This window comes from Brachybacterium sp. p3-SID1565 (genome assembly GCF_025143785.1).
Taxonomy (GTDB): Bacteria; Actinomycetota; Actinomycetes; order Actinomycetales; family Dermabacteraceae; genus Brachybacterium; species Brachybacterium epidermidis.
Genome location: NZ_JAMBDS010000023.1, coordinates 1 through 42,870, shown reverse-complemented (window position 1 = coordinate 42,870; position 42,870 = coordinate 1). Strand labels below are relative to the sequence as shown.

Here is a 42,870-nt window from a genome sequence, read left to right as displayed (position 1 = left end):
ACCAACCATCGGCGGTGCGCGCCAGACCAACCATCGGCGGTGCGCGCCAGACCAACCACCGGCGGTGGGCGCGGAGCAGCCGCGGTGGGTGCGACGCTAGCGGCGATGGGTGCGCAGCAGCCGGCCGGTCTCCTCGAGGTGCCGCTGCAGGGCCTCGGCAGTCTCGGCATGCGCGCGCTCAGCGCGCCGGCGTCCGATGGTCCCTCCGAGGGCCAGGCCTGCGTCAGGCCCCCACCGGTACACCACATCAGTGGTGTGGGCATCCTGGCGGGTCTCGATGATGCCGGTGAGGAAGAACTTCCGGCCGGCCAGTGCTCCCAGCAGCACGGTACGACCGCGGCTGCCGCACTCGTACGCGAGGGAGCCGTCGTCCCGCACCCGCGGCACCCAGCCGCGCGCATCGAAGAACGCGGCCACGTCGGCCCGCGCGGCCTGCTCGTCGCCACGCATCACCATCAGCACCGAGGCAGTGCGCTCACTCATGGAACTCTCCGCTCACTCAGGATCGGAACCCGTGCCGGCAACGCCGGTGCTCACGCCCGCGGACGCCGTCGTGCTGGAGGCCTCGGCGCCCATGCCCGTGACCCCCGCGCCCGACGGATCCCGCCCAGGCCCCACACGGCGCAGCTCGGCATTGCCCAGATGGGGAACGGAACGGTGCTCGTAGGGATCCATGCCCTCCCCCACGGCCAGCATGATCTGCAGGACATCACCATGGGCGACCAGCACCACCGATGCGCTCTCGGCGATCCGATCGGCCTCGCGCAGCACCTCGCACGCCCGGCGCGCGACCTCGGACACGGGCTCCACCCCATGGGCGGACTCGCGCCGGGCCAGGTCATCAGCCCAGACCAGGTCGTACGCACTGGCCGGTCCCTCGTCGTGAGTGCCGAAGCCGCGCTCCCGCAGTCGTTCGTCCAGCCGGGGCTCGTGCGCGCCGAGAGCATCGCAGAACTCCTGGGCCGTCTGATGCGCACGGGCGAAGTCACTGGCCAGCACGACCACCTCGGGCCCGATGCCCCTGCCCTCGGCCTTTCGTGCCGCATCCCGGGCCTGGCGCCTGCCGCGCTCGGTCAGGCCCACCTCGATCAGGGCGCGGGGGCCGACGGCCGAGACGATCACGCCCTCGACGTTGGCCACCGACTCGCCGTGCCGCAGCACCCAGATGCCGTGGGCGGGGCCGGACTGGTCCCCTGCCGCACGCTCGGCAGCAGACCCGGACGGGTCAACGGCCGCGAGCTCCGCAGCAGACCCGGACGGATCGGGGAGCTCTCGAGCGTCAGCCACGTCGCACCGTGAGGGCGCCCGGCCCTCAGGGCTCGAGCACCTTGCCGGGGTTGAGGTTGCGGCCGGGATCGTTGTCGGCGAACAGCCCGCGCACCACGCGCGCACCGACCTCGCCGATGTCCTCGACCATCCACGGCCGGTGCTCAGTGCCCACACCGTGGTGGTGGGACACCGGGGAGTCCAGGTCCGCGAAGGTCTGCTGCACGGCGTTCTTGGCGTCGTAGTACTTCGCCAGCGCCGTGGAGTCCTCCGTGTACGGCAGCGCGAAGGTGAAGTACAGGCAGGCACCCCCGTGGTAGCTGTGCGACATGTGGCAGAACATGAAGCCCTGGGAGTCGTGCTCGGCCAGCACCCCGTAGTAGGCGTCGTAGACCTTGGAGTGGACCTCGTTGAGGTTCGACCAGCTGGCGCCGGTCTCGCAGACGTCGCCGAACACCTTGTAGTTCAGCAGGAAGTCGCGCAGGTACGGGGTGTCGAACTTCTTCTGGTCGTACACCGCGCCGGGGCCCGCGCCCAGGCTGATGCCGCCATTGCTCGCCACGATCTTCTTGACGATCGCCTTCTCCCGTTCGACGGTCTGCTTGGTGCCCTCGAAGCACACGTAGGAGATGCACATCTCCTGTGTGGTGTCCCAGCCCTTGGAGCGCAGGTAGGCGAACAGGCCGTCCTGCACCTTGGCCATCACCTTGGACTTGGTGGACTCGGGCGCCTTGACCAGGGCCAGGCTGAAGCGGGTCTCGGGCCCGTCGGAGAGCCGGGCGAAGGTGGGGTGCACCTCGGAGCGGGCGATCGCGTGCATGCCGCGGATTCCGTGCTCCCAGTCCGGGAACATGTAGGCGATGACCTGGCGCACCGGCGGGGTGCGGTGCACCTGGACGGTGCACTCGGAGATCACGCCCAGGCGGCCCTCGCTGCCCATGATCATCTCGTGCACGCTGGGGCCGCTGTCCCGCCCGGGCACGGCCTTGGTGCGGATGATCCCCTCGGGGTGGACCACGCGCATGCCGCGCACGATCTGCTCGATGTCGCCGTACTTGTCGGACTGCATTCCAGTGGAGCGAGTGGCCGCCCAGCCGCCCAGCGTGGAGTAGGTGAAGGAGTCCGGGAAGTGGCCCATGGTCCACCCCAGTTCGTTCAGCTGCTCCTCCAGATCAGGGCCGTACACGCCGGCCTCCACCCGGGCCAGGCCCGCGGTGTCGTCGATCTCCAGGACCTTCCGCATGCGCCCCAGGTTCATGGTGAGGATCGGGCGCTGCTCGGCGACGTCCGGGGTGACCGAGCCGGAGATGCAGGAGCCGCCGCCGTAGGGGATCAGCACCAGGTCCTGCTCCAGCACGATCCGCAGCACCGCGGCGATCTCCTCCTCGCTGCCGGGGTAGACCACCGCGTCCACCAGGCGCTCGAAGTGACCGTTGCGGGCGCGGAACAGGTCAGGCAGGGAGCGGCCGAAGGAGTGGATGACGCGGAACTCGTCGTCGTCCAGCAGGTTCTCCGGGCCCACCACGTCCACCAGGGCGGCGCGGGTGTCCTCGCCCAGGCGACCGGGCGGCACGGTGTGCTCGCTCAGCTCGGGGGTGACCGGGTCCGGCATGGTGTGCAGGTCCATGCCGATCACGTCCTGGGCCAGCGGTGCGAAGCCGGGCTTGTTGCGCCAGTTGAAGGTGACGTCGTCCAGGCCCCAGCCCCACCACCGGTGCCGCTTGACGTCCTTGGCACTCAGCGGAGAGTTCATGCCGGTCCTTCCTCGCCCTGGGCGGCGCCGCCCAGGACTTCCTCGTAGTGGTCGTCGTACAGGTCCTTGACGCGCTCATGGATGCGGGTGGAGAACTCCACCGCAGTCTCACCCTCGTCGGCGATCATCGGGTCGCCGAACACCACGGTGACCGGCGGACGGCCGGGCGCGGGCCAGTTGCGGCCCTTGGGCATCGCCTCGTAGCCGCCGACGATGGCGGCCGGGATCACCGGCACGCCCACGCTGATGGCGAGCGCCGCGCCACCGGGCTTGAAGTCCTTCATCCGCCCGTCCTTCTGGCGACCCCCCTCGGGGAACACCAGGATCGGCACGCCCGAGCGCAGCAGGTTCCGGGAGGTGCCGGAGTGCTTGCGGGAGCCGCCGCGGTCGATCGGGAAGGCGTTGAACATCCAGCGCACGAAGAAGCGGCGGTACCAGACGTTGAAGAAGTAGTCGGCAGCAACGCCTGTGGAGAGGAACTTCGCCTGGCTCCACGGGAGGCTGAGCGCGATCATCGGCGCGTCGACGTGGCTGGTGTGGTTGGCGACCAGCACGTACGGGCCGCGCACGGTGCGCACACGGCGGGCCACCACCGACTTCGGGGTGACGGCGCTTCGCACCACAGCCTTGAAGATCACGCGCTGCAGGACGAAGCGCACCGCCGACCGCCAATGGGAGCGGTACTTGGCGAGATCCCCCTCGGGCACGTCCCAGCCCTCGGCACGGGAGCGGGCCGACAGGGACGGCACCGGGCGGGCACGCTGCTCCTCGGCGGCCTTCGCCTGCGCCTTGGCGGCCTTCGCCTCCGCCCTGGCCTCGGCTTTCGCTGCCTTCTCGTCAGCCCGGGCCTCGGCCTTCGACGCCTTCTCCTCCGCCCTGGCGGCCTTCTCGTCGGTCTTGGCGGTCCTGTCGCGGGCGAGCATCTCACGCACGGTGCGCTCGAAGGCGGACTGCTCGCGCGCGGAGCTGTCGTCCGCGGACTGCTCGCGCGCGGAGCTGTCGTCCGCGGACTGCTCGGGGCCGCCCACGGCGGCATCCTCCGTGCCCTCGGGCAGGGCGTCCCCGGGGGTCGGATCGTCGCCGGGGGTGCGGCCGTCGGCCTCGTCCCTCATCTCAGCGCTCCCGGTTGCGACGGTGGGACAGCAGGGCACTGAGCCTGGCCACGAGCCCGCGGGGGGTGCTGCGCAGCACCGCGGCGATCAGCTTCCAGCGGGTGCTGGGGATGCTCACGGGCTTGCCGCGGGCCACGTCCGCCAGGCACTCCTCCACCAGGCGGTCCGCATCCAGCCACAGGAAGTCAGGGATCGAGGAGCCCTTGATGCCGGCGCGGGAGTGGAACTCGGTGTGCACCCAGCCAGGCATCAGTGCGGTGACGGAGACGCCCGTGCCTGCCAGCTGCACGCCCAGGGACTCGGAGTAGTTGCCCACCCAGGCCTTGATGGCGGAGTAGTTGTTCTGGGTGATCAGGGCGTTGACGGACCCCACGTTGATGATCCAGCCGCGGCCGCGCGCGCTCATGGCCCGGCCCGCCGCGCCGCCCAGCTTGAGGACGGCCCGCACCATCACCTCGAAGCCGCGGTCGTGCTCGCCCAGGTCCTCCTCCAGCAGGCTCGCGCGCACGGAGAAACCTGCGTTGTTCACGAGCACGTCGACCGGATCAGCGCCGGCGGCGAGGCGGTCGGCCACGCGCTGCTGGGCGTCGCGGTCCACGAGGTCGGCGACCATCGTCTCCACCTCCACCCCGTGCTCGGCGCGCAGCTGTGCGGCGAACTCCTCGAGGCGTGCGGAATCGCGCGCGACCAGGACGAGGGGGACGCCGCGCTTGGCGAAAGCAGTGGCGAAAGCGGCCCCGATGCCCGCGGTGCCGCCGGTGATCAGGGCCCTGTGCATGGCGGCTACGATACACTAGCGAGGCCCTGACCAGGGCATGACGACAAGCCGCTGACCAGCACGGGAACATCGCAGAACCGCCCCCGGGGGCCATCTCGGGAGCACGGCGGGCCTGCGCTGCGACCGCCGCCGATCAGCACAGGAACGCCTGTTCGCGGTGGAATCGCCTGGGCAGGCGGATCCGCTCCGGGCACCCCGTCCCGGCACGGGATCGACCGCGCCCGCACCGCCGAACCCGTCCATCGAGGGATCCCATGAACAACACCACCCCCGCCCCCGCCGCCGACGAGAGCGTCGAGAGCATCTCTCCGCACGCCGGCGATGCTCGCACCGGGGGCCGTCGGATCCTCCTGACCGGCGTCACCGGCTTCCTGGGACAGGCGGTGCTGCAGTGCCTGCTGGAGACCGCCGAGGACGTGCACGTCACCGCCGTGGTGCGCCCCAAGGGCAGCGTCAGCGGGCAGGCCCGTCTTGAACAGCTGCTGCGCAAGCCCGTGTTCTCCACCTGGGCCGAGAAGGTCGGCAAGGACGAGGTCAGGGAGATCTTCGCCGCGCGGGTGTCGGCCCTGGAGGGCGACCTCACCGACCTGCCAGCCCTGACCGAGCCGTACGACGTGGTGATCCACTCCGCCTCCTCGGTCTCCTTCGATCCGCCGATCGACGAGGCCTTCCGCACCAACGTGGGCGGGGCCCGCAACCTGTACGAGGCGCTGCTGGCCTCCGGGCAGGACCCGCACGTCATCCACGTCTCCACCGCGTACGTGGGCGGCATCTCCAAGGGCCTGCGCCAGGAGGGGCGCCTGGTCCACGACGTCGACTGGCGCCGCGAGTACGAGGCCGCCCAGGATGCCCGTGCCCGCGTCGAGGCGGAGTCGCGTCGACCCGAGACGCTGCGCGCCCAGATGCGCACCGCCCGCCTGCGCGACGGCCGCATGGGCCCCAAGGCCGTGGCCGCCGCCGCCGAGACCGCCCGCCGTGCCTGGGTGGACGAGCGCCTGGTCGACTTCGGCCGCACCCGCGCCCAGTCCGTGGGCTGGACCGACATCTACACCTTCACCAAGGCCATGGCCGAGCGCGTGGCGGAGGACCTGTGGGCGGGCGCCGGCCACCGGGTCTCCTTCGTGCGCCCCTCCATCATCGAGTCCGCCCTGCACAGTCCCTACCCCGGCTGGATCGACGGCTACAAGGTGGCCGATCCGCTGATCATGGCGTACGGCCGCGGCATGCTGCAGGAGTTCCCGGGCCTGGCCGATTCCATCCTGGACATCATCCCGGTGGACTTCGTGGTCAACGTGATCGTGGCCCTGGCCACCCAGGACGTCTCCCGCCGCGGCGACGACGCCTATTTCCAGGTGGTCTCCGGCGCTTCGAACCCGCTGCCGTTCCACGAGATGGTCTCCGCCGTGCGCGAGTACTTCGTGGCCAAGCCCCTGGAGGACGACAAGGGCCGCCCGATCGTGGTGCCCGAGTGGAGCTTCCCGGCCGTGGAGATGGTCGAGCAGCGGTTCCGCGCCAAGGAGATCGCCGCCAAGGCCGGCCAGAAGGCCGTGGCCCACCTGCCGGCCTCCCGCCGTACCCGCGAGTGGACCTCCAGCCTGCACAAGGCCACCAACGGGCTCACCACGCTGCGCAAGTACATCGAGCTGTACCGCCAGTACACCAAGACCGAGATGGTGTTCGACGACGCGAACACCCGGGCCCTGCGCAAGGAGCTCCCGGCGCAGTTCCTGGAGAAGCACGACTTCGACGTCACCGAGATCAACTGGCGCGACTACTTCCAGCAGCTGCACCTGCCCGCGGTCACCGAGCTCACCAAGGCGTACTCCCGCGCCAAGGCCGCCCAGCGCAAGCGGGCCGAGCGCCCCACCCCGGAGCTGTCCAGCGACCCGGCGGCCCTGGCCGTGTTCGACCTGGACGGCACGGTGATCGCCACCAACATCGTCCAGCAGTACTTCGCGGTGGTGCGCGCCACCCGCCCGCGCCGCGTGTGGCCGGCGGAGATCGGCGGACTGCTCACCTCCCTGCCCGGCTACCTGCGCGCGGAGCAGCGTGACCGCTCCGAGCTGATCCGCCTGGTCAACCGCCGGTACGAGGGCTACCGCGAGCAGGACCTGCGGGAGCTGATGAACGGTGAGCTGGGCCGGAAGATCCGCGCCTCCATCCGCCCCGAGGCGCTCGAGGTGATCGAGCGCCACCGCGCTGCCGGGCACCGCACCGTGCTGGTCACCGGCGCCCTGGACGTGCTGGTCGAGCCCCTGGCCGACCTGTTCGACGACGTGGTGGCCACCCACATGGATGCCGGGGCCGACGGCGTGATGACCGGCTACCTCGCCACTCCCCCGCTGGTGGACGAGGCCCGCGCCAACTGGCTTCGCAAGTACGCCGACCGCCATGGCGCAGACCTGAAGGCCTCCTACGGCTACGGCGACTCCCACGCCGATGCCGCGTGGCTGTCCCTGGTGGGCTCCCCCACCGCGATCTCCCCGGACCTGGGGCTGTTCTCGGTGGCCAAGAAGAACCGCTGGCGCATCACCGACTGGTGAGGCGGGGCCTGCAGGTCATCCGCCTGCCTGCAGGTCATCCGCCCGCCTGCAGGCCAGCCTGCCCGCAGGGTTGCGCTTCCCCTGCCTGCCACCAGCCGTGCCTTCACGCCTGCCCGCAGCGCTGCGCTACCCCTACCTGCCACCAGCCTGCCCGCAGCGCTGCCCCTACCTGCCCCTACCTGCCGCCAGCCTGCCCACAGTGCTGCCCCTACCTGCCACCAGCCTGCCCGCAGCGCTGCGCTGCCCCTACCTGCCACCAGCCTGCCCGCAGCGCTGCGCTGCCCCTACCTGCCACCAGCCTGCCCGCAGCGCTGCGCTGCCCCTGCCCCGCCCAACCGGTGCCCGATTTCTCCCGTTTCGCAATCGGTGGGACGGAATCGCCGATTCCGGGGCCGTAATGCGCTTCGCGCCTCACTGGAGTCCCACCGTCAGTCAGCAGCCCGGCCAGACAGACCAGCACCCGGCTCATCAGCAGCCCGGCCAGACCGACCAGCACCCAGCCCACCCAGCACCCGGCCGACCCCTTGTAGTGCAGCCACGACGTTCCTCCCCGCCCCCAGGTTCTCCACACGTCGGCGCCACACGCATCATCGGCTCTGGTGAACGACCACCCTTGGGCCATGTTCCTTCCCAGCAGACTGGTGGTCCCGATGGGAGCGCGCGCTCCGTTCCGGCCACGTTCAGCACCGCGCGGCACCCATCGCGTGGCGGACGCGGATCTCGGCGTGGCCACCAGCTCCGCCTTGCTAGATGAGGGACTCACCCACGCGCAGATCCGTACCGCCGTGCGGCGCGGGCACCTGCGCAGCATCGCGCCCGGCTGGTACGCGAAGACCGGCGCGAACCCGAAGGTCGTCAAGGCACTGACCGCAGGCGCCCGCCTCACCTGCGTTGATGCGGCGGCACTGCACGGTCTATGGGTTCCTCCCCGGGAACGGGATGACGACCTGCACATCTACCGTCCCCGCTTGGGCAGTGCGTGCCCGCAGTGGGCAGCAGCGCACGGATCGGGCCTGCGCGCATGGCCTGAAACGGACGCCATCGCCTCCCTCCGACTGGCCCTGGCGCACGCGATCCGCTGCGTGGATGGGGAATCGGCGGCGGTGCTCCTCGAGTCCGCGATCGAGAAGGGGCTGCTGTCCATCGCGCAGGTCCAGGCCCTGCTGGATGACGCCCCACGTCGGCATCGTCAGCGCATCGGCGGGATCTCCGCAGCCAGCGGTTCCGGCTCGGAGACGCGGGTGGTGCGCGCGCTGCGCCGACGCGGCCATGATGTGGAGCAGCAGGTGTATGTGGAGGGGGTCGGATTCGTCGACGCGTACGTCAGCGGGCTCTTCCTGGAGATCGATGGGCGCATGCACCACAGTTCACCGGAATCGTTCAACGAGGATCGCCGGCGGGATCTGGCGATGCGTCGGCACGGACTGCAGATCCTGCGGCTGAGCTACTCCCAGGTGTGGTACAGCTGGCGCTCGACCGAGGAGGCGCTTCTGGAGACCGTTGCCCAGGTGGGCAGACAGGGCCGACGGCGGGTGGCACAGCTGCTGGCCGCCTGAGGGCTGAGCGAGGTCGCGGGCTTCGCAAGTGACGAACAACGGGACGATTTCGTCGCTGGAGCGCTGAAACTGTCAGCGACGCCTCATATGCATCCCGTCGTTCGTCATAGAGCTGGGTCACGACATCACAGCACCGAGGCGATGAACTCCCGCAGCCGATCGGAGCGGGGCGCGTCGATCACCTGCTGGGGCGGTCCCTGCTCCACGATCTGCCCGTCGTCCATGAACACCACCTGGTCGGCCACCTCGCGGGCGAAGCCCATCTCGTGGGTAACCACCACCATCGTCATGCCCTCCCGCGCCAGGTCCTTCAGCACGGCGAGCACCTCGGAGACCAGCTCCGGGTCCAGGGCACTGGTGGGCTCGTCGAACAGCATCAGCTCGGGCTTCATCGCCATGGCACGGGCGATGGCCACGCGCTGCTGCTGCCCGCCGGAGAGCTCGGCGGGGTAGTGATCGGCACGATCGGCCAGTCCCACGCGGTCCAGCAGCTCGCGCGCATCGCTCTCGGCCTGTGCCCGCGGTGTGCCCAGCACCTGCATCGGCGCCTCGATCACGTTGCCGAGAGCTGTGAGGTGGGGGAACAGGTGGAAGCGCTGGAACACCATGCCGATGCGGGAGCGCTGGGCGGCGATCTGCTTGTTGGACAGTCGCTGCCAGCGGCCGTCGGCCAGCGGCTCGGACTGGTAGCCCTGCAGCTCGCCGTCGATCCGCACCTCACCGGCGGTCGGGCTCTCCAGCTGGTTGATGCAGCGCAGCAGGGTGGACTTGCCCGAGCCCGAGGGGCCGACCAGCACACACACCTCCCCCGGCGCCACCTCCAGGGAGCAGCCCTTCAGGACGTGCAGGTCACCGAAGCTCTTGTGCAGGTCGGTGACCGCGACCAGCGGGGTGGGGGCGGGCGAGACATCGGCGCGGGCCCCGGTAGGAGCGGGCGAGACATCGGCGCGGGCCCCGGTAGGAACGGGCGCGGCATCGGCGCGGGCCCCAGTAGGAACGGGCGCGGCGTCGGCGTGGGCCCCGGTAGGAACGGGTGCGGCATCGGCGCGGGCCCCGGTAGGAACGGGCGCGGCATCGGCGCGGGCCCCAGTAGGAACGGGCGCGGCGTCGGCGCGGTTCGCCGTAGGAGCAGGGGCGTTGCGGGGATCCTGGGTCATCACAGCTCCACCTCCGGGAGCGGGTCGTTCGGGGTGGTGCCGGCGCGGTTCACGGCGGCCTGACGGGCGCCGCGGCCGCCGTGGCGCGCAGGGGTGCGGTCGTCGAAGCCGCGACCGAAGTACTTCTCCAGGTAGTGCTGGCCCACCATCAGCACGCTGGTGATCGCGAGGTACCACAGTGCGGCCACGATCAGCAGCGGGATCGGGGTGAACAGCTTGTTGGCGATGGCGTTGGTGGCGAAGGTGAGATCCAGGGTGAACGGGACCGCCAGCACCAGCGAGGTGGTCTTCAGCATGCCGATGGTCTCGTTGCCCAGGGGCGGCACGATCACCCGCATCGCCTGGGGCACGATGATCCTGCGCAGGATCTTCGCCTCGCTCATGCCCAGGGCGCGTGCGGCCTCGGCCTGGCCGCGGTCCACCGAGTTAAGACCGGAGCGGATGATCTCGGCCAGGTAGGCGCCCTCGTTCAGCCCCAGGCCGATCACGGCGGCCCAGAAGGCGGTGACCAGGTCGCGGGTGGAGAAGGAGAACAGCTCCGGTCCGAAGGGCACGCCTACGGCGATCTTGGGGACGATCACGGTGAACAGGCCCCAGAACACCAGCTGGGTGTACACCGGGATGCCGCGGAACACGAAGATGTATCCCCAGCTCACCGCGCGCAGCACGGGGTTGTCGCTGCGGCGCATGATGGCGGCGGTCAGCGCCACGACGGTGCCCAGCACCATCGACAGCAGTGTCAGCAGGAGCGTCCAGCCGACGCCCTGGACCACCTTGACGTCCAGGATGTAGGTCGCCACCGTGTCCCACTCGAACACCGGATTGGTGATCAGGAAGTTCACCAGGGCGAGGGTCAGCAGACCCACCACCACCGCGGCGATCCAGGTCCCCGGGCGCGGAGCGGGGCGGGCATGGATGGGGGTGACTTCGTTGCCGGCGGCGTCGCGCAGGCCAGGGGTGTCGGAGACGGTGCTGCTCACGGTTGGGGGTCCACTTCTGCTCGTTCGATCATGCCGTTCTCGTTTCCCCAGGCCGCGAAGATCTCGCGGAGGTGGCCGGAGTCGATGAGGTACTGGACGGCCCCCCGCAGGGCCTCGGCGAACTCGGGCTGGTCCTTGGGCACGACGATGCCGTTGAGCGCGGACTCCTCGATGTCGCCGATCTGCTCGAGAGTGCCGCGGGAGCGGGCCACTGCGTAGGCGGTCACCGGGGAGTCGGCCATGAGGATGTCCCCCTTGCCGCCGGCCACATTGGTGGCCGCGTCCGAGTTGGAGACGTAGGCCAGCATGTCGTACCCGGGCCTGCCGGCATCACGGCACTGGTCGGAGCGTTCCAGGGACAGCTCCTCCTGGTAGGTGCCCACCTGGAGGGCGACGCGCTTGCCGCACAGGTCGGCCGGGTCGATGTCGTAGGGGTTCCCGGTGCGCACGGCATAGGCGATGCCGGCCTGGAAGTAGGAGACCATGCTGACGTTCTCGAGCCGTTCGGCGTTGATGGTGAAGCTGGAGATCCCCACGTCGTACTTGGAGCCGATCGAGGGGATGATCTGCGCGAACACCGCTGATTCGGTGCGGGTGGACAGGCCCAGCACCTGGCCGATGGCGGCGAGCACGTCCATGTCGTACCCGACGGCCTCCCCACCGGAGCCGACGAACTCACCGGGGGCGTAGTTCAGGGCGGCACCGTTGATGAGCTCTCCGCGCTCGCGGATCGGGGCGGGAACCATCGCAGCCAGGTCGTCCTGGCGCTCGATCCCGCTGAGGTCCACCTCGGGCACGGTGTTCGACTCGGCATCGGGGCGCTCACTCGCCCGGGTGCAGCCAGCGGTCACCGACGCCGCGGTGCCGACGAGGACTGCGGCCGGCAGGGCTCGCAGCAGGGTCCGTCTGGGGGTGCTCACGCAGCACGCTTATGCATGCATGCGCATACTTCTATGAACTCTCCGTGGAATGAGAGAGGCCTAACATGCCACTTCGACGCGAGCGCGGGGCGCGATGCGGGCAGGCCAGGGATGCGCGGGGCGCGATGCGGGCGCGTCAGGGACGCGCGGGGCGCGATGCGGGCGCGCTGAACCCGCAACCAGGGACGCGAGCGGCGATCCGCCCGTCGGCTCAGAACCCCATCGACATGCCACCTGTGGTGGTGGCAGGCTCCTCGCCGGCGGGAGCGTCCTCGGCGTCCAGGTCCGTGGCGGCGCCCTCGAACTGGGAGCGGTACAGGCGCGCGTAGGCGCCGCCCTGCTCGAGCAGCTGGTCATGGTCGCCCTGCTCGACGATGTCGCCGTCCTCCATCACCAGGATCAGATCCGCATCGCGGATGGTGGAGAGGCGGTGGGCGATCACGAAGGAGGTGCGGCCCTCGCGCAGGCGGTTCATCGCGTTCTGCACCAGCACCTCGGTGCGGGTGTCCACGCTGGAGGTGGCCTCGTCCAGGATCAGCAGGCTGGGGCGGGCCAGGAAGGCGCGGGCGATGGTCAGCAGCTGCTTCTCACCGGCCGAGAGCGAGGTGCCGTCGTCGTCCACGACGGTCTCGTAGCCCTCGGGCAGCTGGCGCACGAAGTCGTCGACGTGGGTGGCGCGGGCCGCCTCGATCACTTCTTCGTCGGTGGCGTCCAGGCGGCCGTAGCGGATGTTCTCCATCAGGGTGCCCTTGAACAGCCAGGTGTCCTGCAGCACCATGCCGGTGCGGGAGCGGAGCTGGTCGCGGGTGAGGTCGCGGATGTCGATACCGTCGATCGTGATGCGGCCGCCGTCGACCTCGTAGAACCGCATCACCAGGTTCACCAGGGTGGTCTTGCCGGCGCCCGTGGGGCCGACGATCGCCACCGTGTGACCGGGGTCGGCCACCAGGGACAGGTCGCGGATCAGCTCGCGGTCGGGGCTGTAGGAGAAGCGCACGTGCTCGAACTCCACGCGGCCCTCGCGGATGCCCGCCGCAGCGCCCTCCTTCTCGGTCTCAGGCTCCTGCTCCGTGGCGTCCATCAGCTCGAAGACGCGCTCGGCGCTGGCCACGCCGGACTGCAGCATGGTGGCCATCGACGCCACCTGCGACAGCGGCTGGGTGAACTGGCGGGAGTACTGGATGAACGCCTGCACGTCGCCCAGGGTGATCTGGCCCTGCACGATTCGCAGGCCGCCCACGATCGCCACCGCCACGTAGCTGAGGTTCCCCACGAACATCATCAGCGGCATGATCAGGGAGGAGATGAACTGGGCGCCGAAGGTGGCCTTGAACAGGGTCTCGTTGCGCTCCTCGAAGCGCTCGCCCACCTGATCGCGGCGACCGAACACGGTGACCAGGTCGTGGCCGGTGAAGGCCTCCTCGACCTCGGCGCCCACCACGCCCGTGGCGTCCCACTGCTGGGCGAACAGCTGCTGGGCCTTCTTGCCCACCACCCCGGTGATCAGCAGCGCCACAGGGATCACGGCCAGCGCGATCAGCGACAGCTGCCAGGAGATGGTGAACATCATGAGCAGCACGCCGATCACGGTGAGGATCGAGTTGACCAGGCCCGTGACGGTGTTCATCAGGGTGTTCTGGATGTTGTCGATGTCGTTGGTGACGCGGGAGAGGATCTCCCCGCGCTTCATCCGGTCGAAGTAGGCCAGCGGCAGGCGGTGCAGCTTCTCCTCGACCTCGCGGCGCAGGCGGTAGACCATCCGCACCAGGATCCGGTTCAGGGCCAGGCCCTGCAGCCACATCAGCAGCGCCGAGAGCACGAACAGGCCCACCGCCAGGCCCAGCACCTGGTACAGGGAGGTGAAGTCGATGCCCTGGCCGGGGGTGAGCTCCATGCCGGTGAGCATCTCGGCGAACTGGTCCTCACCCGAAGCGCGCAGACCGTCGATGATCTCCTGCTTCGAGGCTCCCGGCGGCATCTCCCGGGAGATGAGCCCGGTGAAGATGATGTCGGTGGCGCGACCCAGGATCTTCGGCCCCACCACGGACAGCCCCACCGAGACGAAGCCGATCAGGATCGCGGCGTACAGGTACTTGCGCTCCGGGCCGATCTCGCGGACCAGTCGCTTGGCGGAGGGCCAGAAGTTCTTGGCGCTCTGGCCGGGGCGCAGCCCCCGTTCGGCGGCCTTCTCGCTGGCGATCTCCTCGGCCTCGGCGGCCTCGTCGCCGGCGACGACAGGCGCGGTGGTGGGCGCGTCGGGGGAGCCCCCGGGCGTCGCGTCAGGGTCCTTCCGACGGTTCCTGCGGCGGTCCTTCGCGGGGGTCTTGTCTGACGCGGACATCAGGCCACCTCCTCCTCGACGCCCTGGGAGCGCACGATCTCGCGGTACGTCTCCGAGCTCTCCAGCAGCTCTGCGTGGGTGCCGCGGTCCACGATCCTGCCGTGGTCCAGCACCAGGATCAGATCGGCGGAGGTGATGGTGGTGACGCGCTGGGCGACCACCAGCACCAGGGCGTCGCGCGTCTCGGGCTCCAGGGCCCGGCGCAGCTTCGCATCGGTGGTGAGGTCCAGGGCGCTGAAGGAGTCGTCGAACAGGAACAGGGAGGGCCGGGCCACCAGGGCGCGGGCGATGCACAGGCGCTGCCGCTGTCCGCCGGAGACGTTGGTGCCGCCCTGGGCGATCGGGGAGTCCAGCTGCTGCGGCATGGCGGCCACGAAGTCGCGCCCCTGGGCGATGGTGAGGGCGTGCCACAGCTCCTCGTCGGTCGCGTTCGGGTTGCCGAAGCGCAGGTTGGAGGCGACGGTGCCGGAGAACAGGTACGGCCGCTGCGGCACCAGGCCAACGCGATCCCAGAGCACCTGGGCGTGCAGGTCGCGCACGTCGTGGCCATTGAGCCTGACGCTGCCCTCGGTGACGTCCACCAGACGCGGCACCAGGTTCAGCAGGCTGGTCTTGCCGGCACCGGTGCCGCCGATGATGGCGACGGTCTGACCGGCGCGGGCGGTGAAAGAGATGTCCTCCAGCACGGGCTTCTCCGCGCCGGGGTAGGTGAAGGAGACGTCCTCGAAGGTGAGCTCGACCGGGCCCTGGATGTCGCGCAGCCCGTCGGTGCGCTGCACCACGCTGGTATCGGTCTCGAGCACCGCGGTGATGCGCTCGGAGGAGACCATCGCGCGCGGGATCATCATCGTCATGAAGGTCGCCATCATCACCGCGATCAGGATCTGGATCAGGTAGGCGATGAACGCGGTGATCGAGCCGATCTCCATCTGCCCGGCATCGATGCGGGGCGCGGCCACGGCCAGCACCAGCACGCTGGAGATGTTGATGATGAACATGATGATCGGGTTGATCAGGATCATCAGCAGGCCGATGCGCCGGTTCAGGTCGGTGAGCTCGAAGTTCACCTCGGCGTAGCGCTCACGCTCGCGCTCCTCCCGCACGAAGGCCCGCAGCACGCGGATGCCGGTGATCTGCTCGCGCAGCACGCCGTTGATGCGGTCGATCTTCTCCTGCATCTGGCGGAACATCGGCGCGGCCTTGAGGATCAGGAAGCCGACGCTGACCAGCATCACCGGGACCATCACGGCGATCAGCCAGGCCATCCCCGGCTCCACACTGAGCGCCAGGATCACCCCGCCGACGCCGGTGACCGGGGCCTGGACCAGGAAGTTCAGGCCGAAGAAGATCAGCAGCTGCACCTGCTGCACGTCATTGGTGTTGCGGGTGATCAGCGAGGGGGTGCCGAACTCGCTCATCTCCCGCGGGGAGAAGCTCTGCACCTGGGCGAACACGCGCGAGCGCAGATCGCGGCCCACACCCATCGCGGAGCGGGCGCTGAAGTAGTTCGCGGCCACCAGCGCCACGATGTTCCCGAAGGACACGGCGGTCATGATCCAGCCCAGGCGCCAGATGGTGGGGATGTCGGCCTTGGCCACGCCCTCGTCGATGATGTCGGCGTTGATGGTGGGCAGGTACAGCGCGGCCATGACGCCGATGATCTGGAACAGCACCACCAGCAGCACCCACGGCAGGTACGGCTTGAGCGCCCTCAGGATGAGGCGAAGCAGTATCACGGGGCTCCTTCCAGGGGCGCACGGGCGCGGACGGGGCGTGTTCGTGCGCAGCGTGAAGCATAGTCGAGACGGCCGACAGACCACCCGTGGACGTCCGGGCAGTGCCTTCCCCCACCCCAGCAGGTCGCGTGCGCACCGGCGTGGAGGCTCCCCCGCCTCTCCGGCCACCGCCCTTGTGGACACCGCCCCTCCGGTCATCGCGCTGCCAGCCACCGCCCTTCTGGACGCCGTCCCTCCGGCCATCACACTGCCATCCACCGCCCTTCTGGGCACCCAGCAGGTGTCCGCTACCGTGGCCGGGTGGATAGACCTGTCCAGCGCCTCGTCATCATCGTGCTCGCCCTGCTGCTGGTGCTCCCCCTCGGCTACATGGGGATCACTGGGCTGATGGGCGGGCCCTCTGGCCAGGACCCCTCGTCATCGCAGGGGCAGCAGGATCCTGCCGACGATCGGCCGGACGTGGACCCGGCCGATCAGCCGCAGCGCCCCGAGATCGCCAAGCCCGAGCCCCCCGCTGCGATGACCGAGCAGACCGCGGCCGGCGCCGAGGCCACCCTGACCTACCTGCTGGACTCCTACACGTACATGATGACCACCGGCGACACCTCCGTGTGGGAGCAGTCGACGGATCCGAACTGCTCGGTGTGCATGACCTTCCTCGCCAACGCACGGGTGCTGAACGAGCAGGGCGGCTACCTGGTGGACGGCGAGTTCACGGTGGAGTCCACGAGCTTCCAGGCAGCGGGCGGGGACGCTCCGGCCGATGGCGACGCAGCCGCGGACAGCGACGCACCCGCAGACGGTGGCTCCGCCGCCCCCGGGGATGGTGGCTCCGCCGCCCCCGGGGATGCTCCCGCGAGCGGACTGGCCACGGTGACCTTCACACAGGCCGAGAGCATCCTGGTGGACGACCCCACCAAGGAGTCGATTCCCCTGGAGGCCGTGACCGGCCAGATCCAGGCCCAGATGGTGTGGAACGGCGAGCGCTGGCTGGTGGGCGACATGAGCTATCTGCCGACCGGCGCGGGCACCGGCGCATCGGACGGCGGCGGCACCGGCGCGGGCACCCAGGACGGCGGCGGCACCGAACCCGCTGACGGAGGCACCGGAGGCTGAGCGGCAAGGCTCGTCTCTTCACGTCGCCGACGGTGTACACGTACGTCGACCTACGTCCAGTTGGCGGAATGGCTAGGCCCGAACGCCAACTGTCCGTACGTACCGATGAGTACTGATCGGGAGACGTACCGAGTCCACTTCCCCCCGTGCGCCGGCCGGACGCATCAAACCCTCTCCCACCGCACCGGCCAGACGCCCCAGCCCAGTCCCCACGCGCCGGCCGGGCGCCCCGAGGTTCCTCCTTACATGCCCTCGGTCCACACCCTGCCGACGCGTCGTCGTCCCCGCTCCATCCTGGGTACGTGCCCCGTTCACCGAGACCACTGCCCGATGCCCTCCCCTGGCGGGTCTTCTCGCGGTCGGAGGCTCTCGCGAACGGGGTGTCACAAGATCGACTGCGGCGGGCCGATCTCTACCAGATGCGCCGGGGCCTCTACGCCCACCGGGGCCGCGCCGTCACCGAGCTCGACGTCGTCACCGCAGTGTGTCGGAACACTCCCGAAGCTGTGGTCGTCGGACTCTCGGCCGCGAGGCTGCTGGGGATGCCGCTCCCGCTGCAGGATGCGACCTGGCATTCCGGCCGCCAGACCCATCTCGCGATCCCGGGTGTGAATCGGAGCTCGGATCGCGTAGTCCGCTGGCACATGTTCACTTTCCGGCCGGAAGAGGTGGGGCGGGTCATCGGCAAGCACCGCGCCTCGTCCGGTGAGCCTGCCATCCCCGACTCGGCCTTCCGCATGTCGACCCGGGCTCGCACCTGGCGCGACCTCGCTCCCCACCTCACACACCTGCAACTGGTCTCGATCGGGGATCACCTGGTGCGGTGCCCTCGACCCACCATTGAACAGGGGCGTCAGAACCCGTGGTGCACCCTCGACGAACTGGGTTCCGTGTGCACGGGGCGCTACGCCACCAAGCTGCGCACTGCGCTGGCCGACGTGCGCGTGGGCTCGGACTCCCCGCGGGAGACGATGCTGCGACTGGCGTTCCGTGACGCCGGCCTGCCGGAGCCGCTCATCAATGAGCCGCTGTACGGACCGCGCGGCGAGGAACTGCACCGCCCCGACTTCCAGTGGCCGGACTATCGGCTGTGCGCTGAGTACGAGGGCAAGGGCCACAACGATGGTGAGCAGGTCCGACGCGACATCCGGCGGGCCCGACGAGCCAGATCTGCGGGGTTCCACGAGATCCGTCTGTCCAACGATGACGTCCAGACCTCCGGCGCGAACGCCGTCCAGATCGTACGGTCCGAGCTCCTGGCGCACGGGTGGAAGCCCTGAGCCGAGCCTGAAGGCGACCGGGCAGCGTACGCCGACGCGCGGGCCGCGGCTGCCACGCGGGCCGACGCCGCGACGTCGAGGCAGTTGGCGGAATCGGCCCTGGATAGCGCCAACTACACGCCCCTCGAGCCTCACCGGGGGGCCAAACCGGCCGCAGCGCGGGGCAGGTCCTACCGAACCGGCCGCGATGCGGGGTGGAACTGGTGCCGGCGAACCATACCCAGCGCCCGTCGATGGACAGGGGTGGGGGATCCTGCAGCGGGGCGAGCAGCGCGTTGTGGCGCCGCGCCTCCTTCGGCGAGGGGCCGACGAAGTGCACGCCCCTGCCGGTCCAGGCACTGCGGCGCACCGTGGACTGCGGGAAGCCGGAGTGGCCGGTCTCGCGCCCGTACTTCCGAGCGCCGGTCACGGGCACCACGCTGCCGGGCACGATCTGCTCGTAGCGGACCACGTACGGGCGCAGCCCTGGGGCGACGGAGCCGATCACCAGGCCGCGCTCGCACACCACCAGCCGTTCACCACTGATGTACAGCAGGATCAGGCCGAAGATGAGCGCGAAGGTGGCGATGGGCCCGATGATGAACAGCGCGTTCTCACCGGGGTTGATCAGGGTGAGACCGGCGAACACCGCCCACACCAGCACGAATATCCCGGCCACCAGCGGACCGGGCCGGTCGGAGTGGACGGCGAGGACCTCACCCACCTCGTCCCGGTGACGGTGGGCCTTGGATCTCGCGCTCAACGGCCAGCCCCGGATCTCGCGCTCAACGACGGGCCTCGGATCTCGCGCTCAACGGCCAGCCCCGGATCGCGCGCTCAACGGCCAGCCCCGGATCTCGCGCTCATCCGCATCATCTCCCTGGCATGGACGCACGTGGTCAGCTGTTCGATCGCCAGAGTAGCGGGACTGGTTCAGGGCACGGCCGCGCGGTACAGGAACAGGTCGGTCCGGTACGGGACGCCGATGATGCTTCCGCGTGCGTGACCGAGGTGCTCGTGCAGGTACCAGTCCAGGTTCGCGAGCACCCGGTTGCGGCGCTCCGCGGCGGCGGTGATGACATAGCTGCGGGTGCGGGCCAGGTCGATCACGTCATGGCTGGGCATGGGGTCCTCCCAGCGGTGCACCCGGCGCTCGATGAGCGCCAGCTCAGGACCGACAGCGGGCTCAAAGTCCTCCCGCTGCACGTCACCGGCGTGCATGATCCGGGACAGCCGGTGCACCCAGGGGATCGCGACGTCCAGCGTGTTCCACACCAGCGCGAGCACCCCGCCGGGGGCGAGCAGTCGCGTCACCTCGATGGTGGCGGCCGGGGCGTCGAACCAGTGCCAGGCCTGCGCGGCGGTGACGAGGTGGGCCATCCCCTCAGGCAGGCCCGTGGACTCGGCAGGTGCGAGGTGGGTGGTGAGCGAGGGGGCCGACGGTCCTCGCCTGCGCGCGGTCTCGAGCATGGCGGCGCTGGTGTCCACGGCGGTGACGTCAAGCCCCCGCTCGGCCAGGGCCCATGCGAGCTTCCCGGTGCCAGCACCGAGGTCGACGGCACGGGCGCCGCCGTCAGCGCCGGCAGCGGAACCGTCGTCGTCGGTATCGGGCAGGTGGGTGAGGATCGCCTCGACGACGGCGCCGGGATAGCCGGGCCGCAGGCGGTCGTAGTCCTCGCCCTGGTCCTGGAACGCGGCGGCGAGGGCCTCCTTCCGCTCGGCGCTGCGAAATCGCGGCTGATGACGAGAGGAGACGGGCGGGACGGTCGGGGCAGGTCCGGCCGGCACACGCGGCGCGCCCCACCCGGACCCGGCCTGGGGCGATCCCGGGGAGCTCACCGCGCCTCCCTGTGCGCCACCCAGGAATGGTGCAGGCCCGCGTAGATGCCTCCCTCGATGTCCACCAGCTCGGCGTGGGTGCCGCACTCGACCAGGTCGCCGTGGTCCAGCACCAGGATCTGATCGGCCCGCTCGGCGGTGGAGAGACGGTGGGCGATGGTGAGGGTGGTGCGGCCGCGGGCCAGGCCGTCGATGGCCTGCTGCAGGCGCACGTCGGCCGCGGGGTCCACAGCACTGGTGGCCTCGTCCAGCACGATCACATCGGGATCGGCAAGGTAGGCGCGGGCCAGCGCCACCAGCTGCCGCTCCCCCGCGCTGAGGGACTCGCCGCGCTGGCCGACGGGGGTGTCCAGGCCCTCGGGGAGGTCCTCGCACCACGCGCTCAGCCCCAGCTCGTCCAGGGCCCGCAGCATGTCCGCCCGGGTGGCGTCGGGCCTGCCGTAGGCGAGGTTGCCGGCCACGGTGGTGTCGAACAGGAAGCCTTCCTGCGGGACCATCACCACGCGGTCCCGCAGGGACGCGTAGGGGATCAGGTCCAGCCGCACCCCGCCGATGCGGATCTCGCCGCCCACCGGGTCCATCATGCGGGTGAGCAGCTTGGCCAGGGTCGTCTTGCCGCTGCCGGTCTCGCCGACGATGGCGATGTGGCTGCCGGCGGGGACGTCCACGTCGATGCCGTGCAGCACCTCGGGCCCGTCGGGGTAGGCGTAGCGCACCTGGTCCACCTCGATGTCCAGGCCGCCCTGGGGCAGGGCGCGCACACCAGGCACGGGGTCGGTGCGGCGGCCGGTGTGGGGGTCCATGGCGCCGGCCGGGTCGGCCACGTCGGCCGGGGTGTCCAGCACACCCAGCACGCGCCTCCAACCGGCCACGGCGTTCTGGGCCTCCGAGAGCATCTCGATGCCCATCCGCACGGGCATGCTGAACAGGGACACCAGGAACACGAAGGCGACCACGCTGCCGGCGGTGAGATCCGCGCCGGGCAGGTCGATGCCCAGGGAGCCGGTGCCGATCAGCACACCCATCACCACCACCACGGCGGTGGCCAGGCCGTCCCCGGTCTCGGACAGGAAGAAGCTGGCCGACTGCGGGCGCAGCACGGCGAACTGGGCGTCGCGCACGTCCCGCACCCGGTCCACCTGACCGGCGCGGGTGCGCTCCTCGATCCCGTAGGCGCGCACGGTGGCCGAGCCCACCAGGGACTCCGAGACGGAGCCCAGCATGCGGCCGACGGCGGCCCGCACCTGCTGGTAGCGGGCCCGGATGCGCTTCTGCAGTGCGCCCAGCAGGAAGAACACCGGCAGGTAGCACAGCCACACCACCAGCGCGAGAGGCCAGGAGTACAGCAGCATCACGCCGGTGGCCAGCACCAGCTGCATGCTCATCACCACCAGCATGATCCCGCCGAAGCTCATGAACTGGCTGACGGTGTCGACGTCGCTGGTGACGCGGGAGACCAGGGCGCCGCGCTGCTCGGTGCCCTGGGTGAGCAGGGACAGGTCGTGGATGTGGCGGAAGGCGCGGGTGCGCAGGGTGGCCAGGGCCGTCTCGGCCATCCGGAACAGCCGACGGTTCATCAGGATGTTGCAGCTGGCGGTCACCAGCAGCACGCAGGCAGCCAGCCCGGCGGCGGTGGCCACGAAGGCGAGGTCGGGCTGGGCGGGCTCGATGATGCCGCGGTCCAGGATGCTCTGCACTGCGATGGGGACGACGACTTTGCCGGCGGTGGCGATCACGGCCAGCAGCAGGGTGATCCACACGCCGGCAAGCGCCTCGGGGGTGAGGGCCAGGCCGCGGCGGATGGTGGCCAGCGCCGATTCGTCGTTGGTGGCCTCGCTGCCCAGGCGGGAGGAGGTGGGGGCGCTCATCCGGGGGCCTCCATCAGGTCGTGGGCGATGGCGGCCTCGTCGTAGGCGTCCACCAGGGCCCGGTACCCGTCGCTGTGCTCGCGAAGCTCGGCGTGGGTGCCCTGGGCGGCGACTGCGCCGTGGTCCAAGAACACCACCTGGTCGGCCAGGGAGATGGTGGACTTGCGGTAGGCGATCAGCAGCAGCGTGGAGGAGGTCATCTCGCGCCTGATCCCGTCGAGGATGGCCAGCTCCACGCTGGGGTCGCAGGCGCTGGTGGCGTCGTCGAGGATCAGCAGTCGCGGCCGGCGGGCCAGGGCCCTGGCCAGGGCGATCCGCTGTCGCTGCCCGCCCGAGAGGGAGCCGCCGCGCTCCCCCAGCTCGGCGTCCAGGCCGCCGGGCAGGGCGTCGACGAAGCCGTCGGCCTGGGCCACGCGCAGTGCCCAGCGGATGGTCTGCTCGTCGATGTCCTCACCGAGGGTGATGTTCTCGCGCACGGTCGCGTCGAACACGAAGGCCTGCTGCAGCACCAGGGCGACGTCGCTGGTGAGGGCGTCGGCGGTGAGGGAGCGCAGGTCGGCGCCGTCCAGGGCGATGCGTCCGGCCGTGGGGTCCAGCAGGCGGGCCGCGAGCAGCGCCAGGGTGGACTTGCCGGAGCCGGTGGCGCCCACCACCGCGAGCACCCGGGTGCCGGTGGCGGGATCGGCGGTAAGGGACACGCCCCTGACGGCCTCGCTGATGCGCACGTGCTGGTCGGCGGCGCTGGCGGTGCGGCCCAGGATCAGGGTCTCGGGATCGTCGCGGTAGGTGAAGGAGACGTCCTCGAAGCTGAGGCGGCCGGGCCCGGCGGGCAGCTGGTCGGGGCCGTAGGTGCGCTCCTGGGTGACGTCGAGGATCTGCTGGACGCGCCCGCCGCCGACGACGGTGCGGGACAGGTCCCCCAGCACCCAGCCGAAGGAGCGGATCGGCAGGGACATCAGGGTGAACAGGTAGGCGACCTCCACCAGTTGGCCGGTGCTCAGGTGGCCCTCACCGATCCGCCAGGCGCCCAGCACGGCGACCGCGAGGATGCCCAGGTTGGGCAGGGCGTCGATCAGCGGATCGAACCAGCCGCGCACGTAGCCGAAGCGGATGCCGTTGCGGCGCAGCTCCTCGGCGGCGCGGGTGAAGCGCTGCTCCTCGATGTCCTCACGGCCCAGAGACTTCACCACGTTGGCGCCGTCGAAGGACTCGTGGGCGATCTCGGCGACCTCGGCGCGCAGCCGCTGGGACTGCACGGCGATGGGGGCGGCGTAGCGCTGCAGCAGCACGTTGAGGATGATCAGCGCCACGATCAGCGCCAGCATCACCAGCAGGATCACCGGGTCGATGCGCCACACCACCGCGATCGCGTACACCAGCATCACCACGGTGGACAGCGCGAACGGGAACGCGGCCATCGCGAAGAAGGTGGCCTCCACGTCGGAGTGCACGGAGCTCAGCAGGGTGCCGGTGGACTGGCGGCGGTGCCACAGCAGCGGGACCTTCGCGTACACGGCGGCGATGCGCTCGCGGTACAGGCGGTACAGGTCGTACTGGGTGGCGGCGGCGAACACGCGGCGCACCACCACCGAGACGGCACGGGCAACGCCGATGCCCAGGATCGCGAGGCCGCCGCCTGCCAGCAGGGCCGGGCTGGCTCGACCGGCCTCGAAGGAGGGCACCACCACATTTTCCGTGACGCGGCCGATGATCGCGGAGGTCGCGATCTGCAGCAGGGCGAAGCCGATCGCGCCGGCCACGGCGAGGGTGAACCAGCCCTTCTGCTCCCAGGATCCCTTGATCAGGCGCTTCAGTCCGGGGATCAGGACGGCGGGGTGCTGCCGGTCCAGGGGTGCGGGGCGGGCGGGGGTCGACGGGCGGGCGGGTGTTGCGCCGCGGCCGGCGGATGTTGCGCCGCGGCCGGCGGGGGCCGACGGGCCGGCAGGTACCGCGCCGCGGCCGACGGGGGTCGTGCCGGAGCGAGCGGGAGCCTGGACGGGGTCTGGCTGGGCGGTGTCTGGCTGGGCGGGGGTGGTGCGGGGTCTGTCGGTCATGCGTTCATGAAGTGGAGGACCACCGCGATCGCGAAGGTGATGGTGGACAGCATCGCGAGCGTGAACTCGATGGCGATGCCGATGCCGAGCGCCTTGATCGCCACCCAGGCCGAGCTCAGGCCGCGCTTCCAGTCCTTCAACCGCACTGCCTCGGAGACGTACAGGCCGGCCAGGAAGCCGATGGGCAGGCCCAGGAAGGGGATCACGAAGATGCCCACGATGCCGCTGGCGATGCCCACCAGGATCGGCCAGGTGGGCACCTCGTGCCGCTGCAGGCGCCTGCCGGTGAGCACATAGCTGGTGGTCATGCCGGCGATGCCCAGCACGGCGATGATCGCGAATGCCACCCAGGAGGTCCAGCTGCCGGTCACGATCGCCCAGATCAGGGTGGCGATGATGATGGTGATGGTGCCGGGCAGCACCGGCAGCACGATGCCGCACAGGCCCACCACGTAGGCGAGGGCCACCAGCACGGTGACGAGGATCTGCAGGGACATGGCGTCCACGGTGCCTCCGGAGGGGGAGAGGGCGGGATGGGCGGGCCGGGCCGACGCGGACCCCTGATCATCCTAGGGCCCGGGGCGGGAACGCTCACGGGGTGGTTAGCTCTCCCCTGGCCCGCCGGGCCGTCTGCTTCTGCACTCTGGCACCAAGGATGATGCGACTGCCGTCCTTCACCACGGCAGCCAGATCAGGAGGCGCACATGTCGTTCTGGGGAGCTGATAGCGAACAGCTGCAGGAGTGCTCGCAGCGGTTCGACACGGGAGCTGAGACACTGAACGCCGCACTCGATGCGGTGCAGGCACGGGTGCTGAGCGTGCATTGGGCCGGGCCGGATGCCGACGACTTCCGCTACGTCGCATTCCCGGCTGTCGCAAGACAACTTCAGGATGGGGCACGGCGGATCGCGGCGCTGGCATCGACTTCTTCGAGAGCCTCGCCTCGACGAGGCTTGCACTGGGAATCCCGTCGTGGTGAGATCGCGGCGAGAAGGCCCCTGTGGGCGCCCCGCGAACGACACCGAAGGGCATGTGCTCATGAATCGTCGTCATGTCCTCGGGATGGTCACGGGGCTCGCGGCCGCAGCCGCAGGGATCTCCTCGGCGTGCACGCGGCGTTCCGCGGATGCGCGGCTGGCGCAGGTGGACGTGCCGCGCGATGCACCGTCCGGAGAGGTCACCGCAGTGGTGGTGGAGGACGGTGATGTCCTGCGGCCGGTGATCCAGGACCTCTCCGGCACGGAGCTGTGGCGCGATGACCTGCCGCACGTGGAGCGCTGGTTCCCGGGGGTGCTGTGGGAGCAGGATGCGGATGTGCTGTGGATCCTCTCCACCGATCACGGCAACGGGAGCGTACGGCAGGACGAGGCAGGCGCCTGGGTGAAGACGATGGGGTCGGACGGCATGCCGGAGGACATCGCCGCGCTGGCGCGCTGAGGGGCCGCCCCCGCGAAGGACATATGGTCGACGGGTGCATGCGACGCTTCCCTGGTCCCCTAGCGCCCAGAGCGCCGTCTGGTCTATAGCCGTGCGCCGGCTGGGCCACGGCCCGGCCGCCACCGAGCCCCTCCTGCTCGAGCAGGATCCGGAGCGGGTGCTCGGCACCGCGAGCCTGGGCAAGCTGTTCCTGCTGCGCGCGGTCTCCGAGCGGATCGACCGCGACCGAGGTGCCGCGTCGCTGCTGCTGCCCCGCCCCGAGGGCCTGGAGGTGGAGGATTCGGGCCTATGGTGGCACCTGGCCGCACCGCGCCTGACCGTCGGGGATCTCGCCGTGCTGGTGGCCTCCTGCAGCGACAACCTGGCCGCCAACGCCCTGATCGACTGGATCGGACTGCAGGCCGTGCAGGACGTGGCCCGGCAGTGGGTCCCGGGCGGATCCACCCTCTGCGACTTTTTCCGCGGCCACCGGGGACCCGAGCACCCGCCGGAGGTGAGCGTCGGCTGCGCCCAGGACTATCTGCTGGTGATGGAGGACATCGCCCGCGCGGCGACCCCTGCTCTGGCGACCGTGCGCTCGTGGCTCCGCACCGGCGTGGACCTCTCGCTGGTGGCGGCGGCCGCCCGCCTCGACCCCCTCTCCCACTACCACCCCCGTGGCCTGGACTGCGTGAACAAGACCGGCTGCGACGTGGGGGTCCGGGCCGACGTGGGAGTGCTCACCTCCCCGGGGGGCATCCTCGTCTACGCGGTGCTCGCCTCCTGGGATCCGTCGGCGGAGGAGGGGACCGCGGAGGCGGTCATCGAGGACATGCGCCGTCTCGGGGGTCTGCTGGTCGAGCACATGGATCACGCGATGCCCGCCCGGTGACAGCAGGGGCCCGTCGTCCGCGGGCCCCTCACTCGCTCGCGACCAGGTGCTGCGCGAAGCCGGGCGCCGGGTGCTGCAGGAACTCCTCGAGCGGGACGTCCTGACGCACGCGGCCCGCCTCGAGCACCATCACTCGATCGGCGAGCGCCCGGATGTCCGCCAGGTCATGGGTGACGATGACGGCCGTGCGACCGGCGAGCTCGCGCGCCAGCAGCTCCCGCAGCTGCGGAGCGGACTGAACGTCGAGGGCCGCGAACGGCTCGTCCCACAGCGAGAGCTGGGGGCTGGTGGCAAGCGCCCGCGCGATCGCCGCCCGCTGCGCCTGACCACCGGAGACCTCGTACGGACGACGGCTGGCGAGCCGGCCCACCCCGACCCGGTCCAGCCAGGTCCGTGCCTGGTCCCGGGCCGCGGAGCGACCGGCTCCTTCCGCGCGGGGCCCGAACGCGGCGTTGCCCTCCAGGGTGAGGTGGGGGAACAGCAGGGGGTGCTGACCGAGCCGCGCGACCCGACGCAGATGAGGTGCGCGGGAGCGCACTGTGGTCACTCCGGGCCGCGCAGCCGATGGCTCCGTCCCCTCCGTTCCCGAGGCACGGCCGGTTGCCAGAAGCACGTCGTCGCCGAGGCGTATGTGCCCGTCATCGGCGGTGACCAGGCCGGCGAGCACCTCGACCACGGTGGACTTGCCGCTGCCGTTGGGGCCGACGATGGCGAGGGTCTGCCCGGGAGGCACGTGCAGAGCGAGGTCGACGCCGCGTTCGGGCACGACGATGCGGGCGTCGAGGGCCGGGGACGAGGGGGTGGCGAGGGCAGCGGGGGTGGCGGGGGCAGTGTGCTCCTCGACATCGGTCTGCTCATCAGCAGGAGCGCCGGCTGGCGCGCCAGCAGTGTCGTCGGCCGAGGAGGTGCGACCCAGGGAGCGGCGCAGCCCGCCGGCCCCCGGGGACCGGTAGGCGATGGCGACGATCACGGCGGCCACGATCACCAACAGCAGGCTCATGGCCACAGCGGAGTCCTGGTCGATCTCGCGGGCCAGGTAGATCTCCAGCGGCAGGGTGCGGGTGGTGCCCTGCAGGGAGCCGGCGAAGGTGATGGTCGCGCCGAACTCACCGAGCGCACGGGCGAAGGTGAGCACCAGCCCGGCACCGAGGCTCTGGGCCAGCAGCGGCAGTGTGATCGTCGCGAGGGTGCGGGTGGGGCTCGCACCGAGGGTGAGCGCGGTGGCCTCGTACGCGGTGCCGCGGGCGCGCAGCGCGCCCTCCACGGTGAGGATCAGGAAGGGGGCGGCCACGAACGTCTGGGCGAGCACCACGGCAAGGGTGGTGAAGGCGATGTCGATGCCGAGGGCCTCGGCGAGGGGGCCGACGAGTCCGCGGCGCCCGTACGTGGACAGCAGCGCGATGCCTCCGACCACGGGCGGCAGCACCAGGGGCAGAAGCACCAAGGTGCGGGCAACCCGCAGCAGCATCGATCCGGCGGGGGCGCGGGCCATCAGCAGCGCGACCGGCAGACCCACCAGCAGCGACAGCATGGTGGCGGTCAGTGCCGTGATCAGGCTGAGCCGCAGGGCGATCAGTGCGGAGGGAGCGGTGAGGCTCTGGCCCAGGGTGGACCAGTGCACGGTGGAGAGCAGTCCGACGATGGGCAGGGCCAGCACCGCCACGCACAGCAGGCCGAGGACCCGCACCCACCCTGGCAGCAGGGAGCCGCCGGGGGTCCGGAGCCCTCGAACTGGTGTCACGGCTGCTGGAAGCCGGCGTCGGCGAGCAGGGCCTGGGCCGGGTCCTGCCGCAGGAAGTCCACGAAGGCCTGGGCCTGCTCAGGCTGCCCAGTGGAGGCGGTGACGGCGGCCGGGTACTCGGTGCGGGCCTGGTCCGCGCCGGGCAGTTCGATCGTGGTCACTGCCTCGCCCGCGTCGGCGGCGTCGGTGGCGTAGACGATGCCGGCGTCGGCCTGGCCGCTGGTGACCTTGCCCAGCACGTCGGTCACCGAGTTCTCCTCACTGACGGGGGTGAGGTCGATGTCGGCGTTCGCCGCGATGGTCTGGGCGGCGGCGCCGCAGGGCACCTGGGGTGCGCACACCACCAGGTCGACGCCCGGGGCGGCGGCGCTCTCGAGGTCGGTGAGGCCGGCGGGGTTGTCGGTGGGGGCGATCAGCACGAGCACGTTGGTGGCGATCACGACGGGGGCGGCGGTGACGGTGCCGGCGTCGACGGCGCGATCCATGGTGGACTGGTTGGCCGTGACCAGCACGTCGGCCGGGGCCCCGGCGTCCAGCTGGGAGATGAGGTCGGCCGAGCCGGCATAGTTGAACCGCACCGTGACCTGGGGGTTCGCCTCCTTAAACTTCGTGCTGACCTCGTCGAACACCACCCGTAGAGAGGCGGCGGCGAACACCGTCAGCTCGGTGGTGGCACCGCCGGTGCCGGAGCTGCCCGTCGTGCTGGCGGGCCCGCAGGAGGCCAGCAGCAGCACCGGGAGCAGTGACGCAAGGAAGGGCCGTCGGCGCACGTCAGGCCCCCTTCTCGATGACCACGTTGGTGGACTTCACGACGGCGGTGGCGACCACGCCGGGCTCCAGGCCGAGGTCCCGCACGGCCTCGGTGCTGACCAGGGAGACCACGCGGTGGGGGCCGCACTGCAGCTCCACCTGGGACATGACGGTGTCGCTGAGGACGTCGGTGATGATGCCGACGAAGCGGTTGCGCGCACTGCGGCCCACGTCGGCCGGGTCGGCGGGCAGCACCGAGTTGTCGCGGGCAAGGCGGGCCAGCTGCAGGCCGTCCACGGTGGCGGGGGTGCCCGGGGAGCGGGTGAGCAGCCCCTGGTCGATCCAGCGGCGCACGGTGTCGTTGCTGACGCCCAGGAACCGCGCCGCATCAGAGATCCGAATCTGCGCCATCATCGCCTCGCTTCTTCCGCATATGCGGAACAGTGTAGGTGAGAACTGCATCCTTGGGTGGCAGGCTCCGGTGCTATCCGAGCCTCCGCTTCAGCTCGGCGATGAATAATGGCAGATCCTCGTCGATGGTGTTCCACAGCAGCACGGAGTCAACATCGCCGTACCCATGCGCGAGGCGATTGCGCATGCCGCGAACCGCTACGAATGGCAGATCTGCATTCGTGGCCGGGAACCCCGCCGGGAGGTCCTCGAGGACGGCCTGGAACTGAATGATCAGGTGGCAGGCAGCCGACTGGAGAACCTGGCTCTTTACATCCGGGGCACAGAACGCTCCACCCCCATGCGCACGGATGTAGTCCACCTGAGCAGAGATCTCGTCAAGAGCCGAACGAAGCTCATCCAGGCTCGGCCGATCATCCGTCATGTCAGCGCAACAGCTTGCGCCCGGGCGTGATCAGCAGCCCGGCCACGCGCCCCGAGCGACATGACATCAACCGGAACCCCCAGCTCATCGGACAGCTCCAACTGGGCAGCGATCAGATCGAAGTACGAGGCAGCCGACTCGAACTCGACAAGGAGGTCCACATCTGATGCGCGCGAAGTCGTCCCTCGCGCCACCGAGCCGAAGACGAGCACCCGACCGGTCCCGCGGTGCTTCTTGACCACGGAGCGGATCCGCGGCGCTGCAGCACGGACATCCTGGAGTGTCACGGTCGGCTGATGCGTCACGACCTCAGCGTCCATGGCTTGAGCATAGACCGCATGCCGTGATTCCAGCACCGAACTGCCTTCATGCCGACCTCGAGCGCCCCGTTCCGCGGTACCTGCACGACCAGCATCATCTCCGGTGGCGGCGCGGACAGGCCGGCGACGCTCTCCGTCCGCCCCACCCCGTACCGCTACCATCGCTCTCAGCTCTGCAGAGCAGAGATGAGCCGTCGTCATCATGCGATGGTGCGATTCTCCCCGCAGGCGCGGGGATGCAGGACCGTTCGAGGACGACGACCTGATCCTCCAGGGTGTGCTCCCCGCAGGCGCGGGGATGAGCCCGATGCGGACTCGAACGTCGACGCGGACGCGTGGTGCTCCCCGCAGGCGCGGGGATGAGCCCTGCGACTGCTCGCTCATGGAGCGGTAACGCGGGTGCTCCCCGCAGGCGCGGGTGTGAGCCAGGAACACTCGTCGGACTCACGCACTCACGTACTCACGCACTCACGCTCAGCGTCGACGGCCCGCGCGCCGAGCGGCGCACGTGGATCTGCTCGGCGATGCGGTTCTTCATCTCACCGACGTGGGAGACCACGCCGATGGTGCGGCCGTGCTCGGCCAGGCGGTTGATCTCGGCGATCACGCGGTCCAGGGCCTCGGGGTCGAGGCTGCCGAAGCCCTCGTCGATGAACAGGGTGTCCATCTGCACGCCGCCGGCCTCCGCGGTGACCAGTTCTGCCAGGCCCAGGGCGAGCGCGAGGGACACGAAGAACGTCTCCCCACCGGAGAGGGTCTCGGGGCGGCGGGCCTCATCGGTGCGATGGTCGATCACCAGCAGGTCCAGGCCCGTCTTGCGGGCGCCGCGCTTGCCGGTGTCCCGCATCAGTTCCAGGGTGGATTCGGAGAACTGGGCCAGGCGCACGTTGGCGGCGTCGATGACCTCCTCGAAGCGGCGCATCAGCACGTAGGTGGACAGCTGGATGCGGTCCCCGTCGGAGGAGCGGCCGGTGGCGAGATCTGCCACGCGCACTACGGCGCCGGCCTTCTCCCCCACTGCCCGGACCTGTGCGATCGCGGCGTCCAGGCGGCTGCGGGCACCGGTGGTGGCCTGGGCGGTGGCGGTGCAGCGGCCGGACTCCTGATCGGCGGTGGCCGTGGCGGCCTGGGCCAAGACAACGGCCTCCCGGGTGGTCTCGACCAGCGTCGCTGCGGCCGTGCGGGCCTCGTCGGAGGGATCGGCCTCGGCCACGCCCTCCTCCCGCATGCCGTCGGCGAGGCGGGACTGGTCGGTTGCGCGACGGGTCAGCAGCGCCTCCAGTTCCTTGCGGTCCCCCTCCGGCAGCACAGCTGCGCGTACGGCCTGCTCGTTCTCGAAGGGCCCCAGCTCGACCTCTGCGGCGAGCTCCTGGGCGCGGGCTGCGGCCTGGTCCACCGCCACCAGCGCCTCCCGCAGCGCCCGGCCGGCGCGGGCCCGGGCCGTGTGGGCGGTGCGCCGCTCCTGCACGGATCCGGCCTCACCGCGGGCCTGCACGACCCTGGCCTCGTCCTCTTCGACGGCGGTGGCCAGGGCGGTCAGGGCACTGGCCTCGCCCTCGATGGCCACGGCCTGCTTCTCCCGGCGGGCGCCGAGGGCGCGTGTTCCCTCGTCGTGCTTCTCCAGCTCCGTGTCGCGCCTGGCGGCCTCGGCCTGCCGGTCGCGGACGGCGCGGAGTGCCTCGGCCGCCTGCTGCTGTGCGGCCCGGGCGGCATCGACCTCGAGCCCGCCTGACTGCTCGCGGGCCTGCTCGTGACGGCTGGTTGCCAGCGTCAGGGCCTCACGGGCGGTTGACGCTACCTGCTCCGCCTGCCGGCGGGCCTCCTCGGCTGCCTCGACCTGCTCGGCACCGACGTGGTCCGCCCCGGCCTCGGCCAGATCGGGGTGTGCGGTGGCGCCGCACACCGGGCATGGATCGCCCTCGGCGAGAGTCATGGCGAGCTCGGCGGCCAGCCCGGCATTGCGGCGGCGACGCAGCTGCGCCTCCTCCTCACCAGCGCGATTGGCAGCCGACTGCGCCTCCTTGGCCGCGGCCCTCGCCGCGGCCACTTGTTCGGCGAGACGGGCGGCGGTGCGGGCCTGCTCCAGCCGGGCGGCGGCCTGATCGGCGGCGGTCTGGGCATCGCCGAGACCCTCCCCGGCGGCGCGGGCAGCATCCCGGGCGGTGACCAGGGCAGCACGCACCTGGGGGCGGGCCTGGATCTGGGTGTCGAGGTCGGCGAGTTCGGTACGGACCTTCTCCAGTGCGGTGCTGCGCTGCCGAAGGTCCTTCTGCCTGCCGGGAAGGTCCTTCTCCAGCTGGACCAGGGCACTGAGCTCACCGGCCCGGGTGGTGGCCTCCTCGACCGCGGCAGCCAGCGCCTCCAGCGCGCCCGGGCCTGCAGCGAGGTCGATCAGCTCGGGGTGGTCCTGACGGTGGCGGGACAGGGCGGCATCCCGTTCCTGCTCCCGGGCCTGGAGGTGGGTGCGAGCCTGGTCGCGTCGGGCGATGGCCCCGGCGATGGGCTGGGCGATGCGGTCGTGGTCCAGGCGGGTGCGAGCGGTGGTGGCGGCCTCCTCCTGGGCGGTGAGGGCGGCGGCCAGCTGGTCGAGGGTGCGGCGGCGGTCTATCCGCTGCAGGCCGGTGGTGGCGGCCTCCGCGGCGCTGCGGGCCTGGCCCTCCTGCGCACGGGCCGATTGGGCTCGGCCTGCGGCTTCCTGGGCGGCGCGGGCCGTGCCCTCGCCGATCTGGTCGGCCTGAGCGGTGAGCTCCTCGAAGCGGTGGGCGCGGGCGTGGCCCTCGAGCTCGGTGCGGGCGTCGTCCTCCTCCAGGCCGGAGGCCTCGATGAAGCGGGCCAGGGCCTGGTCGAGGCCGGCGGTGGCGGCGTCGACCTGCTGGGCAGCCTCGCGGCGCATCTGCTCGAGCTGCTTCTCGATGTCCTCGTAGATCTCGGTGCCGAACACGCGCTGCAGCACGGCCTGCCTGTCGCCGGTACTGGCGCGCAGGAAGCGGGCGAACTCGTTCTGGGGCAGCAGGACCGTCTGCGTGAACTGGGCGCGGGTGAGGCCCACGGCCGCGCCGATCTCGCGGCCCACCTCGTCCAGCCGGGAGGCGATCGGGGTGAGGCCGGCGCCCTGGTCGGCGGTGTCGGCGAGCACCTCGTCGATCAGATCGGGGGTGCCCAGGCGCCACAGCAGGGCCTTGGCGTTCTCCTTGATGGTGCCCTCGCCGCGCTTCTTGGGCCGGTGGTACTCGGGCTGGCGCAGCACGCGGTACACGCCGTGGGTGGTCTCGAAGACCAGGTCGATGACGCTGGGCGTGGTGGGCTCGGCGAACTGGGAGCGGACGCGCTCCCCGCTGGCACCTTCCCCGGCCACGCTGCCGTACAGGGCGTAGACCACCGCGTCCAACACGGTGGACTTGCCGGAGCCGGTGGGGCCCTCGAGCAGGAACATGCCGCTGGCACCGAGGGCGGCGAAGTCGATGCTGACCTCGTCGCGGAACGGCCCGATGCCCCGCATGCGCAGGTGATGGAGCTTCATGAGGCCTCCTGCCCGCGGGTGCGCACGGTGCGGTAGGCGTCCTCGAGCACCTGGTGCTCGGCCTCAGTGGGCTCACCGCCGGTGACGAAGGCGAGGAACTCGTCCATCACCTCCACCGGGTCGGCGTCGCGCTGCACGGTGGGGGTGATGGCGGTGGAGGTGCGGCCGGCGGGCTGGTGCTCGGTGTGCAGCAGGTGCGGGTATCGGGCGCGCAGACGCTCCAGCAGGTGGGGTGGGCGGGAGGGATCGGTGACGATGGCCTTCAGCCAGTCCTCGCCGTGCCCGGGGGCGCGCTCGAGGATCTCCTCCAGGGTGCCGCGCAGCTCGGTGAGGCGGCGGGGCACAGGGGTGGCGATGCGCTCCACGCTCACCTGGCCGGGCTCTCCCAGTTCCACCAGCAGCACGGACTTGCGGTGGTTCTTCTCGGAGAAGGAGAAGGCCAACGGGGAGCCGGAGTACCAGGCGGTGGTGCCCACAGTGGCGGAGAGGTCCTGGCAGCCGTGCAGGTGGCCGAGCGCCACGTAGTCCACGCCGCCCAGCACCCCGGCGGGGACGCTGTCCACACCGCCCACGGTGAGGTCGCGCTCCGAATCCGAGCTCTGGCCGCCGGTGACGAAGGTGTGGGCCAGCACCACGGACCGCGGGCGGTTCGCCCCGGGCTCACCGGCTTCGGTGTGGGTGGTGATGCGTGCGCGCACGCGGTCCATCGCGGCACGGGTGACGGCCTCGTGGCTGCGGGCCAGGGGCAGCTGCCCCTCCCCCGCCAGGGCGGTGCGGGCCATGTCCGGCTCCAGGTAGGGCAGACCGAAGAACAGCACCTCGCCGTGCTCATCGGGCACCTGCACGGGGTGGTCCAGGCCGGGGACGTCGGCCAGGATGTGCACGCCGGCCCGCATCAGGGCGGAGCCGAAGCCCAGGCGGTCGGCCGAATCGTGGTTGCCGGGGGTGAGCACCACGGTGGTGACCTCCGCCAGGCGCGCCAGGGTGGATCCCAGCAGGCGCACCGACTCCACCGGCGGCACGGCACGGTCGTACACGTCACCGGCGATGACCACCACGTCCACCTGGCGCGCGACCACCAGGTCGAGCAGCCAGTCGTGGAACTCCGCCTGGTGGGCGTGCAGGTTCTCCCCGTGCAGGGTGCGCCCCAGGTGCCAGTCCGAGGTGTGCAGGATTCTCATGGGGACCACGCTAGAGCCCGGGGCTGACGAACGACGACAGCAAGCACACAGCGCAGTGCCCGGCAGGAGTACGCGGATCTCGTCCCGTACCGGAACACGTGAGTCGCGCGGTACTGCCCCCTGTGGCAGACCGCTGGGTTGCGGCTGCAGCGCTTGCCCTGGGCGCTCCCCTGCTCTCACGCGATGGGATCTACGCGAACGAACCGGGCCTCGCGCTGCTGTGGACGGCCGCCGGCTCGCGAGCGGGGCCACCCAACCGCGCCAGGATCTGCTTGGCCGCCACGTCGGCCCCGGCCAGAAGCGGGGACGGCACCCCGGGTGAGGCGCCGATGGCGCTGCCCGGCTGGGTGCTCCCGGCGGGGATGCCCAGCACCACCACGCCGCGGTCGATGCTGCCGTCGGCCGCCACCAGGTTGTGGCCGACGAGCACGCTCTCGTCCACCTCCGCAGCGGTGGCCTCCATGCTGTGGGTGGGGATGCCGTCCACGCTGTGGATGCGGGCCCGGCCGGTGCTGAGCAGTGCCTGCAGCAGCGGATCGGAGGTGGCCGGCACCTGCCCCTTGGACATGCGGGTCTCCAGCAGCACGCGCGCACGGGCCTGCCTGCCGGTGATGGCCGACGTGGCGACGAAGCACTCCTGCTCCTCGTCGACCGCGACGTGGAAACCGGGGCCCAAAAGGTCGATCACCCCGGCCTCGATCAGTGCGAGCATCAGTCGCGCCCTGTGGGCCGGGGGCCCGGAGGCGAGCGCCAGACCGTCGGCGTCGAACCTTCCCAGCACGTCCCGGGCAAGGGACTGCCCGCTGAGTGCACCGGAGGCGGCCAGGCGCTCCACCTGCACGCGCAGCGCAGCCATGGCTGCGTTCACGGCGGCCCGCGGGTGGCGATCCGGATCGGACATCGAGCCCAGCTCGTCCTCGACCAGGCGGGCCACCTGCGCCTGCCACTGCTCGGCGGTGACGGTGCGGCCCGCGGTGGGCCGGTGCAGCTCCCCCACCGTCCATGACCAGCGCGGATCGGTGATCGCCCAGCTCAGCACCGCATCCACGGCTTCCGTCACGGCCGCACCGCCCGGCGGGGCCGCACTGCGCTGCTGGCCCGCACTGCGCTGCTGGCCCGCACCTCCCGGCTGGCCCGCACCGCCCGGCTGGCTCGTGTCGTCCGCTCCCACCGCATCGAGCGCTGCCGGCCACCCCTCGGCGACCACTGCGGGCATGTACTGCTCGAGCGCCTCCAGGTACACGCGGGCGAACTCGCGGGCGATCTGCGGCCACACGCGCTGCCCGAAGTTCACGCCCCGCTCCGTCGCAAGGCCCGCGAACCACTCCGGGGTGGCCCACCGCGGGGTGAAGCCGCGGGTGGGCCGGCCTCCGTCGGGCTTGGAGCGGTAGGGCACGCAGCGGCGCGAGCCGACCACCAGGCGCGGCTCACGCCCGCTCGGCAGGTACCGCAGGCGGCCGGTGGGATCGGCGGGAATGGCCTCGACGCGGCCGCCCCAGTCCTCCACCAACTGCCCGATCACATCGAAGAAGTTCGCTCCCAGCCCCCTGACCAGCACGTCCTGCCCGGCCGGCAGTCCGGTGAAGCACCGCTCGGCGGGCATGCCCGGCGGCACGTACCGCAGGCCATGACGGTGGGCGGCCGCGGCGAGCGCGGACTCCTCCGTACCCGGCACCGCCTGCACCATGCCCTGGGCCAGCACCACCGTGGGCGCGCTCAACCGCCGCCCTCCGGCGAGCACCACCACGCGATGCTCCCCCTCGTGCTGGAGATCCACGGCGGTGTCCACGATCTTCTCGACCTGCAGTTCACCGCTCGCGGTCGCGGCATCGAGCTGGTCGCGGAAGTACACGCCCTGCAGGCGCCGGGTGGGGAACGAGTCCGGCCCGAGCGCGGTGGCCTCCTGCACCACCCAGTCCCCCACCCGGTGGTGACCGCGCTGGGCGACCGAACGGGCCCAGGCCACCAGGTCGGGACCGGGCGCGGCCGGTCCGCTCATACGGGTGCTGTGATCGGGATGAATCGTGGTGGCGCGGGCCTGGGTGTTGTTCAGGTAGGCGGCGGGCTGGTCGATCAGCCAGGTGGCACCGGGGCCGACGGCCAGGGCATCGACCATGGCCAGTCGCAGCGGGGGCGCAGGACGCTTGGCCGATGGTCCCGCGCTCGGCGGTGCCGGGCGGCCGGCCGACAGATCATGCACTGACGCCGTCGGGTTCCCTCCTGCCTCGGAGGTGCCCGCACCCGCCCGCAGGCACGCGAGGGTGCGCAGCACGGTGGCCACCCCACGGGGCCCACCGCCCACGATCACCGCGTCGTAGCTGCCGGTGGGGCCCGGGGGCGTCGCCTCGTGCGGGCTCCGTGGAGGACGGTGGCTCATCGGCCGACCGGCTCCGCCCGCTCGAGCCCGGCACCGGTGCGTGGTGCAGCGGGGCGGGGCGCAGAGCCCGGGGTGGTGGCCGCATCAGCAGACGCGGAGCCAGCGGCGCGTGGCGTGGCCGCGCGCGGAGGCGTCAGGGAAGAACGTGGCATAGCTGCATGCTATGCACACTCAAAGGATCCCTTTGACGTGGTCTGTCATGTGAGTTCACGCTCGTAGGAGGTTCCGGCGTCGTGCGCCGTTCCGGCGTCGGCGCCGCTCTGGTCCGCCCGTCGACGCGCTATCTCCAGGCGCGGCGGGCCGAGGCGCTGGCCAGGTCCACCAGCAGCGAGAGCAGCAGCAGCGCGATCACCACGGTGAGCATCCCGGAGTAGTCGAAGGAGGCCCGCTGGGACTCCAGCACGCGGCCCAGTCCCCCAGCGCCGACCACGCCCACCACGACGGTCTCGCGGATCGCGATCTCCCACCGGTACAGGGCATAGGCGGTGAAGCGCCCGGCGACCAGGGGCAGCACCCCGTAGACGAAGGTGGTGATGCGTCCGGCGCCCAGCAGCTGCAGGGACAGGACGGGGCGGCGGTCCATCGTCTCCAGCACTTCGGTGAACAGCCTGCCCAGCACACCCGCGTTGTACAGGCCCAGGGCCAGTGCGCCGGGCAGGGGGCCCGGCAGCACCACGAACAGCAGCAGCAGTGCCCACACGGGCGGGGAGATCGCGCGGATGGTCAGCAGCAGCACCCGGCACAGTGCGGCCACGGCCGCCCGCACGGGTCCGTCCCCCACCTGGTGCACGCCCAGGAACGCGGCGACCACGCCGATCCCGCTTCCCACCACGATCGCCAGCACCGACATCTGCACGGTGGCGGCGGCATCACCGAGCAGGTCCGCCCAGGTGGAGGGCAGGCTGGGTGGGATCGCGTCGGCCAGCATCGCACCGGCGCGCTCCCAGGTGCGGGCGCTGACGAGCCGGGCGAGGTCCGGTCGCAGGTACAGCAGGGACCCCACCGTCAGCGCCGCCCCCAGCAGCAGGGAGGTGCGCTTCCAGCGGGCGCGGCCCGGGTGGCGCAGGCTCGCGCTCCAGCGGTCGAACAGCCAGCCCAGTGCGATCAGTGCGTAGATGAGGGTCCACATGCGCTCGTAGGCCAGGCCCTGGAACGCGGTGATCAGCTCGAAGCCCAGACCGCCGGCTCCGATCATGCCCAGGATCACCGCGGAGCGCAGGGCGCAGTCGAAGCGGTAGAAGCCGTAGGCCAGCAGGTCGCCCCAGATGCGCGGCAGGGTGGCGTACACGAACGCCAGGAGTCTCCCAGCCCCGGCGGTGATCAGGGCGTCGTAGGGGCCGGGCGGGGTCTCGTCGATGATCTCGGCGTACACCTTGGCGGTGATCACGCCGAAGGGGATCGCGAGCGCCAGGATCCCCACCAGCGGGTCCCGGCCCAGGATCACCAGCAGGATGATGCCCCACACGGCTTCGTGGATGCCGCGTGGGATGCCCAGTGCGATGCGGGTGAGCAGCCAGCCCGGTGCCCGGGAACGGGGCCCGCGCACCGGTGCGCCCCGGCCCGGCGCACGCCCGCCGCGCTGCCACCAGGCCTCGCTCATCAGCACCCCGCCCACCAGGCCGGTCAGCACCGCCAGCACCGTGCCCAGCAGGGAGAAGGCGATGGTCACCAGGGTGGCGTCAAGGGTGCGGCGCAGGAAGTCGGCGGAGAGATCAGGAGACAGCGCGGCTGCGAAGAAGGACCGCAGGGAGGGCCAGCCGGGCGGGTTCAGCACGGGTTCGCGGCCGATGCCGGAGCCCCACAGCGACCAGGCCACCAGCAGCACCGCGCCGGCCACCCACCAGCGGCCGGGGCGGGAGGCAGCGCGAAGGCCAGAGCGGGAGCCGGCGCGGACGGGTGCGGGGGAGTCGGCCCGCGAGCCCGCGAGGGAGTAGGCCGACGAGTCGGGGCCGCGCCCGGCCGGGCCCTCCTCCTCGGACCGCTCTCCCACTCCGGCGCGGGCATCGGCCTGCGGGCTCATGCCGGCAACCGGTACAGCTCGTCGCGGTGCTGGTCGGTGACCTCTGGGGCGGGCAGGTCGAAGGCGATCCGGCCCTGTCGCAGGCCGATCACGCGGTCGCACATGCCGCGGGCGATGTCGAAGTCGTGCAGGCTCACCAGCAGGGCGCGGTCTCCCTCGCCCACCACGTCGGCGAGCAGGCCCATCACCACGCGGGCGCGCTGCGGGTCCAGGCTGGAGATGGGTTCGTCCGCCAGCACCAAAGCGGGATCCTGCACGATGATGCGGGCCAGGGCCACGCGCTGCTGCTCCCCGCCGGAGAGGCGCTCGGTGCGGGTGGCGGCCAGCTCCTCGATGCCCAGGCGGGACATCGCGGCGTGGGCGGTCTCGACCTCCAGTGGCCGCACCAAGGAGGCCAGGGACCGCCACAGCCCCCAGTGGCCCAGGCGGCCCGCATTGACATTGTGGATCGCAGCCAGCGGCCCGATCAGGTCCAGGCGTTGGTGGACGGTGCCGATCCGGGCGCGCACCGTCCGCATCCGGCGCCGGCTCGCCACCCCCAGGTCGGTGCCGAGCGTGGTGACGGTGCCGCTGCTGGGGGTGATGGAGCCGTTGGCCAGGCCCAGCGCGGTGGACTTGCCGGCGCCGCTGGGTCCCACCAGGGCGACCTTCTCCCCGGGGTCGACGGTGAAGGAGGCATCCAGCACGGTGCGGGTGCCGTAGCGGACGGTGACGCCGTCCAGCTGCAGGGCGGGCGGTTCAGCGGCACTCATCAGCCGATCAGCCCCAGCTCGCGGGCGACCTCCTCGATCTGCTGGTAGTCCTCGGCCTTCGCCGGGATGAAGGACTGCGCGCCGTAGAACTCGGCGATCGCACGGCCCTCCTCGGACTCGTGCATGGTGAGCATGGCGTCGGTGAGCTGCTGGGTGAAGCCGTCGCCGAAGCGCTCGTCGGCGTCGCCGCGCAGCAGCCAGTGGTAGTCATGGAACTCGGGCGAGACCAGCACCTCGATGACCTTGTCGGTGTCGATGCTGCCCTCCTCCATGCGGGCCTGCCACACCTGGCTGTTCAGGGCACCTGCCTCGTAGGAGCCGGAGGTGACCAGCTCGATGGTGGAGTCGTGGGAGCCGGAGAAGCCGGGCTCCCCGGCCAGGTCGGATTCAGCCACGCCGGCCTGGGACAGGAAGTAGGAGGGCATCAGGCGGCCGGAGGTGGAGGTCTCCGAGCCGAAGGTGAAGCGCTTCCCGGCCATCACGGACAGTCCTTCCACGGAGTCCACCGGGCTGACGCCGGCCTCCGCGTTGGCGATGAACACGCTGGTGAAGGAGGGGTCGATGTCGCGCTGGGCGACGATGGTGGCCTCCGGGTTCTGCAGCTGGGCCTGCACCCCGGTGAGGCCGCCGTAGAACACCAGGTCCAGGTCGCCGGCACCGAACAGGCTCACCGAGGCGGCGTAGTCCGGCACCGGTACGTACTCCACGTCGATGTCGAGCACGCTCGCGAGGTGGGCGGCGAATGCCTCCTCGCGCTCGGTGAGGGCGTCCGGGTCCTGATCGGGGATGGCGCTGATGCGCAGTGGCTGGCCGGAGCCGCCGCCGGCACCTCCCCCATCGGCCGAGCCGTCACCGCCGCCGGTCGAGCAGGACGCGGTGAGCCCCACCCCCGTGACCGCGGCGCCGGTGAGGGCAAGACGGGCAAGGGCGGCGCGGCGGGTGAGCATGGTTCTCCTTCGGTGCGGTCGCGTGGCGGCGTCTGTGCTTCGTCGGCTGGTCGACGGAGCCTGCGCGTCTGTGCCTGCGCGACGGCGCGCGGGCCGACGAGTGACCACTGTGACCTGGTTCTCGGGGCGTACCAGGCATCCTATGACGGATTCCGGAACGGGGGCACCGTGTGTGCCTGGGGGGCGCATGCTGGCAGCTCATTGCCGCCAGGCACGAACCGCCCAATGCCGCATCTGGCGACTCAGCCGGGTCGTCGAGCGGGTCGACGAGCTGATCGACCGACTCGATCGGCCGGGTCGAAGCGGCGGTCCTGGAGTTTGCGTGACCATCGGTCGACGTCACCGGTGCTGACGTGCACACTGCACGGTCCGTCAGCGTGCTCGTCACCGGCGCGAGGCCAGCACGATCCCCCGGTACGCCACACCGATCGCGACCAGCGCCAGGCCGGCCGCCAGGGTGCTGCCGGGCAGGGCCGCCACCAGCAGCAAGCAGCCCACCAGCCCCATCACCTGCAGGGCCTTGGGGAACAGGCGGTGCTCTTCGGTCTGGGTGAAGGCGGCGATGTTGGCGACCGCGTAGTACAGCAGCACCCCGAAGGCGGAGGCGGTGATCGCCACCAGCACGTCGGAGGCGAGCACCACCAGCAGCACCACGGCGATCCCCACGGTGATCTCGGCCCGCTGCGGCACCGAGAACCGCTGGTTCACGTGGGCCAGGGGTCGCGGCAGGTCACCCTCGCGGGCCATGCCCAGCATGGTGCGGGACACCCCGGCCACCAGGGCCAGCAGCGCCCCGGCGGCAGCGGCGGTGGCACCGATGGTGACGATCGCCTTCCACATCGCGCCCGCGCCGATCTGGTCGAGGGCGGCGATGAACGGAGCAGGCCCCCAGCCGTGGGCGCCGGGGGCGGGGCCGATGAGGACCAGCACCAGCGCGAGCAGCATGTACAGGGCGAACACGGCGCCGAGGGCCAGCAGGATCGCGCGGGGGATGGTGCGGCGCGGCGCGGTGACCTCCTCCCCCAGGGTGGCCACGCGGGCGTACCCGGCGAAGGCGAAGAACACCACGGCGGCGGCCTGGACGATGGCGAGTCCAGCACCGAGCACTCCCCCGGTGCCGGCACCGAGCACCGCCGCCAGCCCCCCGTCCCACAGGCCCGTGGAGGCATCGGCGAGGGGCCCGGGCACGGGGGCGGCGAAGCCCGCTCCCCCATCGCCGCCGACGACACCCACCAGCAGCCGCACGGCGGTGACGCCGAGCGCGATGAGGGCGATGGCGACCAGGATGCGGGCCAGGCCCGCGGTGCGGGTCACACCCACCAGGTTCACGGCGGTCAGCGCCACCACCACCAGCGCAGCGACGGGCCGCTGGTAGGCCTCGGGCACCAGGTAGGCGGCAACCACCAGGGCCATGGCGGCGCAGGAGGCCGTCTTGCCGATCACGAAGCACCAGCCGGCCAAGAATCCCCACCACTCGCCCAGCTGCTGGCGGCCGAAGAAGTAGGTGCCGCCGGAGGTGGGGTACTGGGCGGCCAGCTGCGCAGTGGAGGTGGCGTTGCCGAAGGCGACCAGTGCCGCCAGGGCCACGGCCAGCAGCACGGCGGGGCCGGCGAGGTCCTGCGCCGCACCGAGGGCCACGAACACGCCGGCGCCGATCATCGAGGCCAACCCGATGACCACGGCATCGCCCAGGCCCAGCCGTCGGGCGAGCTCAGCGGGGGCAGGTGAGGAGGTCATGGAGCCTTCTGTCGTGGCGGGGGCACGGGAGCGGGTGCTCGTCGGGCGGGAGAGGGCGGAACGAATCGGGCCCGGGCCGAGCGTGCGCCCGAGGCGGGCGTGCA

The 42,870-nt window shown here is 71.3% G+C and carries 32 protein-coding genes; 6 read left to right on the top strand and 26 right to left on the bottom strand.

Annotated elements, in window-relative coordinates; all coding sequences use genetic code 11:
- Window positions 1-96 precede the first annotated feature (96 nt).
- The 5 genes from M4D54_RS07370 to M4D54_RS07350 are packed head-to-tail and all read right to left on the bottom strand — an operon-like array spanning window position 97 to window position 4,909.
- Window positions 97-483 carry a hypothetical protein gene (locus tag M4D54_RS07370; protein ID WP_193865201.1) on the bottom strand — a complete coding sequence of 129 codons (387 nt, stop codon included), beginning with the start codon at window positions 481-483 and terminating at the stop codon, window positions 97-99.
- A 12-nt stretch (window positions 484-495) separates the two neighbouring features.
- The gene (locus M4D54_RS07365) at window positions 496-1,287 is read right to left on the bottom strand and encodes a histidine phosphatase family protein (protein WP_259890837.1); all 792 of its coding nucleotides are present in this window, start codon (window positions 1,285-1,287) and stop codon (window positions 496-498) included.
- 25 nt (window positions 1,288-1,312) lie between these two features.
- Window positions 1,313-3,019 carry an FAD-binding oxidoreductase gene (locus tag M4D54_RS07360; RefSeq protein ID WP_259890836.1) on the bottom strand — a complete coding sequence of 569 codons (1,707 nt, stop codon included), beginning with the start codon at window positions 3,017-3,019 and terminating at the stop codon, window positions 1,313-1,315.
- Complete coding sequence (locus tag M4D54_RS07355) at window positions 3,016-4,131, bottom strand: lysophospholipid acyltransferase family protein (RefSeq protein ID WP_259890835.1); 1,116 nt, start codon at window positions 4,129-4,131, stop codon at window positions 3,016-3,018. Before M4D54_RS07355 ends, M4D54_RS07360 begins: the two co-directional genes overlap by 4 nt.
- A gap of 1 nt (window position 4,132) precedes the next feature.
- Window positions 4,133-4,909, bottom strand: a complete 777-nt coding sequence (locus M4D54_RS07350) for an SDR family oxidoreductase (RefSeq protein WP_259890834.1) — start codon at window positions 4,907-4,909, stop codon at window positions 4,133-4,135.
- 254 nt (window positions 4,910-5,163) lie between these two features.
- Here M4D54_RS07350 and M4D54_RS07345 point away from each other — a divergent pair, with 254 nt between their 5' ends.
- Entirely contained in the window at window positions 5,164-7,452 is a 2,289-nt protein-coding gene (locus M4D54_RS07345) for an HAD-IB family hydrolase (protein WP_259890832.1), read from the top strand.
- Window positions 7,453-8,177: 725 nt separating this feature from the next.
- A complete protein-coding gene (locus M4D54_RS07340) occupies window positions 8,178-9,008 on the top strand; it encodes an endonuclease domain-containing protein (RefSeq protein ID WP_259890830.1) in 831 nt (276 codons plus the stop codon).
- 125 nt (window positions 9,009-9,133) lie between these two features.
- On the opposite strand, the gene M4D54_RS07335 is transcribed toward M4D54_RS07340, so the two are convergent.
- From M4D54_RS07335 to M4D54_RS07315, 5 genes are all read right to left on the bottom strand, one after another.
- The gene (locus M4D54_RS07335) at window positions 9,134-9,895 is read right to left on the bottom strand and encodes an amino acid ABC transporter ATP-binding protein (protein ID WP_259890842.1); all 762 of its coding nucleotides are present in this window, start codon (window positions 9,893-9,895) and stop codon (window positions 9,134-9,136) included.
- 269 nt (window positions 9,896-10,164) lie between these two features.
- Window positions 10,165-11,115: an amino acid ABC transporter permease gene (locus tag M4D54_RS07330; RefSeq protein WP_259890841.1), complete on the bottom strand. Its 951-nt coding sequence runs from the start codon at window positions 11,113-11,115 to the stop codon at window positions 10,165-10,167.
- A gap of 26 nt (window positions 11,116-11,141) precedes the next feature.
- Window positions 11,142-12,065 (bottom strand): ABC transporter substrate-binding protein, encoded by a 924-nt coding sequence (locus M4D54_RS07325; protein ID WP_259890829.1) that lies wholly within the window; start codon window positions 12,063-12,065, stop codon window positions 11,142-11,144.
- 211 nt (window positions 12,066-12,276) lie between these two features.
- Window positions 12,277-14,406 (bottom strand): ABC transporter ATP-binding protein, encoded by a 2,130-nt coding sequence (locus M4D54_RS07320; RefSeq protein ID WP_259890828.1) that lies wholly within the window; start codon window positions 14,404-14,406, stop codon window positions 12,277-12,279.
- The gene (locus tag M4D54_RS07315; protein ID WP_259890827.1) at window positions 14,406-16,142 is read right to left on the bottom strand and encodes an ABC transporter ATP-binding protein; all 1,737 of its coding nucleotides are present in this window, start codon (window positions 16,140-16,142) and stop codon (window positions 14,406-14,408) included. Before M4D54_RS07315 ends, M4D54_RS07320 begins: the two co-directional genes overlap by 1 nt.
- A gap of 300 nt (window positions 16,143-16,442) precedes the next feature.
- On the opposite strand from M4D54_RS07315, the gene M4D54_RS07310 reads away from it, so the two are divergent.
- A complete protein-coding gene (locus M4D54_RS07310) occupies window positions 16,443-17,258 on the top strand; it encodes a DUF6318 family protein (protein ID WP_259890825.1) in 816 nt (271 codons plus the stop codon).
- Window positions 17,259-17,638: 380 nt separating this feature from the next.
- Complete coding sequence (locus M4D54_RS07305; RefSeq protein WP_259890824.1) at window positions 17,639-18,538, top strand: hypothetical protein; 900 nt, start codon at window positions 17,639-17,641, stop codon at window positions 18,536-18,538.
- Between the two features lie 912 nt (window positions 18,539-19,450).
- Here the strand turns inward: M4D54_RS07305 and M4D54_RS07300 are convergent.
- The 4 genes from M4D54_RS07300 to M4D54_RS07285 are packed head-to-tail and all read right to left on the bottom strand — an operon-like array spanning window position 19,451 to window position 24,775.
- A complete protein-coding gene (locus tag M4D54_RS07300; protein ID WP_193865356.1) occupies window positions 19,451-20,305 on the bottom strand; it encodes a class I SAM-dependent methyltransferase in 855 nt (284 codons plus the stop codon).
- 47 nt (window positions 20,306-20,352) lie between these two features.
- Window positions 20,353-22,224 carry an ABC transporter ATP-binding protein gene (locus M4D54_RS07295; RefSeq protein ID WP_193865194.1) on the bottom strand — a complete coding sequence of 624 codons (1,872 nt, stop codon included), beginning with the start codon at window positions 22,222-22,224 and terminating at the stop codon, window positions 20,353-20,355.
- Complete coding sequence (locus tag M4D54_RS07290) at window positions 22,221-24,278, bottom strand: ABC transporter ATP-binding protein (RefSeq protein ID WP_259890823.1); 2,058 nt, start codon at window positions 24,276-24,278, stop codon at window positions 22,221-22,223. The genes M4D54_RS07295 and M4D54_RS07290 overlap by 4 nt, the downstream gene beginning before the upstream one ends.
- On the bottom strand, window positions 24,275-24,775 hold the full coding sequence (locus tag M4D54_RS07285; RefSeq protein ID WP_259890840.1) for a DUF456 domain-containing protein: 501 nt from the start codon (window positions 24,773-24,775) through the stop codon (window positions 24,275-24,277). Before M4D54_RS07285 ends, M4D54_RS07290 begins: the two co-directional genes overlap by 4 nt.
- A gap of 541 nt (window positions 24,776-25,316) precedes the next feature.
- Here M4D54_RS07285 and M4D54_RS07280 point away from each other — a divergent pair.
- Window positions 25,317-25,715: a hypothetical protein gene (locus M4D54_RS07280; protein ID WP_193866934.1), complete on the top strand. Its 399-nt coding sequence runs from the start codon at window positions 25,317-25,319 to the stop codon at window positions 25,713-25,715.
- A gap of 91 nt (window positions 25,716-25,806) precedes the next feature.
- Window positions 25,807-26,586, top strand: coding sequence for a serine hydrolase (locus M4D54_RS07275; protein ID WP_259890822.1), 780 nt, complete (start codon window positions 25,807-25,809; stop codon window positions 26,584-26,586).
- 28 nt (window positions 26,587-26,614) lie between these two features.
- On the opposite strand, the gene M4D54_RS13815 is transcribed toward M4D54_RS07275, so the two are convergent.
- The 12 genes from M4D54_RS13815 to M4D54_RS07210 form a co-directional block, all read right to left on the bottom strand.
- Window positions 26,615-28,327: an ABC transporter permease gene (locus M4D54_RS13815; RefSeq protein WP_311199688.1), complete on the bottom strand. Its 1,713-nt coding sequence runs from the start codon at window positions 28,325-28,327 to the stop codon at window positions 26,615-26,617.
- On the bottom strand, window positions 28,324-29,097 hold the full coding sequence (modA, locus tag M4D54_RS07260; RefSeq protein ID WP_193866937.1) for a molybdate ABC transporter substrate-binding protein: 774 nt from the start codon (window positions 29,095-29,097) through the stop codon (window positions 28,324-28,326). The genes M4D54_RS13815 and modA overlap by 4 nt, the downstream gene beginning before the upstream one ends.
- A gap of 1 nt (window position 29,098) precedes the next feature.
- A complete protein-coding gene (locus tag M4D54_RS07255) occupies window positions 29,099-29,488 on the bottom strand; it encodes a molybdopterin-binding protein (protein ID WP_193866948.1) in 390 nt (129 codons plus the stop codon).
- A 73-nt stretch (window positions 29,489-29,561) separates the two neighbouring features.
- Window positions 29,562-29,912, bottom strand: coding sequence for a DUF86 domain-containing protein (locus tag M4D54_RS07250; protein ID WP_193866938.1), 351 nt, complete (start codon window positions 29,910-29,912; stop codon window positions 29,562-29,564).
- Window positions 29,909-30,232, bottom strand: coding sequence for a nucleotidyltransferase family protein (locus tag M4D54_RS07245; protein ID WP_193866939.1), 324 nt, complete (start codon window positions 30,230-30,232; stop codon window positions 29,909-29,911). Before M4D54_RS07245 ends, M4D54_RS07250 begins: the two co-directional genes overlap by 4 nt.
- Before the next feature lie 460 nt (window positions 30,233-30,692).
- The gene (locus M4D54_RS07240; RefSeq protein WP_193866940.1) at window positions 30,693-33,752 is read right to left on the bottom strand and encodes an AAA family ATPase; all 3,060 of its coding nucleotides are present in this window, start codon (window positions 33,750-33,752) and stop codon (window positions 30,693-30,695) included.
- Entirely contained in the window at window positions 33,749-34,933 is a 1,185-nt protein-coding gene (locus M4D54_RS07235; RefSeq protein WP_193866941.1) for an exonuclease SbcCD subunit D, read from the bottom strand. Before M4D54_RS07235 ends, M4D54_RS07240 begins: the two co-directional genes overlap by 4 nt.
- Before the next feature lie 190 nt (window positions 34,934-35,123).
- On the bottom strand, window positions 35,124-37,310 hold the full coding sequence (locus M4D54_RS07230) for an FAD/NAD(P)-binding protein (protein ID WP_193866942.1): 2,187 nt from the start codon (window positions 37,308-37,310) through the stop codon (window positions 35,124-35,126).
- Window positions 37,311-37,590: 280 nt separating this feature from the next.
- Window positions 37,591-39,330, bottom strand: a complete 1,740-nt coding sequence (locus M4D54_RS07225; RefSeq protein WP_228020266.1) for an ABC transporter permease — start codon at window positions 39,328-39,330, stop codon at window positions 37,591-37,593.
- On the bottom strand, window positions 39,327-40,082 hold the full coding sequence (locus tag M4D54_RS07220; RefSeq protein WP_193866943.1) for a phosphonate ABC transporter ATP-binding protein: 756 nt from the start codon (window positions 40,080-40,082) through the stop codon (window positions 39,327-39,329). Before M4D54_RS07220 ends, M4D54_RS07225 begins: the two co-directional genes overlap by 4 nt.
- Window positions 40,082-41,029, bottom strand: coding sequence for a putative selenate ABC transporter substrate-binding protein (locus M4D54_RS07215; protein ID WP_193866944.1), 948 nt, complete (start codon window positions 41,027-41,029; stop codon window positions 40,082-40,084). Before M4D54_RS07215 ends, M4D54_RS07220 begins: the two co-directional genes overlap by 1 nt.
- Before the next feature lie 384 nt (window positions 41,030-41,413).
- Window positions 41,414-42,766: an APC family permease gene (locus M4D54_RS07210; protein ID WP_193866945.1), complete on the bottom strand. Its 1,353-nt coding sequence runs from the start codon at window positions 42,764-42,766 to the stop codon at window positions 41,414-41,416.
- Window positions 42,767-42,870: the final 104 nt, after the last annotated feature.

Bases quoted from the DNA above. Each gene is read 5' to 3' on its own strand.
- M4D54_RS07245 (WP_193866939.1), bottom strand. From the start codon at position 30,232: ATGGACGCTGAGGTCGTGACGCATCAGCCGACCGTGACACTCCAGGAT.
- M4D54_RS07255 (WP_193866948.1), bottom strand. From the start codon at position 29,488: ATGGCGCAGATTCGGATCTCTGATGCGGCGCGGTTCCTGGGCGTCAGC.
- M4D54_RS07220 (WP_193866943.1), bottom strand. From the start codon at position 40,082: ATGAGTGCCGCTGAACCGCCCGCCCTGCAGCTGGACGGCGTCACCGTC.
- M4D54_RS07370 (WP_193865201.1), bottom strand. From the start codon at position 483: ATGAGTGAGCGCACTGCCTCGGTGCTGATGGTGATGCGTGGCGACGAG.
- M4D54_RS07320 (WP_259890828.1), bottom strand. From the start codon at position 14,406: ATGTCCGCGTCAGACAAGACCCCCGCGAAGGACCGCCGCAGGAACCGT.
- M4D54_RS07350 (WP_259890834.1), bottom strand. From the start codon at position 4,909: ATGCACAGGGCCCTGATCACCGGCGGCACCGCGGGCATCGGGGCCGCT.
- M4D54_RS07280 (WP_193866934.1), top strand. From the start codon at position 25,317: ATGAATCGTCGTCATGTCCTCGGGATGGTCACGGGGCTCGCGGCCGCA.
- M4D54_RS07360 (WP_259890836.1), bottom strand. From the start codon at position 3,019: ATGAACTCTCCGCTGAGTGCCAAGGACGTCAAGCGGCACCGGTGGTGG.
- M4D54_RS07345 (WP_259890832.1), top strand. From the start codon at position 5,164: ATGAACAACACCACCCCCGCCCCCGCCGCCGACGAGAGCGTCGAGAGC.
- M4D54_RS07240 (WP_193866940.1), bottom strand. From the start codon at position 33,752: ATGAAGCTCCATCACCTGCGCATGCGGGGCATCGGGCCGTTCCGCGAC.
- M4D54_RS07355 (WP_259890835.1), bottom strand. From the start codon at position 4,131: ATGAGGGACGAGGCCGACGGCCGCACCCCCGGCGACGATCCGACCCCC.
- M4D54_RS07225 (WP_228020266.1), bottom strand. From the start codon at position 39,330: ATGAGCCCGCAGGCCGATGCCCGCGCCGGAGTGGGAGAGCGGTCCGAG.
- M4D54_RS07215 (WP_193866944.1), bottom strand. From the start codon at position 41,029: ATGCTCACCCGCCGCGCCGCCCTTGCCCGTCTTGCCCTCACCGGCGCC.
- M4D54_RS07285 (WP_259890840.1), bottom strand. From the start codon at position 24,775: ATGTCCCTGCAGATCCTCGTCACCGTGCTGGTGGCCCTCGCCTACGTG.
- M4D54_RS07295 (WP_193865194.1), bottom strand. From the start codon at position 22,224: ATGAGCGCCCCCACCTCCTCCCGCCTGGGCAGCGAGGCCACCAACGAC.
- M4D54_RS07230 (WP_193866942.1), bottom strand. From the start codon at position 37,310: ATGAGCCACCGTCCTCCACGGAGCCCGCACGAGGCGACGCCCCCGGGC.
- M4D54_RS07210 (WP_193866945.1), bottom strand. From the start codon at position 42,766: ATGACCTCCTCACCTGCCCCCGCTGAGCTCGCCCGACGGCTGGGCCTG.
- M4D54_RS07290 (WP_259890823.1), bottom strand. From the start codon at position 24,278: ATGACCGACAGACCCCGCACCACCCCCGCCCAGCCAGACACCGCCCAG.
- M4D54_RS07235 (WP_193866941.1), bottom strand. From the start codon at position 34,933: ATGAGAATCCTGCACACCTCGGACTGGCACCTGGGGCGCACCCTGCAC.
- M4D54_RS07250 (WP_193866938.1), bottom strand. From the start codon at position 29,912: ATGACGGATGATCGGCCGAGCCTGGATGAGCTTCGTTCGGCTCTTGAC.